This window comes from Burkholderia sp. AU44665, assembly GCF_030504405.1.
In the GTDB taxonomy this organism is placed as follows: domain Bacteria; phylum Pseudomonadota; class Gammaproteobacteria; order Burkholderiales; family Burkholderiaceae; genus Burkholderia; species Burkholderia semiarida.
Window position 1 is genome coordinate 1 of the sequence record NZ_JAUJRI010000032.1, and the last position, 57,671, is coordinate 57,671.

General features: G+C 68.7%; 42 protein-coding genes (1 of these 42 running past the window's edge). 21 read left to right on the top strand and 21 right to left on the bottom strand.

Features of this window, described 5'->3' with window-relative positions:
* Positions 1-404 precede the first annotated feature (404 nt).
* Positions 405-1,418 (bottom strand): LacI family DNA-binding transcriptional regulator, encoded by a 1,014-nt coding sequence (locus QZM15_RS31815; RefSeq protein WP_226224218.1) that lies wholly within the window; start codon positions 1,416-1,418, stop codon positions 405-407.
* Positions 1,419-1,653: 235 nt separating this feature from the next.
* On the opposite strand from QZM15_RS31815, the gene QZM15_RS31820 reads away from it, so the two are divergent.
* The 6 genes from QZM15_RS31820 to QZM15_RS31845 all read left to right on the top strand — a co-directional run bounded on the left by QZM15_RS31820 (position 1,654) and on the right by QZM15_RS31845 (position 9,274).
* On the top strand, positions 1,654-2,808 hold the full coding sequence (locus QZM15_RS31820; protein ID WP_302107889.1) for an ABC transporter ATP-binding protein: 1,155 nt from the start codon (positions 1,654-1,656) through the stop codon (positions 2,806-2,808).
* Between the two features lie 63 nt (positions 2,809-2,871).
* Positions 2,872-4,110, top strand: a complete 1,239-nt coding sequence (locus QZM15_RS31825) for an ABC transporter substrate-binding protein (protein ID WP_302107890.1) — start codon at positions 2,872-2,874, stop codon at positions 4,108-4,110.
* An 82-nt stretch (positions 4,111-4,192) separates the two neighbouring features.
* Positions 4,193-5,110, top strand: coding sequence for a carbohydrate ABC transporter permease (locus tag QZM15_RS31830; protein WP_059577685.1), 918 nt, complete (start codon positions 4,193-4,195; stop codon positions 5,108-5,110).
* Between the two features lie 9 nt (positions 5,111-5,119).
* Positions 5,120-5,971, top strand: coding sequence for a carbohydrate ABC transporter permease (locus QZM15_RS31835; protein WP_059577686.1), 852 nt, complete (start codon positions 5,120-5,122; stop codon positions 5,969-5,971).
* A 32-nt stretch (positions 5,972-6,003) separates the two neighbouring features.
* Entirely contained in the window at positions 6,004-7,974 is a 1,971-nt protein-coding gene (locus QZM15_RS31840; RefSeq protein ID WP_302107891.1) for a beta-galactosidase, read from the top strand.
* A gap of 4 nt (positions 7,975-7,978) precedes the next feature.
* Positions 7,979-9,274: a sugar efflux transporter gene (locus QZM15_RS31845; RefSeq protein WP_302107892.1), complete on the top strand. Its 1,296-nt coding sequence runs from the start codon at positions 7,979-7,981 to the stop codon at positions 9,272-9,274.
* A gap of 43 nt (positions 9,275-9,317) precedes the next feature.
* On the opposite strand, the gene QZM15_RS31850 is transcribed toward QZM15_RS31845, so the two are convergent.
* The 3 genes from QZM15_RS31850 to QZM15_RS31860 all read right to left on the bottom strand — a co-directional run bounded on the left by QZM15_RS31850 (position 9,318) and on the right by QZM15_RS31860 (position 12,036).
* Positions 9,318-10,481, bottom strand: coding sequence for an arabinogalactan endo-1,4-beta-galactosidase (locus QZM15_RS31850; protein ID WP_059578019.1), 1,164 nt, complete (start codon positions 10,479-10,481; stop codon positions 9,318-9,320).
* A 298-nt stretch (positions 10,482-10,779) separates the two neighbouring features.
* Positions 10,780-10,950: a hypothetical protein gene (locus QZM15_RS31855; protein ID WP_167351632.1), complete on the bottom strand. Its 171-nt coding sequence runs from the start codon at positions 10,948-10,950 to the stop codon at positions 10,780-10,782.
* A 174-nt stretch (positions 10,951-11,124) separates the two neighbouring features.
* Positions 11,125-12,036 (bottom strand): DUF72 domain-containing protein, encoded by a 912-nt coding sequence (locus tag QZM15_RS31860; RefSeq protein WP_302107893.1) that lies wholly within the window; start codon positions 12,034-12,036, stop codon positions 11,125-11,127.
* 410 nt (positions 12,037-12,446) lie between these two features.
* Between QZM15_RS31860 and QZM15_RS31865 the strand changes: the two genes are divergently transcribed.
* Positions 12,447-14,621: a TonB-dependent siderophore receptor gene (locus QZM15_RS31865; protein WP_302107894.1), complete on the top strand. Its 2,175-nt coding sequence runs from the start codon at positions 12,447-12,449 to the stop codon at positions 14,619-14,621.
* 22 nt (positions 14,622-14,643) lie between these two features.
* Here QZM15_RS31865 and QZM15_RS31870 read toward each other — a convergent pair whose 3' ends face one another.
* On the bottom strand, positions 14,644-15,459 hold the full coding sequence (locus QZM15_RS31870; RefSeq protein WP_226224232.1) for a response regulator: 816 nt from the start codon (positions 15,457-15,459) through the stop codon (positions 14,644-14,646).
* Positions 15,435-15,986: a hypothetical protein gene (locus tag QZM15_RS31875; protein ID WP_302107895.1), complete on the bottom strand. Its 552-nt coding sequence runs from the start codon at positions 15,984-15,986 to the stop codon at positions 15,435-15,437. The genes QZM15_RS31870 and QZM15_RS31875 overlap by 25 nt, the downstream gene beginning before the upstream one ends.
* Positions 15,987-16,584: 598 nt before the next feature.
* On the opposite strand from QZM15_RS31875, the gene QZM15_RS31880 reads away from it, so the two are divergent.
* Both QZM15_RS31880 and QZM15_RS31885 read left to right on the top strand, forming a co-directional pair.
* Positions 16,585-20,178 carry a YadA family autotransporter adhesin gene (locus QZM15_RS31880; protein ID WP_302107896.1) on the top strand — a complete coding sequence of 1,198 codons (3,594 nt, stop codon included), beginning with the start codon at positions 16,585-16,587 and terminating at the stop codon, positions 20,176-20,178.
* A gap of 347 nt (positions 20,179-20,525) precedes the next feature.
* A complete protein-coding gene (locus QZM15_RS31885) occupies positions 20,526-20,933 on the top strand; it encodes a VOC family protein (RefSeq protein WP_179231829.1) in 408 nt (135 codons plus the stop codon).
* Between the two features lie 127 nt (positions 20,934-21,060).
* On the opposite strand, the gene QZM15_RS31890 is transcribed toward QZM15_RS31885, so the two are convergent.
* The 3 genes from QZM15_RS31890 to QZM15_RS31900 all read right to left on the bottom strand — a co-directional run bounded on the left by QZM15_RS31890 (position 21,061) and on the right by QZM15_RS31900 (position 30,476).
* The gene (locus QZM15_RS31890) at positions 21,061-29,664 is read right to left on the bottom strand and encodes an RHS repeat domain-containing protein (RefSeq protein WP_302107897.1); all 8,604 of its coding nucleotides are present in this window, start codon (positions 29,662-29,664) and stop codon (positions 21,061-21,063) included.
* Positions 29,665-29,789: 125 nt separating this feature from the next.
* Positions 29,790-30,113, bottom strand: a complete 324-nt coding sequence (locus QZM15_RS31895) for a hypothetical protein (RefSeq protein WP_059577704.1) — start codon at positions 30,111-30,113, stop codon at positions 29,790-29,792.
* A 126-nt stretch (positions 30,114-30,239) separates the two neighbouring features.
* Complete coding sequence (locus tag QZM15_RS31900; RefSeq protein ID WP_059637675.1) at positions 30,240-30,476, bottom strand: hypothetical protein; 237 nt, start codon at positions 30,474-30,476, stop codon at positions 30,240-30,242.
* A gap of 149 nt (positions 30,477-30,625) precedes the next feature.
* On the opposite strand from QZM15_RS31900, the gene QZM15_RS31905 reads away from it, so the two are divergent.
* Complete coding sequence (locus QZM15_RS31905; RefSeq protein WP_124657500.1) at positions 30,626-30,952, top strand: hypothetical protein; 327 nt, start codon at positions 30,626-30,628, stop codon at positions 30,950-30,952.
* A gap of 166 nt (positions 30,953-31,118) precedes the next feature.
* Here the strand turns inward: QZM15_RS31905 and QZM15_RS31910 are convergent, their stop codons facing one another.
* Positions 31,119-31,505: a MerR family transcriptional regulator gene (locus QZM15_RS31910; protein WP_302107898.1), complete on the bottom strand. Its 387-nt coding sequence runs from the start codon at positions 31,503-31,505 to the stop codon at positions 31,119-31,121.
* Positions 31,506-31,591: 86 nt separating this feature from the next.
* Here QZM15_RS31910 and QZM15_RS31915 point away from each other — a divergent pair, with 86 nt between their 5' ends.
* Positions 31,592-32,500, top strand: coding sequence for an alpha/beta fold hydrolase (locus QZM15_RS31915; RefSeq protein ID WP_302107899.1), 909 nt, complete (start codon positions 31,592-31,594; stop codon positions 32,498-32,500).
* A gap of 27 nt (positions 32,501-32,527) precedes the next feature.
* Here the strand turns inward: QZM15_RS31915 and QZM15_RS31920 are convergent, their stop codons facing one another.
* Positions 32,528-33,337 carry an ABC transporter ATP-binding protein gene (locus QZM15_RS31920; protein ID WP_302107900.1) on the bottom strand — a complete coding sequence of 270 codons (810 nt, stop codon included), beginning with the start codon at positions 33,335-33,337 and terminating at the stop codon, positions 32,528-32,530.
* Positions 33,338-33,564: 227 nt separating this feature from the next.
* On the opposite strand from QZM15_RS31920, the gene QZM15_RS31925 reads away from it, so the two are divergent.
* Positions 33,565-34,992 carry an MFS transporter gene (locus QZM15_RS31925; RefSeq protein ID WP_302107901.1) on the top strand — a complete coding sequence of 476 codons (1,428 nt, stop codon included), beginning with the start codon at positions 33,565-33,567 and terminating at the stop codon, positions 34,990-34,992.
* A gap of 138 nt (positions 34,993-35,130) precedes the next feature.
* Here the strand turns inward: QZM15_RS31925 and QZM15_RS31930 are convergent, their stop codons facing one another.
* Together QZM15_RS31930 and QZM15_RS31935 are read right to left on the bottom strand one after the other, a co-directional pair.
* Positions 35,131-36,531, bottom strand: a complete 1,401-nt coding sequence (locus QZM15_RS31930) for an LLM class flavin-dependent oxidoreductase (RefSeq protein ID WP_060310294.1) — start codon at positions 36,529-36,531, stop codon at positions 35,131-35,133.
* On the bottom strand, positions 36,528-37,787 hold the full coding sequence (locus QZM15_RS31935; RefSeq protein WP_302107902.1) for an acyl-CoA dehydrogenase family protein: 1,260 nt from the start codon (positions 37,785-37,787) through the stop codon (positions 36,528-36,530). The genes QZM15_RS31930 and QZM15_RS31935 overlap by 4 nt, the downstream gene beginning before the upstream one ends.
* 290 nt (positions 37,788-38,077) lie before the next feature.
* Between QZM15_RS31935 and QZM15_RS31940 the strand changes: the two genes are divergently transcribed.
* A complete protein-coding gene (locus QZM15_RS31940; RefSeq protein WP_302107903.1) occupies positions 38,078-39,316 on the top strand; it encodes an SfnB family sulfur acquisition oxidoreductase in 1,239 nt (412 codons plus the stop codon).
* 42 nt (positions 39,317-39,358) lie between these two features.
* Here QZM15_RS31940 and QZM15_RS31945 read toward each other — a convergent pair whose 3' ends face one another.
* From QZM15_RS31945 to QZM15_RS31980, 8 genes are all read right to left on the bottom strand, one after another.
* On the bottom strand, positions 39,359-40,186 hold the full coding sequence (locus tag QZM15_RS31945) for an ABC transporter permease (protein ID WP_302107904.1): 828 nt from the start codon (positions 40,184-40,186) through the stop codon (positions 39,359-39,361).
* Positions 40,179-41,369 (bottom strand): ABC transporter substrate-binding protein, encoded by a 1,191-nt coding sequence (locus QZM15_RS31950; RefSeq protein ID WP_302107905.1) that lies wholly within the window; start codon positions 41,367-41,369, stop codon positions 40,179-40,181. Before QZM15_RS31950 ends, QZM15_RS31945 begins: the two co-directional genes overlap by 8 nt.
* 20 nt (positions 41,370-41,389) lie before the next feature.
* Positions 41,390-42,184, bottom strand: coding sequence for an ABC transporter ATP-binding protein (locus QZM15_RS31955; RefSeq protein WP_302107906.1), 795 nt, complete (start codon positions 42,182-42,184; stop codon positions 41,390-41,392).
* On the bottom strand, positions 42,181-43,296 hold the full coding sequence (locus tag QZM15_RS31960; protein WP_059577734.1) for an acyl-CoA dehydrogenase family protein: 1,116 nt from the start codon (positions 43,294-43,296) through the stop codon (positions 42,181-42,183). Before QZM15_RS31960 ends, QZM15_RS31955 begins: the two co-directional genes overlap by 4 nt.
* Positions 43,269-43,835, bottom strand: a complete 567-nt coding sequence (locus QZM15_RS31965) for a carboxymuconolactone decarboxylase family protein (RefSeq protein ID WP_059577736.1) — start codon at positions 43,833-43,835, stop codon at positions 43,269-43,271. Before QZM15_RS31965 ends, QZM15_RS31960 begins: the two co-directional genes overlap by 28 nt.
* A gap of 126 nt (positions 43,836-43,961) precedes the next feature.
* Positions 43,962-44,921: an AraC family transcriptional regulator gene (locus tag QZM15_RS31970; RefSeq protein WP_302107907.1), complete on the bottom strand. Its 960-nt coding sequence runs from the start codon at positions 44,919-44,921 to the stop codon at positions 43,962-43,964.
* Between the two features lie 175 nt (positions 44,922-45,096).
* Positions 45,097-46,185 (bottom strand): aldose epimerase family protein, encoded by a 1,089-nt coding sequence (locus tag QZM15_RS31975; protein ID WP_059608811.1) that lies wholly within the window; start codon positions 46,183-46,185, stop codon positions 45,097-45,099.
* A gap of 27 nt (positions 46,186-46,212) precedes the next feature.
* A complete protein-coding gene (locus tag QZM15_RS31980) occupies positions 46,213-47,406 on the bottom strand; it encodes a DNA-binding transcriptional regulator (protein WP_059577745.1) in 1,194 nt (397 codons plus the stop codon).
* A gap of 261 nt (positions 47,407-47,667) precedes the next feature.
* On the opposite strand from QZM15_RS31980, the gene xylA reads away from it, so the two are divergent.
* From xylA to QZM15_RS32020, 8 genes are all read left to right on the top strand, one after another.
* Positions 47,668-48,990, top strand: a complete 1,323-nt coding sequence (gene xylA / locus QZM15_RS31985; RefSeq protein ID WP_059578027.1) for a xylose isomerase — start codon at positions 47,668-47,670, stop codon at positions 48,988-48,990.
* 4 nt (positions 48,991-48,994) lie between these two features.
* Positions 48,995-50,473: a xylulokinase gene (gene xylB, locus QZM15_RS31990; RefSeq protein WP_302107908.1), complete on the top strand. Its 1,479-nt coding sequence runs from the start codon at positions 48,995-48,997 to the stop codon at positions 50,471-50,473.
* Between the two features lie 109 nt (positions 50,474-50,582).
* Positions 50,583-51,611 carry a D-xylose ABC transporter substrate-binding protein gene (gene xylF / locus QZM15_RS31995; protein WP_226232926.1) on the top strand — a complete coding sequence of 343 codons (1,029 nt, stop codon included), beginning with the start codon at positions 50,583-50,585 and terminating at the stop codon, positions 51,609-51,611.
* A 66-nt stretch (positions 51,612-51,677) separates the two neighbouring features.
* Complete coding sequence (gene xylG / locus QZM15_RS32000; protein ID WP_302107909.1) at positions 51,678-53,237, top strand: D-xylose ABC transporter ATP-binding protein; 1,560 nt, start codon at positions 51,678-51,680, stop codon at positions 53,235-53,237.
* Positions 53,234-54,433: a sugar ABC transporter permease gene (locus tag QZM15_RS32005; RefSeq protein ID WP_059637630.1), complete on the top strand. Its 1,200-nt coding sequence runs from the start codon at positions 53,234-53,236 to the stop codon at positions 54,431-54,433. The genes xylG and QZM15_RS32005 overlap by 4 nt, the downstream gene beginning before the upstream one ends.
* 16 nt (positions 54,434-54,449) lie before the next feature.
* Positions 54,450-54,623, top strand: a complete 174-nt coding sequence (locus QZM15_RS32010; RefSeq protein ID WP_226291386.1) for a hypothetical protein — start codon at positions 54,450-54,452, stop codon at positions 54,621-54,623.
* A gap of 248 nt (positions 54,624-54,871) precedes the next feature.
* A complete protein-coding gene (locus tag QZM15_RS32015) occupies positions 54,872-56,359 on the top strand; it encodes a PAS domain-containing sensor histidine kinase (RefSeq protein ID WP_302107910.1) in 1,488 nt (495 codons plus the stop codon).
* On the top strand, positions 56,341-57,671 hold part of the coding region annotated (locus tag QZM15_RS32020; RefSeq protein WP_302107911.1) for a sigma-54 dependent transcriptional regulator (this coding region is incomplete at its 3' end). 42 nt of the annotated region lie beyond the right edge of the window; 1,331 of 1,373 annotated nt are visible. The genes QZM15_RS32015 and QZM15_RS32020, both read left to right, overlap by 19 nt.

The following is a 57,671-nucleotide window of genomic DNA, read 5'->3' on the forward strand; positions in this document are numbered from 1 at the left end:
GTCACCGTTCCTTTCTTCAGTTCGTCGATGCACGTGATGCCCGCGCGCCGTTTCGGCCGCAGGAATTTCGGCACCGTGCTCGCCTGGTCAGCACGAACACACCGTTGGCCACCGCCGGCGCGATCGGCGGCACGCCGGCGTCGCTCAACCCGGTCGGCCGAGCGTCGAATCGCGCGGCGTCGGTGACGCGTCCTTTTGTGTTTCGGGGAACTCCGGCATCGGATGCGGCCATCCCGCACTTCCCGATCTCTTCCCGTCCGCATCGGTTTGCCGCCCGTCGAAGGTCGCGATGTGCCGCTTTCCGCCGTCGTGGTCGAATGAGAGAACGGAACCCGCGCGACCGACGCCACGTCGTTCATTCCCGACGCATACGCCGCATGCACAAGCGCGTGCGTATCGAACCGTCAGTCCGGCGCCGTCCCGGTCGATTCGCGCACGACGAGCTCGGGCGCGCCGATCGTATGCACGGCCACGGCCGGCTCGATTCCGTCGATCATGTCGAGCGTCAGCGCGATCGCCCGCGCGGCGATCTGCGCGGTCGGGAACCGCACCGTGGTCAGCGCGGGACGGAACTGGTGGGCGAGCTGGATATCGGTCATGCCGACGACCGACAGATCGGCCGGCACGCGCAGGCCGAGATCGGCGGCGGCCTGCATCGCGCCGATCGCCATCAGGTCGTTGGTCGCGAACAGCGCGGTGAGGCCAGGCTGCTGCCGCAGCAACGCGGCGGCCGCTTCGTAGCCGCCTTCGATCGAGTCGTGCGCCGATACGGTCGTCAGCGCATTCGCGGGGTGGCCGCGTGCCGCGAGTTCGTCGGCGAAACCGCGCAGCCGCACCGACTGCGGACCGCCCGACCCCTTGCCGACGAGCGCGCCGAACGCGCGATGTCGCAGCCCGGACAGATGCGCGGCCGCCAGCGCGCCCGCCGCCGCGAAATCGACGGTCACGCACGGCAGCGAACGCGACGCATGCACGTGTTCCCACATGCACAGCACGATCGATGCGCCGTGACGCGCGATGTCGGCGAGTTCGGCTTCGGCGAGATCGGTGTTCATCACGATCGCACCGGCCGCGAGCGTCCCCGCGATCCGCTCGAGGTAGTTGCGGGTGATCGCCGGATCGTCGTCGGTATTGGACACGAGCAGGTAATGGCCGCGCTTGCGCGCCTCGCGCTCGGCTGCCAGCACGAATTCCGGATAGAACGGGTTCGTGATGTTCGACAGCATCAGCGCGAGCGTCGACGTGCGGCCCTCGGCGAGCGCGCGCGCGGTCAGGTTCGGCCGGTAGCCGAGTTCGCGGATCGCCGCCATCACGCGTTCGACGGTCGCCGGCTTCACCTTCTGCGGATTGCGCAGCACGTTCGAGACGGTCGCCGCCGTGACGTTCGCGCGCTGCGCGACTTGCGCGAGCGTCACCATGCGCGGCCTCCGATCGGCCGGCTGGCGTGATGCAGCGGAAGTGAAGCGGGAGAGTGTCTGCTCATATTCTGGGAGTGCGTCCCACAAGTTGCACGGCGGTAGCCGATACGCTAATTTCTCGATACATCAGAGGAAGGAGACGACATGGTACGGCGAAGCGGGCGAATCGCGCCATCAAAATTTAAGCGTTTAAATTTTCCGATCCGATGCGTGTGACGGACGACAGGAGAGCGCGATGACCGCCATTTCAATGAAGGACGTCTCGAAGCGCTACGGCGACCATGCGCCGGTGCTGCGCGACGTGAACCTCGAGATCGCGTCGCACGAATTCTGCGTGTTTCTCGGTCCGTCGGGCTGCGGAAAATCCACGCTGTTGCGGATGATCGCCGGGCTCGAGGACGTGACCGAGGGCGAGCTGCGGATCGGCGGCGCGCGGATGAACGACACGCCGCCCGCGGCGCGCGGCGTCGCGATGGTGTTCCAGAGCTATGCGCTGTTTCCGCACATGACCGTGTTCGACAACATCGGTTTCGGGTTGCGGATCGCCGGCACGCCGAAGGACGAGATCCGCCGCCGCGTGACCGAGGCCGCGCGTGTGCTGCAGCTCGAAGCGCTGCTCGATCGCAAGCCGAAGGCATTGTCCGGCGGGCAGCGCCAGCGCGTCGCGATCGGCCGTGCGATCGTGCGCGAACCGCGCGTGTTTCTGTTCGACGAGCCGCTGTCGAATCTCGACGCGACGCTGCGCGGCCAGACGCGGGTCGAAATCGCGCGGCTGCACGCGCGCTTCACGCAATCGAGTTCGGTCTACGTCACGCACGACCAGATCGAGGCGATGACGCTGGCCGACCGGATCGTGCTGCTGCATGCGGGCGACGACGTCGCGCGCTTCGGCAGCATCGCGCAGGCCGGTGCGCCGCTCGAGCTGTATCACCGGCCGGCCAACCGCTTCGTCGCGGGCTTCATCGGCTCGCCGCGGATGAACTTCCTGCCGGCAGTCGTCGACGCGGGCGAGGTGCACGGCTGCCGGCTGACGCTGGAAGGCACCGGCGAAACGCTGACGCTGCGCGATCGCGCGTTGCCGCGCCACGTCGGCCGCGGTGCGCGCGTGACGCTCGGGATTCGTCCCGAGCACCTGCTGCTCGCCGCGTCCGGCGATGCCGGCTTGCCGTCGATCGTGCGCGACATCGCGCTCGTCGAGCAGCTCGGCGAAGCCGCATACGTGCATCTCGACCAGCCCGACGGTGTGCCGCTACTCGCTAAATTGCCGGGGCAGGCCGCGTTGCGGCGCGGCGAACGGCATGCGTTTCTCCTGCCGCCGTCGAGTTGCCATCTGTTCGACGAAGCCGGCATCGCGTTGCCGGCCCTTCACGCCGAAGCGGCGTTCGCGTAGCGGCGCCATGCCGACCGGCCGCGTGCGACGCGGCATTCAACACACCAATATCAGGAGACAACGATGAGATTTCGTGCGAGCCGACTGCTGCTTGCCCTGACGACTGCCGCGGCGTGCGCCGCGGGCGCGGCCGACGCGGGCACGCTGAAAGTGAACGTCGCCGCGCGCGGCAACCAGCGCGCGACGTGGCAGGCCGCGTTCGACCAGTTCCGCAAGGCGAATCCGGATATCGACCTGAAGGTCAGCTACGTCGGCGAGGAGGCGTACAAGGTGCAGATGTCCGGCTGGCTCGCGACCGATCCGCCGGACGTGCTGAGCTGGAATAACGGCGAGCGGCTCGCGTATTTCGCGAAGCGTGGGCTGATCGAGGACCTGAGCGCGGACTGGCGGAAGAACGGCTGGAACGACACGTATGCGTCCGTCAGGCAGTCGTCGACCTACGGCGGCAAGCTCTACAGTTTGCCGCTCGGCTATGACGCGTACGGGCTGTTCTATCGCAAGGACCTGTTCGAGAAGGCCGGCATTCACGGCGAGCCGGCCGACTGGCCGCAGTTTCTCGACGCGTGCCGCAAGCTGAAGGCGGCCGGCATCGCGCCGATCGCGGTGGCCGCGCGCGATGCATGGACCCTCGCCGCGTGGTTCGACTACCTCGACCTGCGGATCAACGGCTATGCGTTCCACCAGAAGCTGATGGCCGGCGACGTCGCCTATACCGATCCGCGCGTGCGGGCCGTGTACGCAGCATGGAAGAAGCTGATCGACGACAAGTATTTCATCGACAACGCATTGTCCTACGACGTCGATTCGCTGAGCCCGTTGATCGTCAACGGTCAGGCCGCGATGACGCTGATGGGCACCTGGTATTCGGCAGGACTGCTGAGCGCGACGCGCAACCCGATCAGCTTCTTCCGCTTTCCGGTGATCGACGCGTCGGTGCCGCTTGCCGAGGACGGCCCGGTCAACGTGCTGATCGTGCCGGCGAAAGCGCACAACAAGGCCGATGCGCGACGCTTCCTCGCGTTCATGGGGCAGCCGGCGGTCAGCGGCGAGTTCGCGAAAGGGATGGGGCAACTGCCGTCGAACAACAAGGCGCCGGAGCCGCAGGACCCGATCTCGAAGATCGGATTCCATACGCTCGCGACGACGCCGGGCGGCATCGCGCAGTTCTACGATCGCGACATGACGAAGGAAATGGCGGACGAGGGGATGAAGGCGATGCAGCAGTTCCTGTCCGATCCGACGCAGCTCGATGCGATCCTGCAGCGCCTCGAGCAGACCCGCAAGCGCATCTACCGGAAGTAATGCGCCGCGCGGCCGGGCCGGCGGGGATGTCGGCCCGGTGCTGCGTCGTCACCGTCACGTTCGTTTCATCGAAGGTCATCTCATGTCAACCAGCCTGTCCGAAAGCGCCGCGCGCCGCGATGCCGGCCCACGGCGGCCTGCGCGCGCGTCGCTCGCGCGGCGGCGCAATCGCGCGGCCCTGTGGTTCGTGCTGCCGGGTTTCGCGCTCTTCACCGTGTTCGTGCTGTACCCGATCGTCAGCAGCATCTGGCTGAGCTTCCATCAGTGGGACGGGATGACGCCGATGACGTTCGCCGGACTCGACAACTATCGCGAGCTGCTGCAGTCCGATACGTTCACCGTCGCGCTGAAGAACAACGTGTTGTGGCTCGCGCTGTTCCTCGCCGCGCCGCCGCTCGGCCTCGCGCTCGCGCTGTACCTGAACCAGAACGTGTTCGGCATCCGGCTCGTGAAGTCGCTGTTCTTCGCGCCGTTCGTGCTGCCGGGCGTCGTCGTCGGCCTCGTGTTCTCGTGGTTCTACGACCCGACGTTCGGGCTGCTGAAGCTGATCGTCGGGCACGGGATCCCGGTGCTCGGCGATCCGCGCTATGCGACCTACGGTGTGATCGTCGCCGCGCTGTGGCCGCAGATCCCGTTCTGCATGATCCTGTACCTGACCGGGCTCACCGGCATCAACGGCGAGATCGTCGAAGCGGCGCGGATGGAAGGCGCGCGCGGCTTCACACTGCTGTGGCACGTGATCCTGCCGCAACTGCGGCCCGCGACGTTCATGGCGGTCGTGCTGACCGTGATCGGCGCGCTGCGCAGCTTCGACCTGATCTCGGTGATGACGGGCGGCGGCCCGTTCGACAGCTCGACCGTGCTCGCGTACTTCATGGTCGACCAGGCGATCAAGTACTACCGCGAAGGCTATTCGGCCGCGATCGCCGTCGTGCTGTTCGCGATCATGCTCGTCTATATCGTGTGGCAGCTGCGCAAGCTGGTGCGCGTCGAATCGTAAGGATCGCAAATGTATCCGATGCCCGTGTCCCGCTGGGGACGTCCCGCCCGCCTGCTGTACCGGCTGTCGCTGCCGTGTGCGCTCGCGCTGTGGCTCGTGCCGCTGCTCGCGGTGCTCGTCACGTCGATCCGCTCCACCGACGAGATCATGGCCGGTCATTACTGGAGCTGGCCGAAGCAGTTCGCGCTCGTCGACAACTACGGCGCCGCGCTCACGCAGACGCCGATGCTCCACTACTTCGCGAACAGCCTCCTGATCACGGTGCCGTCGGTCGCCGCGTCGATCCTGCTCGCGTCGCTCGCCGGGCACGCGCTCGCGAACTACCGGTTCCGCGGCAATCTCGTGCTGCTCGGGCTGTTCGTCGCCGGCAACTTCGTGCCGATCCAGATCCTGATGATCCCGGTGCGGCAGATCATGCTCGCCGTCGGCCTGTACAACACCGTATGGGCGCTCGTGCTGTTCCACACCGCGTTCCAGACCGGCTTCTGCACGCTGTTCCTGCGCAACTTCATCCGCGAGCTGCCGTTCGAGCTGATCGAGGCCGCGCGCGTCGAGGGCGCGTCCGAGTGGGCAATCTACTGGCGCGTCGTGCTGCCGCTCGTGCGGCCCGCGCTCGCGGCGCTCGCGATCCTCGTGTTCACGTTCGTGTGGAACGACTACTTCTGGGCACTGTGCCTCACGCAAGGCGACGACGCGGCGCCGATCACCGTCGGCGTCGCCGCGCTGAAAGGGCAGTGGACGACCGCCTGGAACATCGTGTCGGCAGGCTCCGTGCTCGCCGCGCTACCGTCGGTGCTGATGTTCTTCGCGATGCAGAAGCACTTCGTCGCAGGGCTCACGTTCGGCGCGACCAAGGGCTGACCCGTCCATCCTCTTTCTCCAAGGAATCCACGATGCACCTCGGCGTTTGCTACTACCCCGAACACTGGCCGCGCGAACAATGGGATCGCGATGCGCGGCGCATGGCCGAACTGGGCCTGACGCGCGTGCGGATCGCCGAATTCGCGTGGAGCCGGATGGAGCCGGAGCCCGGCCGCTACGACTGGGCATGGCTCGACGACGCGATCGACACGCTCGCACGCCAGCAGTTGAAGATCGTACTCGGCACGCCGACCGCCGCGCCGCCGAAGTGGCTCGTCGATCGTCATCCGGAGATTCTGCCGGTGGGTGTCGATGGCGCGGTGTGGCAGTTCGGCTCGCGTCGCCATTACGACATCGCGAGCCCCGTGTATCGCGAGCACTGCGTGCGCATCGCCGACGCGATGGCGCGGCGCTACGGCGCGCATCCGGCGGTGATCGCGTGGCAGACCGACAACGAACTCGGCTGTCACAACACGTTGCCGAGCTATACACAGGCGGCACTCCAGGGTTTCCGCACGTGGCTCGCCACGCGTCATGGCGATATCGACGCGCTGAACCGCGCGTGGGGCAACGTGTTCTGGAGCATGGAATATCGCGGCTTCGACGAGATCGAACTGCCGCGTCATACGCCGACCGACGCGAATCCCGCCCACCTGCTCGACTTCCGGCGCTATCAGTCCGACGAGGTCGCGCGGTTTCATGCCGCGCAGGTCGACGCGATCCGTCCGCACGCGCCGGGTCGCGACGTGCTGCATAACTTCATGGGTTTTTTCGCCGAGTTCGATCATTACGCGTTCGCACGCGGCGGCCTCGACGTCGCCGCGTGGGACAGCTATCCGGTGCCGCGCACTGAAGTGCTGCCGCTCGATGAAGCGGACAAGCAACGCTGGGCCCGCACCGGGCATCCGGACGTGTCGGCGTTCTCGCACGACCTGTATCGCGGGGTCGGCAACGGCCGGATGTGGGTGATGGAACAGCAGGCGGGGCCCGTCAACTGGGGGCCTTACAACCCGGTGCCGCACGCGGGCGCGGTGCGGCTGTGGACGTGGGAAGCGTTTGCGCACGGCGCGGAGCTCGTGTCGTATTTCCGGTGGCGGCAGTATCCGCATGCGCAGGAGCAACTGCATTCGGGACTCAACGCGCCGGACGACCGGCTGTCGCCGGGCGGTCACGAAGTGGCGCGCGTCGCACGCGAGATCGCCGCGCTGGATCCCGCGCTCGTCGCCGGCGAGCGTGACACGGCCCGCGTCGCGTTGCTGTTCGACTACGAGGCCGACTGGATGATCCGGATCCAGCCGCACGGCGCCGATTTCGACTATCAACAGCACGTGTTCGACTGGTATCGCGCGCTGCGCGAGCTGGGCCTCGACGTCGATATCGTCGCGGCTGGCGCCGACGTGTCGCGTTATGCGCTCGTCGTCGCGCCGACGCTGCCGGTCGTCACGGATCGCATCGTCGAGCAGGCCGCGAGCGGACACGCCCACTGGCTGTTCGGGCCGCGCACGGGTTCGCGCACCGCGGAATTCGCGATCGCGCCGGGTCTCGCACCCGGCAAGCTGCGCAACGTGCTGCCGGTGCGGATTGGCCAGGTCGAGTCGCTGCGGCCGTCGCTCGCGCCGCGTGTGTCGTTCGACGGCGTCGATGGTCATGCGCTGAAATGGCGCGATCACGTCGATATGGACGCGGCGCCGGGCGTCGACGTACTGGCCGCATGCGACGACGGTGTGCCGGCGCTCGTGCGGCGCGCTCACGTGACGATGGCGACTGCCTGTTTCGATCGGACGCTGTTGCGCGCGATCGTTGCCCGCTGCGCACGCGATGCGGGGTTGCAAGCGTACGCGCTGCCGGACGGTGTGCGGTTGCGTCGACGCGGGCGCGTCACGTTCGCGTTCAACTACGGTGACACGCCATGCATGCTGCCCGCGCCGGGCGGTGCGCGCTTCGTGCTCGGCAGCCGCGACCTCGGCGCGGTCGACGTGGCCGCCTGGGTCGAGCCGGACTGACGCGATGCAGTCGTTGCGGTCGCCGCGGTTGCATGTCGCGCGCCTTGCGGGAATCGCGTACTTCGTGCCGCTTTCCGCGGCGGCGCTGATGCTCGGCGTCGCGATGTCGTTCACCGCGCCGTACCTGTCGCTGTTCGGCGTCGAGGCGGCGGGGATGTCGCCGTTTCTGGCCGGCGTCTTCCTGACGATGATCGCGGCGAGCGGCGTCGTCGCGAGCACGTGGGCCGGACGCTGGTCCGACCGTCGCGACCGGCACCGGCCGCTGCTCGTGGTGTCGCTCGCGGCTGCCGCGCTCGGCTTTGCGCTGCTGTGCGTGCTGCGCGCGCATGGGCCGGTGATCGCCGCCGGCACGATCCTGCTCGGCGCGGGCGCCGTGTCGCTGTCGCAGATCTTCTCGTTCGCACGCGCGGTGCTGCCCGTCGCCGACGATGCACAGCGCGAGCTTGCATCGGCCGCGCTGCGCACGATGCTGTCGATCGCGTGGGTGTTCGGTCCCGCGCTCGGTGCGCTGATGCTCGCGCAGACGGGTTTTACCGGACTCTTTCTTGCGGCTTCCGCGGGCTTCGTCGCATGCGCGGCGATCGTCGCGCGGATTCCGGAGCCGGCGCGGCGGCCCGCGGCCGAGCGCGTGCGGGCAATGGATCGCGCCGGGCCACCGCGTGACGATGCGCGTGCGGCGATGGCCGCCGCGCCGCGCGCCAGCGTGCTGCGCACCCTCGTCGCGCTCACGCTGATCGGGCTCGCGGCGAACGCGACGATGATCGTGCTGCCGCTCTATATCGTGCGCGCGCTCGGCGGCACGCCGGCGAACGTGTCGGCCGCGCTCGGGCTGGCCGCGCTGCTCGAGATTCCGATGATGCTGTGGCTCGGCATGCGCTCGACGCGCCTCGACAAGGCGCGCTGGCTGACCGCGTGCGCGCTCGTGCATGCCGCATATTTCATCGGGCTCGCGGCGGTGACGCGCGCGAACCTGATCCTGCCGCTGCAACTGCTGAGCGCATGCGTGGTCGCGATCACGTCGTGTCTCGGGATGACGCGCGTGTGCGACCTGATGCCCACGCGCCCCGGCACCGCGACCGCGATGTTCTTCAGCACGGCGCGGGTCGGCTCGATCGCATCGGGGGTGCTGTCGGGCGCGTGCGTCGATCTGTTTGGCTATCGCGCGACGTTCGCCGGATGCTGCGGGCTCGCGCTCGTGGCGTGCGCGCTGCTCGCCGTGGATGCGTACGGCGAGCGGGGCGGCGCCGACGGTGAGAGCGGTACGGGCAGTGCGCGCCGCGGCTTCGATTCACCGCACTGACGCGGCATGCGCCGGTGCGGTGAAGCAGCGATGCCGTGACGCGTCAGCGCTGCCGGAACGCGTCGAGCGACGGCAGTGCGTGACCGTGGAAATCGAACAGCGTGTTGTTGTCCCATTGGTCGCCCGCACCGAGCTTCCAGCCGACACCCGGCGTCGGAATCCATTCCGGCTCCCACCAGAATACGCCCTTGCCGCGATTGCCCGGCACGCCCTTCACGATATCGACGACCGCCGCGAGGAATTGTGCCTGGCCGGCCGGCGACGGCGGGAAGGTCGTCGATCCGGTGTTCGTCATCGCGTTCGGCTCCGAATCGCCGTCGCTCGTGGTCCACGGATAGGCGGTCTCCACGACGATCAGTTCCTTGTCGTAACGCACCGCGAGATCGTTCGCGTTGTTGCGCAGATCGTCGAGCGCGCCTTGCCATTGCGGGTAGTACGACAGGCCGATCACGTCGAACGCGACGCCGCGCTGCGTCGCGCTGTCGAACCACCAGCGGCTCTTGCCGTTGTCGCCGCCGCTGTCGATGTGCAGCATCACCTTGATGCGCGGATCGACGGCCTTCACCGCGTCGTGGCCGGTTTTCAGCAACTGCGCGAGGTTGTCCCACTGGTCGTAGCGGCCGAGCGGCCACAGCATGCCGCCCGTGATCTCGTTGCCGATCTGCACCCACTCCGGGCGCACGCCGGCGCGTTGCAGCCGGCGCAGCACGTCGGTCGTGTACGCCGACAGCAGCGCGCAGGTTTCGGTCAGGCTCTTGCCGGCCCATGCATGCGGCGGATACTGCTTGCCGGGGTCGGCCCACCAGTCGCTGTAGTGGAAGTCGATCAGGATGCGCATGCCGAGCGCGGCTGCGCGCTGCGCGAGCGCAACGGCGTGCGCGGCATTGTTGTAGCCCGCTGCAGCGCTCTGGTTCGCGGGGAAGAAATCCGGATTGCCGGGATCGTTCCAGACCTTGATCCGGATCGAGTCGACGCCGTGCGCGCGGAGAATCTTCAGGCAGTCGCGCGGCGCGCCGCCGCGGTCGAAGAAGGCCGCGCCATGCGCTTCGAGTTCCGGCAACGTCGAGATGTCGGCCCCCATCGCGAATGGGCTCGCCGCCGCACGGCGCGGGGCGGGTTGTGCGAAGGCGGGCAGCGGGCCAGCCAGGTCGAGGCACGCAAGCGCCGCGCTCGACATGCTCCAGCGCAGCATCGATCGTCTGTTCATCGTCATCCTCCATGTGATGGACCCCCGTCGGACGCGGGGTCGGCTTCTGGGTGTTTAAGCGCTTAAATTTTGACCCGCGATACGAGGTCGAATGGAGCGTAGCGCACCTGTCGCCGCCGATGCAAAGAACGCACGCGCTGCCTACTATCTGGCGCGCGCCGTCGCGCACCGCGCCTCATCGCACCGCGGCCCGACGCATGGAACGCTTGGCGCGGACGCGGCCGTCGGCGTGCATCCGGCACCGCACCGCGGTCAGCGTGGTCACCGCGATCAGCGAGCGCGTGGCATGCGCGCCGCGCTACGACCGGTCGCGATTCCGGGCGCGCGTCGCGCCCGTGATGACCGCGATGCCGAACAGGATGACGGCCACGATCTCGATGACGTACTGCGCGACATGCAGCGTCATCAAACCCCAGGCGACGCCGCCGATGAAAATGATCCATCCCACCAGATAGATAAGCAGGGTCATCGCTTTTCTCCTTGCAGTGTTGGCCCATGGCGCCGGTTACCGGTCATGCAAGATTTACCGGGCGCACACGGCGGGCGCGATGAAGGGCGCGAGCCGGGAGAACCGGAGCATATTGCGCGCCTGCCCGCGCGGTGCCCGGACGGCATGCCCGATGCCCGCGGCGCGCCGAGCATTTCATTCGATTACCGCATCATGCGCATGCAGCCCGAGCTGCGCCATCAGCCGCCCGGCATCGAACGGCGCTTGCGTTTTCGTGTCGTTGTCGAAATAACAGTACACGTCGCGCGTCTGCGCACGCGGCGGTTGCAGCGCCGGTGCGGCGAGACGCGCATCGTCGGGCTGGGTGCCACGGCTCCACGCTTCGATTCTGCGCGCCCATCGTTCGAGCGCCGCATCGGCGTATTCGCCCGAATACTTCGTTTCGGTGCCGTGCAGCCGGATGTAGACGAACCGCGCGCTCAGATCCTCGAACTGCGGCCACGCCTCGGTCGAATCCGACACGACGAGCGCCACCTTGTGGCGGCGCAGCAGCTTCACGAATGCCGGGTCCACGAAGCTGTCGTGGCGGACTTCCACCGCATGACGCAACGGCCGCTTGCGGTCGATCCGCAAATACGGCTCGCGCACCCGCCCGTCGTGCCGGCGGGCGAGTGCGAGCGCGGCCTCCGTGTCGTGCGGCAGCAGGCTCAGGAAGCGTTCCATGTGCGCCGGGTCGAACCGCAGCGACGGCGGGAACTGCCACAGCAGCGGCCCGAGTTTCTCCTTCAGCGCGAACAAGCCCTGAGCGAAAAAATTCGCGCACGCGATCGTGGCCGTTTCGTCGCGAAAGCGGAGCATGTGCGTCAGGTAGCGCGAGCCTTTCACGCTGAATACGAATCCGGGCGGCGTATCGGCATACCAGCGCCGCCAACTGTCCGGCGCTTGCAGGCTGTAGTGCGTGCCGTTGATCTCGATCGTCTGCATCCGGCCCGACGCGTACCGCAGCTCGGCCGCCTGCTTCAGGTCGTCCGGATAGAACGTGCCCCGCCAGCCTGCGTAGCGCCAGCCCGAAATGCCGATGTGAATTTTGCCGGATGTGCGTGTCACGTCGATGCCCGGCTGCGCCGGGGTGCCTGATGCGATCGCGGCGATGCGCAAGACGCGTGCCGCGGCGCGGGCCGCCTGCGCGCGACGGGGTAGGGGTTGCGCCGGCGGCCGGTGCGGCGGGCCACCTGCGTGAACCGGCGACCGCGATGACGCCGCTGCCCGCATGATCGACAATGCGCCACTTTGAACCTGCGGGCAGTGCCGACCGGATTATTTTTTAAAGACCGCGCCACGTTCGGCCGGTATGATCGCTGCGCTCGCGAACGACGCGATCGGCCGGTGCTTGCCGTGCGACGCGGCAGCGTCATCGCGAGCACGACAATCACGACATCATCGGGCGGCCCTCCGGCGACATACGGTCCGCCGATCCGGCAGAACGGGCCAACCCAGCACGACGGAGTATCGACACGATGTGGACGGAGACAGGAGCGCGGCGGCGCGCGCGGGCGATCGCGGCCGGCGGGGCATTGTGCGTGGCCGCCGCGGGCGGCGCGCATGCGCAGGCATCGGCGCCGGGCGCGGCGGCGGCCGTGCTGCCGGCCATCGACGTGCGAGGGCCGACGGACGCTTCGTCCGTCGGGCTCGTCGGGCGGCGCACCGCCACCGGCACGAAGACCGACACGCCGATCGACGAGATTCCGCAAACGATCAACCTCGTGACCGCGCAACAGATCGACATGACCGGCGCGGCCGACCTGAACCAGGCGTTGCGCTACGTGCCGGGTTTCGCGACGTTCGGCGCCGACAGCCGCACCGACTGGTATGCGGCATTGCGCGGCTTCACGCCGACGCTGTACGTCGACGGGCTGCCGGCGCCGGACACGGCCGTGATCGCGAACTGGCGGGTCGATCCGTACACGGTCGACTCGATCGCGGTGCTGCGCGGGCCGACGTCGGTGCTGTACGGCGCGGGCGAGCCGGGCGCGATCGTCGATGCGCACACGAAGCTGGCCAACGGCGAGCGCGTGCGCGAAGCCGGCGTGCAGATCGGCAACGATGCGCGCAAGCAGGCCATGCTCGACGTCGGCGACAGGCTCGACCCGGACGGCAAGTATGCGTACCGGTTCGTCGGCGTCGCGCGCGACGGCAATGCGGTGACCGGCCCGAACGGCGACCGGCGCGTCGCGCTCGCGCCGTCGTTGCGCTGGCGGCCGAACGCCGACACGTCGCTGACGTTCTCCGCGACGTTCCTGCAGGATAGCGGCGACATCTCGTCGAACTTCCTGCCCGCGTCGGGCACGGTGCTGCCGAACCCGAACGGCCGCCTGTCGCAGGACCTCTACATGGGCGACCCGTCGTTCAACGACTATCGCAAGAAGCAATGGTCGCTCGGCTACGCGCTGGAACACCGCGTGAACGCGATGTGGACGCTGCATCAGGACGTGCGCTGGTCGCACCTGTCGCTCGACGACGCGACGGTGTTCGGCAACGGCCTCGCGCCGCGCAGCACGACGAACATGATGCGTTTCGCGGGGCTGTTCCAGCTCAACTACAGCCGGCTCGACGTCGACAATCACGCGCAGGCGCGCTTCGGCACGGGGCCGCTCGAACACACGCTGCTGTTCGGCGTGCAATTCGACCGGCAGACGACGACCAACAGCGTATGGCTCGCGCTCGCCCCGTCGCTCGACCTGTATCACCCCGTCTATCGGCCGGTGACGGCCGCGATCTTCGCCGGGCCGACGTCGCTCGGCCACGTCGATCAGTACACGGCGATGAACTCGGTTGGCGTGTACGCGCAGGACCAGATCCGCTGGCGGCGCTGGACGCTGACGCTCGGCGGCCGCGAGGATTTCGTGAATGCGCGCTTCGACGACCGCACCGCCGGCACGCATGCCCAGCAGGACGTCAGTGCGTTCTCCGGGCGCGTCGGGCTCACCTATCGCGGCGACGCCGGGTTGTCGCCGTACGTCAGCTATTCGACGTCGTTCGATCCGGTCATCGGCGTGCGGATGTTCGGCGGCGGCCTGCCGAAGCCGACGCGCGGCGCGCAGACGGAGGCCGGGCTGCGCTGGGAGCCGCCCGGCCGGAACCTGATGCTGAATGCGGCCGTGTATCAGATCGACCAGACCAACGTCGTGACGCCGACGCCGGTGAATCTCGACCCGACCGCCACGACGTCGGTGCAGACCGGCAAGGTGCGCTCGCGCGGCATCGAGCTGAGCGCGGTCGGCAAGGTGACGCGCGAGCTGTCGATCGTCGCGTCGTATGCGTATCAGGACGTCAAGAACGTGCAGGCGAACGACGCGTCGCTGAACCACTGGCCGGTGTCCGTGCCGCTGCCGCGGCAGATGGCGTCGATGTGGGCCGACTGGACCTGGCGCACGGGCGCGCTGGCGGGCTTCGGCGTCGGCGGCGGCGTGCGCTACCAGAGCGCGTCGGCCGGCGCACCCGACAATTCGCTGACGGTGCCGAGCGCGACGCTTTACGACCTCGCGATCCATTACGACCTGCCGCGCTGGCGTTTCGCGGTGAACGTCGCGAACCTGTTCGACCGGCGCTACGTGAGCGGCTGCCAGTCGTACGCCGTATGCGTGTTCGGCAACGAGCGGACCGTGCTGGCCAGCGCGAAATACAACTGGTAGGCGTGACCGTGCCGCATCGGGCCTACGCGCGGCGTTGCGGCTGCCGGGTAGCGGCGCGCGCGCCCGTATCGCGCTGGCGCCGCCATTCCGTTGGCGTGATGCCGAACCGTTCGCGGAACGCGGTCGCGAAATTGGCCGGCGTGGAAAAGCCGATTTCCTTCGCGATGCTGGCGATGCTGAGCGTGGTCGAATCCAGCAGATCCTGCGCGATGCGCAGCCGTTCGTAGCGCAGATATTCGAACACCGTCTGGCCGAGATTGTCGCGAAACGCACGCGACAGGCGCTTCTCGTGCGTGCCGACCGCGCGCGCCAGTTCCTCCACCGTCGGCGGATCGTTCAGCCGGCGCGACAGGTGGCGAATGGCCGCGCGCACGATGATGTCGTCGTCCTTGCCGCCGGCGAACGGGTTTTCCGCCGGTTCCGGGTCGGCCGGCCGTTCGCGTCGCGTCCGCGAGAGCTGCACGCGAATCCGCGCGATCACCTCCGCTGGCTCGAACGGCTTCACCACGTAGTCGACGCCGCCGATCTCGAGCCCCTCGAGCCGCTCGTGCAATGCGCCGGCCACGGTCAGGAAGATGACGGGGATCGCGTACGTCAGCGGATCGGCGGCCAGCAGGCGGCACGCGGTGAAGCCGTCCATGCGCGGCATGCGCACGTCCATCAGGATCAGGTCGGGCCTCAGCGCCTGCGCGCGCTGGCACGCCTGCGCGCCATCGAATGCGATGCTGATCCGGCATCCCGTGCTGCGCAGGATGTCGGTCAGCAACCGGAGCTGGTCGGGTTGATCGTCGACGATCAGGATATGCGCGTCGCTCAATGCGGAGATCGATGAAGGCATCGTGCACCTGTGGTGAAAAGGCGGTTGGCTGCGTTTCCGCGGGTGGCCTGCCCGGTGCGGAGGAAACGTCGGAGCCCGCTCTGTGGCGATGCATCCGTCGCATCGCACGCTCGCATCGATTCCGGCACGGGCGGACCCGCGCGGCACGCAACCGTTCGACGTATCGCGCGGCGTTCGTCGTCTGGATCGCCGAGCCGGTCGGGACGCGAGGGATTGCCGTGCTCGCGTCGAGAATGGCCGCGGCTGCCGGAATCGGTGCGAGCGGAATTGTAGGAGCATATTTCGAATCCGGCCAGCCATGGCGGCGCCATTCTCGCAATTCCTCCTTTTCGATTATCGAAAATGGCGGTTTTCGACAAGAAACATGAAGCCTCGATGCGCGTCGCGCCTCGTGGTTTACGCGTATTTTTCGTCGCGAATGCGCAGCTGCGGCCGGCTTGTCGATTGTCTATTTCAGAAAAAACATCATTTGAATCCGCTTGGGCAAAGTATTTATCCGCTCGATAAAAGATCTGGATTAATTGCATCGTCGCGAAATCGTTTGCGGAATGAGCGTATTTAGTCTAACTTATTGAATATTTTGAATTTTACAATCTATAAAGAATGCCGCCTTTAATAATTCAGGCACGTGTCTCATAATTCGTCCGAACTTTGAATGACGGGTGGAGCAGGGCAGCGCAAGCGGTGACGGACGTTGCCCGACCCGGGGGGCTGCGCATCGATTGATGACGGTCCAGGCAAGTGCTCGCCGCACGGCAATGAAACTCCGGTTTCCGGAGATGAAATAAAAGAAGCGGGGTAGGTCGCGGTCAGCGCGGCAAAAAATCGGAGATGTCACGACGGCGGATTGAATCTCGGGATTCAGTCGGGGAAAAGCTCGTCCACAATAATCAATATGTATTCCTGATGAAGTTGTCGAATTAACGGAACGGAACATCGATCCGGCGTCATGCCCGGGGCCCTCGAACGCCCTGCCGAAACGGGTGCTCGATACGCATCGTGTCGACATGGCCAGCCCGGCGGCGGAATCCGTTTCAGAACCGAAGTCGCAATCGAAGTCGAAGCTGTCAATAAAAGTAAGTAGTCCGTATTCAAACCAGACGCTACACAACGGAGCAGAAGACCATGAAGAGGAAGCAGATTTCGGCGCTCGCCGCCGCGATGTTCACCGGCGCGGGTGTGCTGATCGCCGGCGCCGCCCACGCGGACAATTTCGTCGACCGCGGCAACCCGGACAACGCGCTGAACGGCCAGTGCATCGACGGCACCAACCCGCTGTGCGTGGCGACGAAGAACGGCAGCTACGTGGCCGTCAGCACCACCAACGTGACGCAAGGCACCAACGCGAAGGCCGGCGCCAGCGGCATCGCGATCGGCGACCAGTCGAACGCGGGCAGCAAGGGCAGCAGCGGCAGCGGCGGCGCGATCGCGATCGGGGTCGGCTCGCAGGCGCTGGCGAACTCGGCCACCGCGATCGGCACGGTGGCGGTGGCACAAGGCAATACGTCGCTGGCGGTCGGCCGCCAGTCGGCGGCGGTCGGCGATTTCTCGATGGCGCTCGGCAACGTCGCCGATGCGCACGGCACGAGCTCGATCGCGCTCGGTCACTCGGCGCTCGCGAGCGGCGACCGCTCGGTCGCGATCGGCGGTGCGAATCCGACGTCGAGCGACGGCGTATCGGCCGGCGCATCGTACGACGCGGCCACGCAGACGCGCGCCGGCGGCACGCAGTCGGTGGCGATCGGCGCCGGCGCGCAGACGAACGACAACAACCAGGTGGCGATCGGCTCGGGCAGCATCGGCGCGAACAACGGCGGCACGCCGGTGTTCGGCGGCACGGCCGCGCCGGTCGGCGGCGCGGTCTCGTTCGGCGCGCTCGGCAGCGAACGCCAGCTCAAGAACGTCGCGGCGGGCGCGGCCGATACCGACGCCGTCAACGTCCAGCAACTGAAGAACGTGAACAGTACGCTGAGCACGGGCATCGGCAACGTCGACGCACGCGTGACGTCGGTCGGCAATGCGCTGTCGACCACGATCTCCAACGTCGACCAGCGCGTGACCAGCGTCGGCAACAGCTTGAGCACGAGCATCGTCACGGCGACGCAGAACGTCGTCAAATACACCGACGACTCGCATGCGTCGATCGCGCTCGACGGCGCCACCGGCACGACGATCGGCGGCGTGGCTGCCGGCGTCGCCGATACCGATGCGGTCAACGTCGGCCAGTTGAAGAGCGGCATCGCGCCGCTGCAGACGTCCCTTTCGACCGCGGCGTCGAACATCACGAACCTGCAGAACAGCGTGACCGGCATCAACGGATCGCTGAGCACGGCGGCCTCGAACATCGCCGGCCTGCAGGCGGCCGATACGCGCAACGTGAAGTACGACGGCGCGAGCGGCTTCGACTCGGTGACGTTCGCCGGCCCCGACGGCACCACGCTGCGCAACGTCGCGGACGGCAAGGACGCGCACGATGCGGTGAACGTCGGCCAGTTGAACGGCGGCCTCGCGTCGCTGAGCACGAGCGTGACGAACAACCTGAGCACGACGCTCGGCAACCTGAGCACGTCGATCGCGAGCCAGATCGGCAACGCGACGAAGAACGCGGTGCAGTACGACGACGATGCGCACGGCGGCGTCACGCTCGGCGGCACGGGTGCAACGGCGCCGGTCGGCCTGCACAACGTGGCGGACGGCGTGGCCGCGAACGACGCGGTGAACGTGGGCCAGCTCGGCAAGGCGACCGACGCGCTGAACCAGTCGATCACGGCGGTCGGCAACCAGGTGACGACGAATACCGGCAACATCGCGGCGCTCCAGCAGGACGCGCTGCAGTGGAACCCGGCCCTCGGCGCGTACGATGCGAGCCACGGCGGCCACGGCCCGCAACTGATCAGCAACGTCGCGGCCGGCAAGAGCGGCACCGATGCCGTCAACGTCGATCAGCTGACCGCGGCGATTCACGACGGGACGAGTCAGCTCGACGCGCTCGCGGTGAAGTACGACGATGCGAGCAAGCAGCAGGTGTCGCTCGGCGCGGGCAACGGCGGCAGCCCGGTGCGCGTGACCAACGTCGCGCAAGGCAACGTGGCGGCCGGCAGCACCGATGCGGTGAACGGCGCGCAACTGCGTCGCACGACCGACGGCGTGGCGGCCGCGCTCGGCGGCGGCGCGACGGCGAACGCGGACGGCTCGATCGGCGCACCGGACTACAGGATCGGCGGCAACGCGTTCAACAACGTCGGCGACGCGCTGACGAACCTCGACGGCCGTGTCGGCAGCAACACGACGACGCTCGCGAATCACGAAACGCGCCTCGGCAATGCCGAAACGAACATCGCGGGCAACACGGCCGCGATCGCCGGGCTGCAACAGGATGCACTGCAATTCGACCCGACGCTCGGCGCGTTCAACGCCGCGCGCGGCGGTGCGCCGACGAAGCTGACGAACGTGGCCGACGGCAACCTCGCAGCAGGCAGCACGGACGCGGTCAACGGCGGCCAGTTGTCGGGCGTGAAGACCGCGCTCGAACAGCAGATCACGAACGTGTCGAACCAGGCCGGCGAAGCGGTGAAGAACGTCGTCAAGTACGACGTCGATCCGGGCGGCAACCGGCTGAATTCGGTGTCGCTCGTCGGTGGCGACACCACGTCGGCGGTCGTGCTGAAGAACGTCGCGGCGGGTACCAGCGATACCGACGCGGTGAACGTGAAGCAGTTGAAGGACGTGCAGTCGAACCTGAACCAGCTCGGCGCGCTCGCGGTGCAGTACGACGACGGTTCGAAGAGCACGATCACGCTCGGCGGCGCGGGCGGCACGCGCATCACGAACGTGCAGGCCGGCACGCTCGGCGCGACCAGCACCGACGCGGTGAACGGCTCGCAGCTCTACGCGACCAACCAGCAGGTGGCGAAGAACACCACCGACATCTCGAACCTGCAAGGAAGCGTGACCAACATCGCGAACGGCAAGGCCGGCCTCGTGCAGCAGCAGGATCCGAACGGCGCGATCACGGTCGGCAAGGACGCGGGCGGCACGAGCGTGAACTTCTCGGGCACGGCGGGCGACCGCGTGCTGACCGGTGTCGCGGCGGGCGTGAACGACAACGACGCGGTCAACGTAGGCCAGTTCAACAACGCGCTGAAGAACGTGGCGGCCAACGACCGAATCCGCGCGGTCGCGACCGATGCGAATACCACGTGGATCGCACGTGCCGACGCGGGCGCGATCGGCTCGACGGCGACGGCAACCGGCAAGAACGCGGTGGCGGTCGGCCAGGGTTCGGTCGCCGATCGCGACAACTCGTTCTCGGTCGGCGCGAAGGGCAGCGAGCGCCAGATCACGAACGTCGCGGCCGGCACGGCGCCGACCGATGCGGTGAACGTGCAGCAACTGAACGACAATCTCGCGACGGCGTCGACGCAGGCGAAGGGGTATACCGACCAGCGCATCGGGCAGGTGTACAACGCGTTCAACGACCTGAAGAAGGACATGTACGGCGGCGTCGCGTCGGCGATGGCGGTGGCCGGCTTGCCGCAGCCGACCGGCGCGGGGCGCTCGATGGTGTCGGCGGCGACGTCGAACTATCACGGCCAGCAGGGCTTCGCGGCCGGCTACTCGTACGTGACGGAGAGCAACCGCTGGGTCGTCAAGGCATCGGTGACGGGCAACACGCGGTCGGACTTCGGCGCGGTGGTCGGCGCGGGTTATCAGTTCTGATGCGGCTTGCATCGCATTGAGCGATGCGCGGTGCCGGGCAACGCATGCGACGCCCGGCATCCGCTGTCGATCCGCGGCCCGGGATTCGTTCGCGAATCCCGGGCCATCGTCGTTCGTCGTCGCCGGCCGATCGCGCATTTCGCACCGACGATGCCGTCGCGAATGCGAGCAGCGCCTTCCGCCGTGTTCGTCGCCATCCCGTAACGCCCGGCCCCGCAAGGGTTTGCACGCGCCCGCGGCGGAACGTCCAATGCGAGTTGTGGAATGCGAGCTTGCGCTCGTATTCTGAAGTCCTCGGGCGGCACGGCATGGGGCCTGCGCCCATCACCGCATCGGAGCACGCGACAATGACCGACACCACACAGACGATGAAGCTCAACCACCTGAGCTTTCCCTCCGCCGACACGCTGGCGACGGCCCGATTCTTCGAGCGATACCTCGGCTTCACGATCGCGGGAAGCTGGGACAAATCCTGGATCCTCAAGCGCCCGGGCTTCGACGTCGTGATCGATCACGTCGGCGACGGCGTGCCCGCGTGGCCGACCAATTTCCACGTCGGCTTCGAGCTGCCGAGCCTCGATGCCGTGCAAGCGCTGTTCGCGCGCTTCAAGGAAGAGGGCGTCGCGATGGAGACGGACGTCTTCAACAACGGGCGCGGCTCGCGCTTTTTTTGCCGCGCGCCGGGCGGCGTGATGTTCGAACTGAACACGCGCGCGGATGCGGCGCCGGAATATCAGGGCACCTTCGACGACTGACGCGACGCGGTTGCGGCCGCGCATGGGCGTGACCACGGGCCGAAGGTGAAGCCGCGCGGTATGCCCGATGCGCGACGGCCGCCACGCGGCCGTCGTCGCTCGTCGCTCGTTGCGATGCGTCGCGCCGTCAGCGCGGCTGAAAGCGGATCCATGGCGTCGAGTTGTTGGTCGGATAGACCACCCACCAGTGCGCGTACACGTCGACCCGCAGCTCGTTGGCCAGCGCCTGCGCGAAACCGAAGCGGCCAGCCATCCCCGCGAAGCAGGTGACGAGCTTGATCGGCCTGCCCGACGCCGCGGGAAAGTTCGTATCGGCCGCGCCGTAGCCCTGCGCGCGCAGGAACCGCGCCAGCGTGGACGCGGAGATCGGCCGGTTGATCTGCACGCCGTTGTTGCCCGTCCACTCGACCATCGCGCTGCGCGAGATGCCATGCGTCGCCACGACGTCGACGTCGAGGTTGCCGATCCGGGTGAGATTCTGCGCGAACTGCTGTCGCTGCAGATCGGTGGTGAACGCATCCCACGTGCGTTTCACGCTGGTCGTGACCGGATCGTTCGGCATCAGGATCCGCACCTTCCCGACCAGGCCGCTCTGGCCGGGCTCGCTCGGCAGGCCGGGCGTGTTCGGCGGCGGATAGTTCGGGATTTCGCCGGCGTTCTCCAGCGGCGTCGGGTTGACGCCGAGCGATTCCTTGCCGGTGAAGAACGTGAGGTGCGCACCCGCCGCCATCAGCCCGGCGCCGCCGCCCGCCACCGCGCCGATCGCGATGTTCAGCGCGGTCGCGCGGCTGAAGAACGGCTGCCCGGTCATGCCGGCCGTCACGCCGGCCCCGGCCGCCCCGCCGGCCACGCCGCCCGCGATGCCGGAGACGAGCGACACCGACAGCGTGGTGGCCACCTTGCCCGCGCTCAAGCCGAGCGCCGCGCGCGCGGTCAGGGCGCCGGCGCCGCCGCCGGCCAGCGCACCGGCCGCGCCCGCCGCCGCGCCGGCCAGCGCGTCGATGCCGAACTGCTTCCAGCTGATCTGGTCGCCGGTGGCCATGCTCATGAGGTCGCCGGCCATCGACCCGACCGCGCCGGCCACCACGCCCACCAGGATCGCCGCGCCGATGCCGGTGCCGAGCAGCACCACGCCGGCCACGCCCACCACCAGCGTGACCAGCGCGCCGACGATGATGCCCCACACGTTCATGCCGCTCGGATCGGTGAAGACGAGCGGGTTGTTGCCGACATAGACGTACGGCGACGGCGTTTCCAGCATCGGATCGACGCTGAGGTAACGGCCGTATCCGGGGTGGTAGAAGCGCGCGTTGCAGTCGTAGAAACCGGAATCCGCGTCGTAGTTGTGGCCGGTAAACAGCCGCGGCCACGCAAGCGGCGCGGCCACGAGCACGGTGGGCTGGCCGTATACGTCGTACTGCCACGCGCTGACGGTCTCGCCGCTCGCGTCGAGCAGCACGCGCACGCTGCCGAGATGGTCGAGCAGCCCGAAGTAGAAGCGCCCGTCGTGCCACGCCACCTGGACGTCGAGCGCCGCGATGAAGCGGGTCGGCTCGCTCGCGCCGTTTGCTGTATCGATCACGACTTCGCCGTCGGGCATCGACATCTGGAAGCGCTGCGTGGTCGCGCCGCCGCTCGTGCGGGTCAGCGCCGCGCGATTGCCGTCCGCGTCGCGCAGGATCGACAGCGACACGCCCGGATTGGCGTAGCTGACGGGGCGCCCGGTGCCGGCGTCATAGCCGATCTGCCAGCGCGCCGCACCGGCGCCGTCGCTCGCGCCGATGATCCCGCCCGCATGGTCGTAAGCGAACGTGGTGGTGTCTTGCGCGGCCGTGTAGCCGGTCAGTCGGTTGGTGCCGGCCGCATACGTGTAACCGGCCGAATCGGCGCCGCGCGTGTGCCGCTCGAAGTTGCCGTTCAGGTCGATGTCCCAGCGTTGCGCGTCTGTGCCGGCACCGAACGCGGTCAACTGGCCGAGCGAATCCATGGTGGTGCAGGCCGGCCCGAGCGACCCGCCGGGCACGTCCGCCGTGACGGTCTGACTCGCGACTTCGCCATTGTAGTAGCCGCCGCCCTGACAGGCGCCGGTGTCGTAGCCGAGCGTTTCCCTGAGCACCGCCCCCGCATCGCTGAGGGTGGGCCAGCCGGGCGGCGTGTACGCGAAGCGCCGGGACAACATCGCCGAACCGTTGCCGTCGGGCAGCAGCCGGGTGAGCGCCGGCTTGCCGTTCGGCTCGTACTCGTGCGCGATCAGCACGGTCGTCGTGCCGCCGGTGTCGGCCGCGACCTCGAGCACGCGGCCGAGCGCATCGTAACGGCGCAGGCTGACGAGCCCCGTGGCCGAATCCGTGCTCGACAGCAGGTTGCCGCCGGCCGACCACGTATTCGCGATGACGCAGTCGCCCGCGGGCATCCCGGCGAATTGCCGGCGCCGCGCGAGCACGCGCCCGGCCCGGTCGTACGCGACCGTCTCGGTCAAGGCGGCCAGCCCGGCGTTGCCCTGGTTGACTTCGACCTTCCAGAGCCGGCCGACGAGATGGTCGTCCTGGGTTGCATCCGAGCCGTCGCCGTCGTAGTGGCGGCGCACGCTCCAGGTGGGCGGCGACGGCGGCCAGTCGGGGTCGTCGGCATGCTGCTGAAGCTGCGTGCGATCCCACGCGACGGCGAAGGTGCCTTCCTCGATCACGCGGCTCAGCGTGTCGTATTTGCGATAGGCGACGTAGCCGCCGTTCAACGCATTGCCGTCGGCGAGGAAGCGCATCAGCCCGGCGCTGCTGTAGACGATCTGCGTGGTGCCGCTGTCGGGGTCGGTCGAGCTGAGCCGATGCCCGGCGAAGTCGTATTCGGCGGTGCTGCTGCCGGCCGGCACGGTTTTCGTGCCGGCGCCGCCCGCCGCGTACGACGCGGGCGGCACCGACGCGACGGTGCGGCCCTGCGCGTCGTGGATCTGGCTCATGCGCCAGTCGAGGCTGTCGTCGGTGGCCGAGTTCTGCACCACGCGGCCGATCAGGTGCTCGGCCGTGTCCGACCAGGTTTGCGTGAGCGCGCCGTTGGGATCGACGTCCACCGTCAGGTGATATTCGCCGAGCGGCAACGGGTACGCGAAGCGCCCCGCATCGGTATTGACGCCGTAGCCGCGCGTCGCGTAATGCGTGTTGCCGGGCCGGATCGCATAGTCGTAGCCGGGCTGGCCGAACGCCACCGGCCGGCCGAGCGGCGCGTTTTCGTACGCGGTGCGCGAGAACGGATAGCCGCCGGCATCGGGGTGCCAGGCGGCCAGCGCGCCTTCGAGCGGCGCGCCTTCCCAGAGGCTGCCGCCGGCGCCGCCGTTGGTCACCAGGCCGTCCTGGTAGACGAACAGCGCCTGGGCGCCGGACACCGTGACGCGGCTCGTGAGCGCCTGGATCGCGCTGTTGCCGCGCTCGTCGTACACGCCGGTGTCGAGCACGGCGCTATCGGCCGATTCGAGCTTGAGCGTCTGCAGGCTGCGCGCGAGGCCGTCCCGGTACTCGACGCTCAGGCCGACGTCCTCGGCCACGGCCAGCGCCGAGAAGCTGCCGGGCGCCGTCATGCCGAGCTGCAGGCCGAACGGGGCGGCGATCGCGGCGTCCGCATATTCGAACACCTTGCGCCCGTCGGCGAAGAACAGCACGCGGCCCGTCACGGCCACCAGCAGCCATTCCCGTGCGGCCGGCGCGCCGCTGTCGGATTGCAGCAGCACCGCGTTCGCGCCGTCGAGCCGCCACAGACGCCAGCCCTGCGCCGGGCTGAAGCCGACGAACCACGTGCCGGTGCCGAGCACCGCGTCGCCGAGCGTGGCGCGATCGACCAGCACGCGTGCGGCGATGCTCGTCGCCGCGAAACCGGTGCGTTCGAGCCGCGCGCCGAGCGGCCCGCCGGCCTCGCCGTGATAGCTGAGCAGGCCGCCGCCCGCGGTCCAGTCGGCCGCATTGCCCGACGCGGCCGTGTAGAACGCCAGCGCGCCGTTGCAGAAGCCGTCGTACACGCCGGTTCCCTGGCCGGTGACGTTGATCGCCGCGTTCGGCGTGGCGCGCGGAAACGGGGCGGCCGGGCCGATCGTCGTGTCCTGCGCGGCGAACCCAGTCATGCTGATCAGGCTCGGGTTGTCCCAGGGGCCGACCGTCACGGACGGCTCGGCGAACGGGTTGTAGAGCGTGCGCGAGCGCACGCCGTTCGGCGCGGTGGTGCCGAGCGTGCGTAGCCGTGCGCCGTCGTAGGCGATCGACTGGAACTGGCAGTCGAGCGGCGTGAAGAACACGTCGTCGAGCCGCAGCCACGCCGCGCCGCCCGCCGGCAGTTCCGCCTGAATGCCGAGCGTGACGGTGGCGTTCGCGCCGAGGCCCAGCGACGACGGATCGACGGTCCATTGCTGCGGTTGCCACTGGCCGGCGGTGGGCGCGAGGCGCCGGCTCACCTGCGCGCCGCCCGGCGCGGTGAGCGTCAGCGTCACGGCGAAGTCGCGCGCGGTCGCGCCGGGCGGGCTCTTGAACCAGAGGCCGAACAACTGCCGCGCGCGGCCGTCGGTCAACGTCACGGCGCGGGTGAGCGTCGCCGACGCGGTGATCTGCAGGCACGCGGTGCCGCTGGCCGCGTCGTCGCGATAGACGGCCGCGCCGGCCGGCAGGCTCCAGGTCGGCCGCTGGTAATCCTCGAAACTGTCGTACGCATTGCCGCTGGCCGAATTGACGAAGCCCGCGATCCGAAAACGCCCCGCGTCGTCGAACAGCGAAGCCATCGGCCGGCCGGTGACGTCGTGCGACAGCAGCACGTTGCCTTCGCCGTCGCGGGTGTCGATACGCTCTTCCAGCAGCCAGCCCGCGCCGGGCTGGCCGCCGTTCCACGCGGCGAACGGCGGCGCATCCGCGTCGACCGCGACCCAGCTGTCGGCTTCCGCCAGATAGGTGGTGCCGTCGTCGCGGGCCCAACTGCGGAAGGTCTGCGCTTTCGCGGCCTGCAACAGCCAGCCGCCGTCCGCCTGCACCCGCGTCGACGCACTGGCCACCGGCGCGAGAATGTGCGCGCTCCACATCGCCGGGTAGACCTCGAAACCGAACAACGACGTGCGCTGCGTGACGTTGAGCTCGCCCCGGCTGTCGTAGTAGGCGGTCTGCACCGTGGCCGGATAGCCCGAGGCCGCGTTGTACGCATAGGTCATGGTGCGCTCGACGCCCTGCAGGCTCTCGATCGACGTCGCGATCTGCGGCACGGCGTCGTAGAGATTGCGCAGCGCGGCGCCGTTCGCGTCGCTCGCCACCTGGTCGGTGTAGGTCCAGTCGCTGGTGGTGGACGACAGCAGCGTGCCGTCGCGGTCGTACACCGAGGTCGACAACAGCAGGCCGGCGGCGAGCGAATACGCGTCGTCGACGGGCGCGGCCGTACCGCATGCGCCGGCGCGGACGCGGCAATCGTCCGGCAACTGCAGCGTGCGCGCGGGCAGGCCGTTGTAGAAATGGCTCGTGGTCCAGCCGTAGCGCTGTGCCTGCGGCGTCTCGCACGCCTGGTATTCGGACACCGTCGAGAATTGCACGATGCTGCCCGACGGATCGGTGTTGGCCGACACGTCCGCGTACGCATAGCAGCGCAGCATCGTGTCGTAGCCGCTGTCCATCGCCAGCGCGGTCACGACGAAGGCCGCGAGCGGCGCATGCAGCGAGTGATTCGCATAGCGGTGCAGCGTGACGTGGGTCGATGCGTCGATCTCGTTGCCCGACGGGAAGGTCACGAAGCCCGACGGAATCGCCGGCAGCTTGCCCGAGATGGCCGTCTCGTACTGCAGCGTGCTGTTGAGCAGGCGGAACATCTGCTGCCCGGGGAACCGCTCGACCACCGGCTCGCCCTGCGCGTCCCGCAGCAGCCCGCCGTTGCTGAAGAAGCGCACCTGCGTGTCGAGCGGCGCGCCGTCGGCGTCGAGCGTCATGAACGCGAGGAAATCCGGCGCCTGGTTGATGACGGTCGTGCTGTCGAAGCGATCGACGGTGATTTCGCCCAGCCGGAATCCGGCGATCGGGTTCCACGCGGGCCAGACCGAACGGCCGTAGAGGTCGCGGTTCTGCGACAGGAATTCGCCGGCCAGCGTCGGGAAGCCCTGCGTCTCGCGATCCGCGGGCGCCGGATCCTCGTCCTGCAGCACCTGGGTGACCCAGGGCGTGTCGGCATCGGGATCGAAACTGTCGAGCGCGGAGTAGAGCGCCGACGTCGTGTTCTCCGTCTTCAGCACGCCGAGCGGGTCCCACGCGTACCAGTAGAACTGGCGGTTCGCGTCGCTGCCGGGCGGGTACTGGATGCCCGCGAAGTGGTAGGACCAGCTCACGCCGTCGAACACCAGCACGTTCGGGCCCGAGCCGACCAGGCTGTTGCCGGTGATCACGGGGCCGAGCGTCTGCATGAACGCGGGCGACAGGTTCGTGAAGCCCGGGCCGTCGAATACGTCGGGCAGCGGGCGCAACGCGAGGTTGCCGTAGTCGTCGTCCCACGCGGGCACCGCCAGGCGGTAGTCGAAGGCCTTCACCACGCCGCCCGACGACGCATAGCGGTCGATCCACGCGGCTGCCGCGAAGCCCTGGCCCATCGACAACTGGAAATACGACGTGGCGCCGACGGCCGGAATCGTGATCGCGTCGGTGTCCAGCGTGCTGCCGAGCCGCCACGCGAGCGTCGCCGCATCGCGGACCATCAGGCTGAACCGGCCGTGCGCCGTGTCCTCGTCATAGCAGAACACCAGATAGTGATTCGTGGCCGCCGCCACGTACGATTGCGTATTGATGCTGCCGGACGGGCAGCACGTGCCGCTCGCGAGCGCGGGCGCGACGTCCCAGCCGCGCGTCTGCCAGTTCAGCGCGTAGCGGTCGACGCGGCGATCGTCGTTGTCGATCACGACGAAGAAGTCGGCGCCGTTGGCGATTCGCAACTGGCTGCTGGCGTAGCGGTACGGCGTGGGCTCGCCGGGCTCGCCCGCGAAACGCCAGTCCGCGTTCGCGACCGGCCGGCGCGACGCGAGATAGAGCGTCGATTGCGTGTCGTCGAGGCTCGCCAGCACGAGCACGAAGCTGTCGGCGCTGGTCGTGGCCACCGTCCGGTCGAGATCGAGCGCGCCGTCGAAGCGCTGCCAGTCCGTCCAGGCCGGAATCCAGCGGCCCAGCCACGTGTAGACGTTCACCAGCAGCGCGTTCTCGCTGGCCTCGTACCACGCGACGACCACGTAGTCGGCGCCGTACCAGATGCGCGGCGCGCCCGGCCGGCTCGCGCCGAACGGATTGTCGATGGTGAGATTGCGCGAGCCCGGATCGACGTTCTCGTCCGCGCCCACGTCGATCTCGGCGTACGTGTAGCGCAGCACGCCGCCGGTGGGCAGCGTCATCGACGTCATCGCGCCCGGGTTCGGCGCGCCGCCGGCATCGAAGTTGTAGTCGAACGCGATGCCGGGGCGGGCCGCGCCGCCGCTGAAGGTGTCCGTCACGCTTTTCAGATAGCGTTTGTAGCAGGCGCCGGTGGCGAGCGGATTGGCGGCGTCGCGCGGCGCGAGAAGGGTCAGGTCGTACCAGTCGAAATCGAGGCGGGTCTGCTGCGCGCCCGAGCCGTCGATCACGTCGACGTGGTCGAGATAGCGCGTCTCGTAACGGTCCTGCCACGCGTTCGGCTGGTCGCCCGGCACCTGGGTCGGGTCGCCGTGCGCGGCCAGGTATTCCTTCGGCGCGTCGAGCGAGCGGGTGTCGTAGGTCATCGGCTGCCACGCGAACCGGCACGACCAGCCGAGATCGTTTTCCATGCTCGCGATCTGGCATTCGCGCGTGTAGGTCAACGTGCCGTCGCCGACCGCCTGCTCGATCGTGCTGTACGAAAATTCGATCCAGTGCCCGAGCGTGTTGCGCAACTGCGCGAGATTCCACGCCACCGCATAGCGCTGCTGGTTTTCCGCGCGGCGGCTCGGGCCGACCCAGTTGCCCCAGCGGATGCCCCACTGGATCAGGTTGCGCGCGGCGGCGGCCGCATCCGAGCCGCCGTAGGTGGCGACCGTGCCGTCCGGGCGGACGACTTCCCAACTGTCCCAGGCCGGGTAGTGCGTGATCTGCCAGAACTGGTAGGGCGCCGTTTCATAGGACTGGCCGTCGGTGGTCACGGCGATCGTGCCGTCCGCTTGCCGGCGCAGCAGATGCGAGCGGCGCAGCGGCGCATCGTCGAGGCGCCACTCGCCGGGGCGGCCGGTGGGCGACACACGCGCGTCTCCCGACGGGCGCCAGCCGTGTCGCTCCAGCGCGGACGCGAGTGCCGCCGGCACCCGGTCGCTCGCGAACGGCGCCGCGCTCGCGGCGTCGTCGAACGCGTCGGCGGCCAGCGTGCCGCGGCCCCACGCCGTGGGGATCGGCACGAGCTGCATCGCCTGGCCCTGGCTCATCAGGTAGTACTGCACGTCGAGCGGGCTGCCCGTGCCCTGCGTTTCCGCGACGATGCGCTCGAGCGGCATGCTCCAGCCCACGCCGAGCGCGCCGCTCGGGTTCGTGAGGTTCCATTGCGAGACCTGGTCGGCGACGTTGCTCTGGTACAGCAGGGTCAGGTCGAACGCCAGCCCGCCACGCGCCGGCAGCGTCAGCAGCTTGAGCGGGAAGGCGAGATTGCCGCGGAACAGGTTCACGGCGGAACCGAAGCTGCCGGCGTCGAACTGGAGCACGCCCAGGGCGGGAATGTCGGCCTGCTGGCTGGCGGTGGTGGACATGGCGACTCCTCGAGAAAATGGTCCCCGGCCCGAACGCCGGGCGGAGGACCACGAAAGCACGACCGCAAACCAGGCAATGGAAAAGACGCCGCCGCCCATCGCGGCGACGCGGCGGCGAACGCCGCTTATTGCGCCCAGGCAATCACCGACGCGATCAGCGAGCAACTGCTCGGATTGAGCTCGTTGCTGCTGTTGTCGATCAACTGGAGCGAGCCCGTGATGGTCACCGTCGGCGAATTGTTCTGCGTCTGCACCTGCACGCTCGCGCCTACCGTGCGCAGGTGGTGGTCGGTGTTGCCGAACGAGACCGAGTAGCTGGCCACCGACGCGCCGGCCGCAATCACGTTGGTCGGGAAGCTGTAGGTGGCCTGGGCCGTGATGACGCCCGAATCGGACGGCTTGGCGTCGCTCAGGGGAATCGAGATGTTCTGCACGTAGACGGACGGCATGAAAGACTCCTGTCGATCGGTAAGGTGGGGAAGACACGCTGCGCGCCGGATGACGCGCACGGGCCGTGCGACTGCCGATTGCCAACTGCCGCGGCGCGGCGGCCCGCCCCGCGCGCGGAACGCGGTTCAGGGCAGGGTCACGCCGTGAGAATCGTTCTCGCCGGTCACGCCCGACTGCGATTCGCTGTTGCGGGTCCAGAAGATGTACAGGTACTTGCGCTCGCCCGGGGCCGGATCGCCCCATTGGTTGCTGGCCGTGAATACGCGCTGGCCGTTCTGGTAGGCCGCCGCCACCTGGCTCGTGACATCGATGGTCGAGTTGTAGACCCCGTAACCGGCACTTTCGATCGTCGTGGTACTCATTTTTATTCCTTCATCAATATATGAAATATCGAAGCGACAGATTTAAGAAAATCCCGAATTGATAATGCATCGCCGGTGAAATTCGGGATCCACCGGATTTTTAAAATGGATATTCCGCGAACATGCCGTCTCGCATTGAAACCCGACGCATGCGCGATGCGATTCGGGTGGGCGACGCACGTCACGGCACCGCCCCGGTTCTATCGGAAAACCGGCGGCAGGCCTGCGGGGTCGGATGGCTGAATGGCGGGAATCAACCGCCAGGCGGCGGTTTGGTGGTAGCGGACATGGATGTGGCCCCCGGTCGGATCAAGCCTGTTTTACTTCTCGGTCTTGCATTTCGCCGACGCGTATTGCTGCGCGCCGCTGCAAATGCAACTCTCAGTCCTGTTTTTCGTCGTGCGGTTTTTCGTATTGCATCGATTGCAATGGCAGTAAATACCACGCGATTCGGCATGTCAAGGATGCGTTTATGAAAAGCGTTTGTAATCGGCGGTAATTGAATATGCCCGTTTTTTCGGTGGCTCGGCGGGCGTGGTGTGCGCGCCGTCGCCGGTCGCGCATTCTCGAACGATTCCGATGTGAAGCGGGTGCCCCGAAGGGCGACGCGGGGGCTGATTCGTGCCGGTGAACGCTGGCGCCTCAATCGAGCGGCGGCACCGCGCCATCCTGCAAGGTCTTGATGAGCCGCGCACGCCGCTTTTCCAGATCGGCGATCTGACGGTCGATCGCTTCGAGGCGTTCGCGCTGAACCGCGGAGATCTGATCGCACGAACGCGCGCCCTCGATCAGCAGCATGCAGTCCGGAAAGCCGCGAATGTCGTCGAGGGTGAAACCGGTCGCGATCATGCGCTGAATCTGTCTGACCTGCGTCACCGCGTTGTCGGGGAACAGGCGGTAGCCGTTGGCCGCGCGCACCGACGCGAGCAGGCCGTGCTCGTCGTAGTGCCGGATCGAGCGCACGCTCGCGCCGGTGAGCTGCGCGAGTTTGCCGATGGTCAGCAGGGGCTGCGGAGGCGGGTTTTTCATGCACGGCAGGTTAGCACGATTCGCTTGACTCTCACATCAGTGTGAGGGTTGAGACTGTGCGTCCGTTCATGCCTGGAGGAAAAATCGTGACTACCCGAGTGCTGATCCGCTGGCTGCTGGCCGTGGTCTGGTGGGCGACGCCGTTCGCGTTGGCGTACGACGCGGCGGCCGCGCCGCTCAGCTATACCGTGACGTCGACGGACGGCGTGAAGCTGGCCGTTCAGGAAAGCGGCGACCCCGACGGCGTGCCGGTCATCCTGATTCACGGCCTGCTCGGCAGCCGCCTGAACTGGGACGCGCAGGTCGCGAGCCCCGAGCTGCGCGGATTCCGGATCATCACGTACGATCTGCGCGGCCACGGGCTGTCGGACAAGCCGTCCGGCGCGCGGCCGTATCGCGACGGAGGCCGCTGGGGCGACGATCTCGCCGCGGTGATCGACGGCGCGCATGCACGCAAGCCCGTCGTGGTCGGCTGGTCGCTCGGCGGCGTGGTGATCTCGAACTACCTTGCCAGATACGGCGACCGCGCGATCGCGGGGGCCGTGTACGTCGACGGCGTGGTCGAGCTCGCGCCGGGCCAGATCGTCGATCACCCGGACGTGTACCGCGACATGAATGCGCCGGACCTGAAAACGCATCTCGACGGCGAGCGCACGTTCGTCGGTCTGTGCTTCAACCGCCGGCCGGATGCCGCCACGTTCGAGCGGTTGCTCGCCAATGCCGCGATGGCGTCGTGGGACATGCAAAAGGCCATCCCGACGATGTCGGTATTCGCCGCGGCGGGGCTCGGCCACGCGCGCGTGCCGCTGCTCTTCATCTACGGCGGCCGCGATGCACTGGTCGATACGCCCACGACGCTGGCTCGCGCGGCCGAGCTGAATCCGCGCATCGCCAGCAAGGTGTATGCGGAGTCGGGGCACGCACCGTTCATCGAGGAAGCCGAGCGGTTCAATCGCGATCTGGCCGCGTTCGTGCGGTCGGTGTCCGCGCGATGAAGTCGTGTGCGGCGCCGGCCGGCGATGTCAGTCCGGCGTGGCCGGGATCCCCGCCGTGTCGCCGGCCGCCCGATCGTGAAAGCGCTGGAACGCATCGAGCAGCCGCGCGCGCAGCGCGGCCAGCGACGGATCGCGCCGATCGCGCGGCCGCGCGATGTCGACGTGGAGTTCGTCGTCGACGCGGCCCGGGTTCGGCGCGAGCATCAGCACGCGATCGCCGAGATACAGCGCCTCGTCGAGATCGTGCGTGACGACGATCGCGGCCATCCGGTGCCGCTGGACGACATCGAGCAGCAGCGTCTGCAGGCGCATCCGGGTGATCGCGTCGACCGCGCTGAACGGCTCGTCGAGCAGCAGCAGATCCGGCTCGCCGAACAGCCCGCGCGCGATCGCGGCGCGCTGCGCCATTCCGCCCGACAACGTGGCCGGCAGTTGCCGTGCGACGCCGGCCAGACCGACTTCGTCGAGCAAGCGCGCGAGGCTCGGGTCGCGTCCGCCCCGCGCGCCGGCCGCGAAGCCGACGTTGTCGGCGATCGACAGCCACGGCAGCAGCCGCGGCTCCTGAAAGATCACGCCGACGCGCGCGGACGGCCCGGCGAGCGCGCTGCCGTCGAGCGTCACGCTGCCGCGGAAGTCCGCGTCGAGGCCGGCGACGATCCGCAGCAGCGTGCTCTTGCCGCAGCCGCTCGGGCCGACCACGCAGACGATCTCGCGTGGCGCGACCTGCAACGCGACGTCGGCGAGGACCGTGCGATCGCCATACAGCTTGCGGGCGATCCGCAGGTCGAGCAGCGGCGCGGCGAGGCCGGCCGCCGGGCGGCCGGAAGGAGATAGCACGGCCCGCGCAACTTTATGACGCACGCCGATTAATTTATCGGTTTATATCGCTTGGGATTGCCGGGCCTGGAGAACAGAATTTCCGGTGCCGGCAAGCGACGCATTCGACGACGGCCGGAACGCATTCGTTCGACGGCCCGGGCCGCGATGCCCCTGTCGCGGCGGCCGGCATCCTGCAAACTTCGCCGCTCATTCGCCGGCCATCCGGCGACACACTAAGGAATCCGATGAGTTCGATCGACCTGAGCCCCGTTACGCCGGTTTCTTCCCCCATCCGCTCGGCCAGCGACGTCGCGCGCCTGATCAACACGGTCGACAGTTCGGTCAGCCATGCACGGATGATCGTGCTGCTGGCGCTCGGCGGCGTGTTTCTCGACGCGTACGACCTGACGACGCTGTCCTACGGCATCGACGACGTGACGCGCGAATTCGGGCTGACGCCCGCGCTGACCGGGCTCGTCGGGTCGGCGATCATGATCGGCACGATCTTCGGCAGCCTGATCGGCGGGTGGCTGACCGACCGGATCGGCCGCTACCAGGTATTCATGGCCGACATGCTGTTCTTCGTGGTCGCGGCGATCGCGGCCGGGCTCGCGCCGAACGTCTGGGTGCTGATCGCCGCCCGCTTCGTGATGGGGCTCGGCGTCGGCATCGACCTGCCGGTCGCGATGGCGTTTCTCGCGGAATTCTCGAAGTTCAACGGCCGCGGCAACAAGGCGTCGCGGCTCGCCGCGTGGTGCCCGATGTGGTACGTCGCGTCGTCGGTGTGCTTCCTGCTGATCTTCGGCCTGTACTTCCTGCTGCCGGCCGAGCATGCGGGATGGCTGTGGCGTGCGTCGCTGATCTTCGGTGCGGTGCCCGCGCTCGTCATCATCCTGTTCCGCAACCGCTTCATGAACGAATCACCGCTGTGGGCCGCGAATCAGGGCGATCTGGCCAACGCCGCGCGCATCCTGCGCCAGTCGTACGGCATTCACGCGCACGAAGCGCAGGACGTGCGACGCGAGCCGAGCCCGCCGCCGGTGCGGATTCGCGTGCTGTTCCGGCGCCCGTATCTCGGGCGCACGATCGTCGCCAGCGTGATGAACCTGTGCATCCCGTTCGAATACACGGCGATCGCGTTCTTCCTGCCGTCGATCCTGTCGCAATTTCTCGGCGCGGGCGTGTTTGAGACGATCGCGGCATCGCTCGCATTGAACGTGCTGTTCGCGTTCACCGGCGGCTTGCTCGGCATGCGTCTCGCATATCGGTATGCGTCGCGTCATGTCGCGATCGCGGGGTTCGCGCTGCAAACGGTCGCGCTCGTCGCGCTTGCGCTCGCAGGCCATCCGCACGGGGCGATCGCGGTCGGTGTCGTGTTGCTGATGCTCGGTACGTGGTTGTTCGCCGAAGGCTTCGGCCCCGGCGCGCAGATGATGATCTATCCGACGCTGTCGTATCCGGCCGCGATCCGCGGCACCGGTGTCGGCTTCGGGCGGTCGCTGTGCGGCATCGGCCAGGCGCTCGCGCTGTTCGCGCTGCCGATCCTGCAAGCCCGCCTCGGCACCGACATGTTCTGGGTCGTCGCGATCAGCGCGGTCACGCCGATCGTGTTCCTGCTGATCGTGCGGTACGAACCGACGGCGCACGACGTCGACGACGAAAGCGCGGCGTAAGCGCTGACCGGGGCGCTCGCCGTTGCCCCGGAAAATACGCACGGCTTCGTCGGACTGCACGAAGCCGTTTGTGGTGAAGCTGAAGCCGGTCGCCGCGCGAATGCGGACAGCCCGGCTTCGACGTTGTTGGACGTGCCGTTAAGCGCTGACCGCTTCGCGCTCGGCCGCGCGCTTGACCTGTTCGATATCGCGAAACCGCGCGGCCGGATGCTCGTCAGGCAACCGCGCCGAACCGCCGAACAATTTCTCGCGCAGCGTGCCCGGCGCATACGCGGTCGGATACACGCCGCGGCGCTGCAACTCCGGCACGAGATAGCGCACGACGTCCTCGAAGGTTTCATGCGCGACCGCATACGCGAGATTGAAGCCGTCCACGTCGGTCGCCGCCACCCATTCCTGCAGGATGTCCGCGACGGTCGCCGCCGACCCGACGAATACCGGGCCCATCCCGCCGATGCCGCCCCAGGCCGCCAGCGCCTCGATCGTCCACGCGGTGTCGCCGCCCGACAGGTGCTCGACCGCCGATACGATCGCGTTCGTGTCGACGCGCCGGACGGGATCGGTCGGCGCGTACTGGCCGAAGTCGATGCCGGTCCAGCCCGACATGAACACCAGCGAGCCGTCGTACGACACGTAGCGCCGATACTCGTCGAACTTGGCCTGCGCCTTCTCGTCGGTCTCGTCGACAATCACCGTCACGAGGTTGTAGATCAGCACCTTCGCCGGGTCGCGCCCGGCGGCCGCGGCCTGTGCACGCACGTCGGCCACGTAGCGCGCGAGCTGGTCGCGGGTCGGCGCGGCGACGAACACGCATTCGGCGTGCCGCGCGGCGAACGCCTTGCCGGGGCCCGACGCGCCGGCCTGGAACAGCACCGGCGTGCGTTGCGGCGACGGCTCGCACAGGTGATAGCCGGGCACGTCGAAGAAGCGGCCCTTGTGGCCGATCTCGTGCACTTTCTCCGGATGCGTGAACACGCGGCCGTCGCGGTCGCGCACCACCGCGCCGTCTTCCCAACTGCCCTCGAACAGCTTGTACAGCACCTCGACGTACTCGGCCGCGACCGCATAGCGGTCGTCGTGCGTGCGCAGCCCGTGATCGCCGACGTTCTTCGCGCCGCTCTCCAGATACGACGTGACGATGTTCCACGCGAGCCGGCCCTTCGTGTGATGGTCCGCGGTCGACAGCCGGCGCGCGAACGTGTACGGGTGCTCGAACGTCGTCGACGCGGTGATGCCGATGCCGAGATGCTCGGTCGCCATCGCGATCGGCGCGGCCAGTTGCAGCGGATCGTTGACCGGGATCTGCGCGGCCTGGTGCAGCGCGTGATAGTTGCTGCCCTTGTACACGTCGTAGTAGCCGATCACGTCCGCGATGAAGATCGCATCGAAGATCCCGCGTTCGAGCACGCGCGCAAGGTCGGTCCAGTAGTCGAGATCCTTGTACTGCCACGAGCGGTCGCGCGGATGCGCCCACAGGCCGGGCGACTGGTGACCGACGCAGTTCATCTCGAACGCGTTGAAGCGGATGGTCTTGCTCATCGCGCGGCTCCGGTTTCCGCACCGCCGCCCGCACTGTTACCCACGCGCCACACGAACGGCGGAGTGCGGCCGTTGATGATCCAGTCGCCGACGATGCGCGCCTTGTACACGAGCGGATTGTGCGACGACACCGTGCGTGCGTTGCGCCAGTGGCGATCGAGCGCGGTCGTGCTGCGGGTCGCGGATGCGCCGAGCGCGTCGAACAGGCGCGTCGCCGCGCGCAGCACGAGTTCGGACACGACGAGCTGGCTCTGCGCGGATTCGATTTCGGCCGCGACGTTCGCGGCCTGCTCGGCCGCTTCATCGCCGCCGAAGCGCGCTTCATAGGCTTGCTGAAGCGGCTGCGCGGCGCGCAGCGCGAGCGCGTCGGCCGCGTACGCCCATGACGCGATCTCGCCGATCACCTGCTGCAGCTGTGCATCGTCGCCGGCCCGCTGCGCATTGCCGTGGCTGTACACGCGCGTGCGGTTGCGCACGAGCTCGCCCGCATCGCGCACGATCGCGTGGCCGATACCGGCCAGCGTCGCGACGTGGAACAACTGGTAGAACGCGGTCTGGTACTTGAAGCGGCGCGCGAAATCGATCACGTTGTCCGCGTCAACCGCCGCGTTCTCGAAACGCGTCGTGCCGCTGCCGGTGGTGGTCTGGCCGAAGCCGTCCCAGTCGTCGTCGCGGATCACGCCCGGCTGCGCGGTCGCGACGGCGACGATCACGTCGCTGCCGTCGTGCGCGCGCTGCGCGAACACGTCAATCCAGTCGGCGAACAGGCTGCCGGTGCTGTAGAACTTCCGGCCGTTCAGCACGAGCCGGCCGTTCTGCTCCGACACCTTCGTGACGGTCTGGCCGAGCGGCACGTCGCCGGCTTCCGACCACGCATTGCCGACGAGCTGGCCGCTCGCGAAGCGGTCGAACCAGGTCGTGCGCTGCGGCCCGGCCGGTGCATTGAGCCAGTCCTCGACGAACGCGAAGTGCCCGCGCAATGCCTGCGGCAAATTGGAATCGGCGGCGGCGAGCTCGGTCAGCAGCCGGAACAACTGCGGCAGCGATGCGCCGGCGCCGCCGGCGCTCACAGGCAAACGTATCGCGCCGAAGCCGGCCGATTTGAGCCAGCCGATCGCCTCGTGCGGCAATTCGCGGCGGCGATCGCGCTCGGCGGTGCCGGCGGCAATGCGCTCGAAGATCGGCCGGAACCGGCTCGCGAGTGCATCGTAATCGGTACCGGTGGAAAGGTCGGGAACTGCGTGCGATGAAGTCATGCGGATTTCCTCGAAGGGCGTGGCCGTTTGCGCCGGGAGCCCAGTATAGGAAGCGCGACGCGGGCGTTCCAATAACGGATTCTCGGATCGTTATCGTCGCTGCGTATTACCGTCGCTGCGCGACACGTATCGACGTTCCGGCATCGATTGCGACGTCAAAACGCGCAATCGCCTTCGCCATTCGCGCATCGTTTGTTATCCAAAGGAATATCGTTTCGAGAATCGCTCGGTTTTCCCGCCCGCGCGGCGCTGCTAGATTGAATGCTTTGACCATTCGACAGGAGAGCCCGATGTCAGACACGAGCGCGACGATTCAGGAACGGCCGGCCGATGCACGACCGCAGGCAGCCCGCGTGATCGCCGACGACGCGGAGGCGATCGAGGTCGCGCAGGCGCTGGCGCAACGCCTGGCGCAAGGGGCCGCCGAACGCGACCGCGAGCGCCGCCTGCCGCGCGAGGAAATCGAATGGTTCTCGCAGTCGGGGCTGTGGGCGATCACGGTGCCGAAGGCATACGGCGGCGCGGGCGTATCGCATGTGACGCTTACCGAGGTGATCAAGATCGTCGCCGCGGCCGATGCGTCGCTCGGGCAGCTTCCGCAGAATCACTTCGGGCTCGTCGACGTGATCACGCTCGTCGGCACCGACGCGCAGAAGCGTCATTTCTTCGCCGAAGTGCTGAGCGGCAAGCGGTTCGGCAACGGCTTCTCGGAGAAGGGCACGAAGCACGTGCTCGACCTGAAGACGCGCGTGCGCCGCGACGGCGACGACTATGTCGTCGACGGCACCAAGTTCTACTCGACCGGGGCGCTGTTCGCGCACTACGTGCCGGTGCTCGGGCTCGACGACGCGCGGCAGGCATGGCTTGCGTACGTGCCGCAACCGACGCCCGGGCTGACCGTGATCGACGACTGGTCGGGATTCGGGCAACGCACGACCGCGAGCGGCACGGTCGTGCTCGACGCGGTGCGCGTGCCGGCGTCGCACGTGCTGCCCGCGCAGCGCGTGTCGGACGTGCCGACGCTCAACGGCCCGCTGTCGCAGATCATCCAGGCGGCGATCGACGCGGGTATCGCGAAGGCGGCCATCGACGATACGCTCGCGTTCGTGCGGACCCGCGCGCGGCCGTGGGTCGACAGCGGCGTCGAGCGGGCCTCGGACGACCCGCTGACGATTCGCGAAATCGGCCGCCTGCACATCCAGCTGCATGCGGCCGACGCGTTGCTCGAACGCGCGGCGCGCACGCTCGACGAGATCACGGCAAAGGGCGACGTGACCGAGGACGACGTCGCGCGGGCGTCGGTGGCGGTGGGCGAAGCGAAGGTGCTGACGACCGAGGTCGCGCTGCTCGCGGGCGAGAAGCTGTTCGAGCTGGCCGGCACGCAATCGACGCTCGCCGAGCACAACTTCGACCGCCATTGGCGCAACGCGCGCACGCACACGCTGCACGATCCGGTGCGCTGGAAGTATCACCTCGTCGGCAACTACTATCTGAACGGCGCACGCCCGGCGCGCCATGCGTGGAATTGACACGCGGGCGGCAAGCGGCTCGTCCGGCCGCCGCGCATCGCGTTAGCGGTCGGACGCCAGCAGCGCGTGGGTCAACCCCCGCGCGATGCCGTCGAGCGTGAAGCCCAGTGCGCCGATCACGACGATCACCGCGGTCAGTTCCGCATACGCGAGCCGGTCGCGCGTGTCGAGGATCAGGTAGCCGAGGCCCGCGTTGACGCCGAGCATCTCGGCCGGCACCAGCACGATCCACAGGATGCCGATCGCGAGCCGGATGCCGTTGAGCAGCGGCCCCGCGATGGCGGGCAGCACGATATGCACCAGCAGCTCGCGGCGGGTGGCCGCGAGGCTTGCGCCGAGCTGCAGCCAGCGCCGGTCGATCTGCGCGACGCCGGCCGCCGTGCTCATCAGCACCGGCCACAACGCGGCGAACCCGAGCAGGAAGTAGATCGCGCGATCGCCGATGCCGAACGACATGACCGCGAGCGGCATCCACGACAGCGGCGACACCATGCGCAGAAACTGGAACGTCGGCGACAGCATCCGCTCGACCCATCGCACGCGGCCGAGCAACAGCCCGAGCGGGACGCCGGCCAGCAGCGCCGCGCCGAGCCCGACGCCGATGCGTCGCAGGCTGACGAGCGCGTGTTCGACGAGATGATCGTCCGCGCACAGCGACCGCAGGCTGGCGAGCGCGCTGTCCGGCGCGAACTGCCGGCCGAGCGAGCCGGGCTCGGTCAACGCGTGGATCGCGGCCCACCAGACGACGATCGTCGCCACGAGCCCGGCCACGCCGAGCCATCGCGCGGCCGCGCGTGCCGGGTAGCGGGAGCCGCCGGCCCGGCGCGTGTCGGGTGCGGACGAGCGGCGGGAGGCGAGCGCATCAGACAACGATGATCTCCTCGCGCTGGAACGCGCCCGACTGACCGAAAGCGGTCAGCCCGCCGACCGCGTCGATGCTCTTGCGCACGAACCGGTCGTCGACGAGATCCCGGGCCGCGAACGCCGGGTCCAGCGACGCGAGGAAGGCGCCGTCGCCGTCGACCACCGTGCGCTTCAGCCGCTGAACCAGCGCCTCGGTATAGCTCGGGAACGGATACGGCTGGAAGTCGATCCGCTTCGCGTGCCAGTCGGCATGGCGGATCGCGCCGCTCGCCCGATAGGTGTCGGCCAGCGACGACGACGGCACCAGCACGCGGTCGAGCGACGCGAGCGTATGCGGCGAATAGCGGTGCGTGCCGTCCTTCGACAGCAACTGCGCGGTTTCCTGCGGATGCGTGCGCGCCCACAGCTGCGCCTTCACGATCGCGTTGACGACCTTTTGCGACCACGCGGGGCGCTGCGTCAGATCGTGCTCGTGCATGAACACGACGCAGCATGCATGGTTCTTCCAGACATCGCCGGTGAAGCGCAGGATCTTGCCGATCTTCATCAGTTCCGCGGTCGCGTTGAACGGCTCCGCGACGATATACCCGGCGATCTGGCGCGCGGCGAGCGCGGGCAGCATGTCCGACGGCGCCATCACGACGAGGTTGACCTCGTTCGCCGCGGGCGTGCCGCGCCGCTTGAGCACGGGCACGAGCCCTTGCTGACGCAGCAGGTCCTGCAGCACGACGTTGTGAATCGAGTACCAGAACGGAATCGCGACGGTCTTGCCGCCGAGATCGCGCAGCGAATCGATGTCGGGCGCGACCGTGAGCCCGGAGCCGTTCACGTGGTTCCATGCGACGACCTTCGCTGGCGCGCGGCTGCCGTAGCGCGCCCAAAGCGTCATCGGCGACAGCAGATGCACGACGTTGACCTGGCCCGACAGGAACGCCTCGACGAGCTGCGCCCAACTGCGCAGCAGCTTCGGTTGCTCGACGGTCAGGCCTTCGGACGCGAAATAGCCGTTGTTGTGGGCCACCAGCAACGGGGCCGCGTCGGTGATCGGCAGATAGCCGATCCGGACCGGCGCATCCGGTTCGGCCGCGGCGTGCGCGTTCGCCATCGAAAGCAACGGGGCGGCGCCCGTCGCGGTGAACAGGGCCGCGAGCTTCAGCCATTCGCGGCGCGACATCGGAATCTGGCACATGGATAGGCGGGTCAGGTCAGTCAGTTCAGGGAATGAAGTTCGGACGCGTGCGGGCGCTTCATGCCGGCCTGCAACGCCTCCAGGATGTCGATGCGCATCGTGCCGAGTTCGCTGACGAATGCGTCGCGCGGATGCGGGAAATCGACCCGCCACGCGTCGATGAAGCGCCCTTGCGTGCCGAGCAGCACGATGCGATCGGCCACGAGCAGCGCTTCGTCGATGTCGTGGGTCACGAGCACCGTCGCGCAGCGTGTCGTCGACACGATGTTCACCAGCAACTGTTGCATCGCGGCGCGCGTGACTTCGTCGAGCGCCGAGAACGGCTCGTCGAGCAGCAGCGCGTGCGGCTGACGCGCGAGTGCACGCGCCAGCGCCGCGCGCTGCGCCATCCCGCCGGAGAGCTGGGCCGGGCGCAGCGACGCGGCGGCTTCGAGCCCGACCGCACGCAGCGCCGCGCGGACGCGCTCGCGTTGCTGATCGCGCGTGAGCCGAGCCTGATGCGCGAAGGCGAGGCCGAACGCGACGTTCTTTTCGGTCGACAGCCACGGCAGCAGGCACGGGTCCTGAAACGCGATCGCGATCCGCGGGTGCGGGCCCCGCAGCGTCGTGCCGTCGAGCGACACGGTGCCGGATTGCGGTTGCTCCAGCCCGGCCAGTGCGCGCAGCAGGCTCGACTTGCCGGTCCCGCTCGGGCCGATCAGCGCGACGATTTCGCCGCGATCGACCGACAGCGAGACATCGGCAAGGACGGTATTGCGCCGCTCGCCGTCGTAGCCGAGCGTCAGATGGCGCGCGTCCAGCAGGGGGGCCGTCATGCGGCGATGCTCCGCGTCTGCGCGGCGAGTTGCGCCTTCAGCTGCACCACGCTCGGCGTGACGATCGGAATGAACGCCGCTTCGCGCCAGCGTCGCTCGAAGCCGAGCCCCGCATCGCGCAGATAGCCGCGGCCGCCGCTTGCTTCGAGTTCGAGGTTCACGGCGGTGGCCACGTGCGTCGCGAGCGCGATGCGCAGCTCGAACAGGCGATTCGGGTGCAGGCGCAGGCTGCCGTCGGCGATGCCGGACGACAGTTGCGCGCATGCGGCGGCCAGTCCGGCCGCGCAGGATTCGACTTCGGGGCCGAGAATGCCGCGCGTCGTCTCGGCCGCGCGTCGCGCTTCGGCCAGCGCGCGCCGCGCGAGCCCGATCGACAGCCCGCACTGCAAGCCGAGGAAGGCCGGTCGCACCGCCGGCAGGAACGTTTGCGCATCCGGATGGATCAGCCACGCGGTGTCGCTCGGCACGTCGTCGAGATGCAGCGCGGCGGTGTTGCTGCCGCGCAGCGCGATCAGGTCGAGATCCGTGCTGCGTGTCAGGCCGGGCGCGTCATCGGGAATCGCGACGATCGCGGACGGCCTGCCGTCGCCGAACGCAACCGCGGCCGCCACGACGAACCGTTCCGTGCGCAGGTTCGTCACCCACGCCATCCTGCCCGTGAGCCGCCAGTCGTCTGCGCTTTCCGCGTGCGGCGTCGCGTCGATCTGAAGCGACTCGATGCCGGACAGATACTTCATCGCGTTCGACAGGCCGCTCGCTCCCGCGCAACGGCCGTCGAGCAGCGCCGGCAGCCAGCGCTCGCGCAGCGCGGCGTTCGGGCTTTGCAGCAGGTATTCGATGAAGCTGCGCTGGCCCCACAGCACGAAGGCCGCGGTCAGCGAACGTTCGGCCACCGCGGCGATGCCCGCGATGGCGTCCGTGGTCGTCCCGCCCGCGCCGCCGAGGCTCGCCGGCACGCCGGTCCGGAACAGGCCGGCCGCCGCGAGACGCGGCACGACGTCCGCCTTCAGCGCGGCGCTCGTGTCGAGCTGCGTGGCGTTCGCGTCGAGCCAGTCGGCGAGCGACGCGTCGAGTGCGGGCGCCGTCAGGCGGCCTGTGTCCGGGGTTCCCATCGGTATGCGGCCAGTTCGGGGTTGAGTTCGTTGCGCGCCAGGTTGTTCGCGAAGTTGCACAGCGTCGCGAGGCTCACGCCCAGCACCACTTCGAGCGCGTTCGCTTCGGTGAAGCCGGCGGCCAGGAATGCGTCGAGCGCGTCGTCGGTCACGCCGCCGCGCGTCGCGATCACGGCGCGCGTGAAGGCCGCGACCGCGTCGAGCCGCGGATCGGCAACCGGCTCGCCGTCGCGCAGTGCGTCGACGTCGGCGCGATCGACATGGGCTTTCTTCAGCGCGGCGGCGGTGTGTCCGGCCACGCAGAACGCACAGCCGTGGACGGCGGCCGCGGTGATCTGCACGGCTTCGCGCTCGGCGAACGTGAGGCCCGCGCGGCTGTTGATCTCCGCGACGGTCAGATAGGTTTCGAGCGCGACCGGCGCATTCGCGAGCGAGCGCACGAGGTTCGGCAGGAAACCGTTCGCGCGCTGCGACTTTTCCAGGAAAGGCTGGCTGGGTGCGGGCGCGGTTTCGACGGTAGGCAAGGGCAGGCGGCTCACAGGATTCTCCGGAGGGGCAGTGCGATCATTGTCGAGGCGGCGCCCCCGCCGGACAATGCGCGAACATCCGCGATTCCTGTGCGTTCGTCCCGCGTCGTGCGTTTCGACGGCGCGCCGGCCCGCCGGCTAGTGCAGGCGCGCCGCCGATTGCGACGCGTCGTCGCGCCCGCGCCGCCACGCGCCGGGCTGCATGCCCATCGTGCGCTTGAACGCATGCGCAAAGGCCGACTCCGACTGATAGCCGACGAGTTCGCCCGCACGCGAAATCGGCAGGCCCTGTTCCAGCAGGTCTGCCGCGAGCCGCATCCGCACCAGCGTGACGAACTGCATCGGCGGATGGCCGGACGCTTCGCTGAAGTGCTTGCAGAACGCGGTGCGGGACATGTTCGCGAACGCGGCCATCGAGTCGGTGGTCCACGCGTCGGCGGGCGCGTCGATGATCGCGGCGACGAGCGTGCCGAAGCCGGTCCGCTGCATCAGCGACGCGAGCCCGCTGGCCACGGTATCGTGCCCGGCGGCGTCCCGTACCGCGTAGAACAGCAGCAGTTCGACCAGCTTGTCGATCAGCGGGGACGGCGCGTCGACGCCGTGACGGCCTTCGGCGCGAATCAGCTCGAACAGCCCGTGGATGCCGCGATAGGCGTCGTCGCCGCGCCGCACGATCAGGTACTCGGGGAAGAGCGACACGATCGCGCGCGACACGGTGGAGTGGAATTCGATGAAACCGCAGGCAAGGCCGACGCTGCCGTCGACCGACGCGTCGAGCGGTTGCATCGACCCGCGTCGCTTGAGCGGGTGGCTGCCCGCGACCGCGCAGGCCTGCGGGTTGACCGGGCTCGGCGACAGCCCGTGCGGCACGTCGCGCAACAGAAAGACGGCTTCACCGGCGGCAACCGGAATGCTGTCCCGCCCGTCGGCGAAGTGAAGCCATGCCGATCCATGCAGGAGGATGTGGAAGCTCGCCTTCGCACGGCCGGCGGTGGACGCCTGCCAGTCGCCGCAATACTGGCCGACGTGGAAAAGCTGGCTTTTCGGCTCCAGGCTGGACAGCAGCCAATGGACGACCTTGTCTGTTTGCGCGGACATTCCGATGCTGGAGGATGGGTGACGCGCCCATGCTACGGGCTGCGCCGCGCCGCTCAAACCAACGAATCGTAGAAAGCATTTTCCTGCCGTCGCAATGTCACGCGAGGCGGCGCGGCATCGCGATCGGCCGGAATTCGCACGGCGTTACCCGGGCGCCGGCGATGCAGCCCACCCGCTATGCATGCACCCCCACCCGATACCGCGTGGTCTGTCGATACACGTCGCCCGGATGAACGATCACGTCGTCGCGCAGCCCGTCCATGTTGACCTGATTCGGGAACCCGCCCGCCTCGACGCACAGCGCCGCGTGCCGCACGCACGGCGTGCCGCCGCTCACGCGCAGGCCGTCGAGATAATTGCCCGTATAGAGCTGCAGGCCGCGCTGATCGGTCGATACGGTCAGCTCGCGGCCGCTTTCCGGATCGTAGATTCGCGCGACGGGCCGGACTTCGCGCGCGCCGTTGCCGACGACGTAGCAGTGATCGAAGCCGCGCGCCCGCGCCAGTTGCGCATGCGGCCAGTCGAGGCGCGCGCCGAGCGGCGCGCTTTGCCGGAAATCGAACGCCGTTCCCGTCACGTCGGCCGTGCCGGTCGGGATCAGCGCGTCGTCCACTTCGAGGAATGCGTCGGCGTCGATGTGCAGCAGATGGCCGCGCACGTCGCTGCCCGCGCGCCCGTTCAGGTTGAAGTAGCTGTGATTCGTCAGGTTCAGCGGCGTCGGCGCGTCGGTCCACCCCGTGTAGTCGATCGTCAGCGTGCCGTCGTCGTCGAGCGTGTAGCGCACCTGCACGCTCACGTTGCCGGGGAAGCCCGCGTCGCCTTCCGGCGAATCGAGCCGCAGCGTGAGCCCGCCGCCATCGTCGAGCACGTCCCACCGCGCGCGATGAAAGCCGTTCGCGCCGCCGTGCAGCAGGTTGCCGTTCTCGTTGCGGTCGAGCAGGTAGTCGACGCCGTCGAGCGTGAAGCGCGCGCCGGCGATCCGGTTCGCCCAGCGGCCGACCGTCGCGCCGAGATAGGCGCCGGATGCGAGGTATTCGGCCGGCGTGTCGTGCGCGAGCACGATATCGGCCAAGCGCCCCGTGCGGTCGGGCGCGAGCCACGACACGACGGTCGCGCCGAGGTCGCTGACGACGACGCGCATTCCGTGCGCATTGCGCAGCGTATAGCGCCGCACGGGCTCGCCGTCGGGCAACGTGCCCCACGGCTCGGCGTGCACGCGTGCGACGCCGGGCGTCAGGTATGAGGAATCGGTATCGATATGCATGAGTGGAGGTCGGGTGGGCGGCGGGCGTCAGTTCGTGGCGGCCGCGCGTTCCTGATATTCGCGCGGCGTGCAGCCGAGTTCCCGCCGGAACACCGCGTACATGTATTGCAGCGACGTGAAACCGCAACGGATCGCGACTTCGGCGCTCGACGCCTGCCGGCCGGCAAGCAGCGCCTGCGCGGCTTCGAGCTTGTGGCGCAGGATCTCCTGGTGCACGGTGCGCTGCAGTTCGCGCCGGAAGTGCTCCTCGAGCAGCGAGCGCGACACGCCGACATAGTCGGCGACCTGTTCGGTCTTGATCCCCTGGCACGCGTACTGGCGGATGAAATGCCGCGCGCGCATCACGTGCGGGCTCGCCAGCGGCTGGTGGCGCGTCGATTCGAGCACGTTGATGCCGACCGGCGGCACGAGAATGCGCTGCCCGGGAAAGCGCGCGCCGCGCAGCATCCGGTGCAGTAGATGCGCGGCGGTGCGGCCCATTTCCTCGGTGCCCTGGATCACCGACGACAGCGGAATGCGCGTCAGCGTGCGCGTGAGCGGATCGTTGTCGATGCCGATGATCGCGACCTGTTCCGGCACCGCGATGCCGGCGATCAGGCAGGCCTGCAACAGATGCCGCGCGCGTGCATCGGTCACCGCGATCACGCCGACGGGCTTCGGCAGCGCATGCAGCCAGCCGATCAGTTGCTCGATCGCGTGATTCCAGCCCGACGCGCTCGTCGACAGCCCGCGATAGATCGGCGCGTCGAGCCCGTCCGCGCGCGCGAGCCGGTCGAACGCGAGCTCGCGCTGCTGCGCCCAGCGGTTCTCCTGCGCGACCGGCAGGCTGTACATCGCGAAGTGCGCGAGCCCCGCGCCGATCAGGTGCGTATACGCGAGCGACACGAGCTTCGCGTTGTCCGTCGCAATATATGGGACATCGTCCGGGTATTGCGCCGGGTCCTCGTACGACGAGCCGATCGCGACGATCGGCAGCGGCGAGCCGGCGAGCGCGTCGGCGACGGCCGGATCGTCGAAGTCGGCGATGATGCCGTCGCCGTCGAAACGCTCGATGCCGGTGAGCCGGCAGCGGAAATCGTCTTCGAGGAACAGGTCCCACACGACGCGCGTCGTGTGCAGGTACTGGCCGATGCCGCTGATGATCTCGCGGTCGTAGACCTTGTTCGCGTTGAACAGCAGCGCGATGCGGTGCGGTGTCTGGGCGGAAGGGGCGCGTGTCATCTCGGTGTCGGGGCGCGCCTTGCGGGCGCGGTGCCATTGTCTCCGGGGCGCGCCCGGGACGGCGGCGCGCGGGTTGGTGTACGGCGATTGTAGGACGGAACGCGCGCCGCACGCAGCGGCTGGCAAGAAACATCAAGCGTGCTGCGCAATTTCGCAATTGCCGGGCGGCAGGCGCGGGGGCACGATCCAGCCAACCGAATTCGGCCGCGTGCGTCGTCGCGATGCACGTTGCGCCGCAACAAGAACCTGCACGGAGACGCCATGTCGTATTTCGAACACATTCCCGCGATTCGCTACGAAGGCCCGCGGTCGGACAATCCGCTCGCCTATCACCATTACGACCCCGAGCGGCGCGTGCTGGGCAAGACGCTCGCCGAGCATCTGCGGATCGCGGTCTGCTACTGGCACACGTTCGTGTGGCCGGGCCACGACATCTTCGGGCAGGCCGCGTTCCAGCGGCCGTGGCAGCAGCCGGGCGACGCGCTCGAGCGCGCGCGGCAGAAGGCCGATGCGGCGTTCGAGTTCTTCACGAAGCTCGGCACGCCGTTCTATACGTTCCACGACACCGACGTCGCGCCGGAAGGCGACAGCCTGCGCGAATACGCGGCCAATTTCGCGCGCATGGTCGACTATCTCGGCGAGCGCCAACAGGCGAGCGGCGTGCGGCTGCTGTGGGGCACCGCGAACCTGTTCTCGCACCCGCGCTTCGCGGCCGGCGCCGCGACGAACCCGAACCCCGACGTGTTCGCGTGGGCCGCGACCCAGGTGTGCCATGCGCTCGACGCGACCCACCGGCTCGGCGGCGAAAACTACGTGCTGTGGGGCGGCCGCGAAGGCTACGAGACGCTGCTCAATACCGACCTGAAGCGCGAACGCGAGCAGTTCGCGCGCTTTTTGTCGATGGTCGTCGAGCACAAGCACCGGATCGGCTTCAAGGGCGCGCTGCTGATCGAGCCGAAGCCGCAGGAGCCGACCAAGCACCAGTACGACTACGACGTCGCGACCGTGCACGGCTTCCTCGTGCAGTACGGATTGCAGAACGAGATCCGCGTGAACATCGAGGCGAATCACGCGACGCTCGCGGGCCATTCGTTCCATCACGAGATCGCGAACGCATTCGCGCTCGGCGTGTTCGGCAGCGTCGACGCGAACCGCGGCGATCCGCAGAACGGCTGGGACACCGACCAGTTCCCGAACAGCGTCGAGGAGCTGACGCTCGCGTTCTACGAGATCCTGCGCCACGGCGGCTTCACGACCGGCGGGATGAACTTCGACTCGAAGGTGCGCCGCCAGAGCATCGACCCGGAAGACCTGTTCTACGGTCACGTCGGCGCGATCGACGTGCTCGCGCTCGCGCTCGAACGCGCGGCGGTGCTGGTCGAGAACGACCGGCTCGACGCGCTGCGCCGGCAGCGCTACGCGCAGTGGGACGACGCGTTCGGCCGCAAGATCCTGTCGGGCGGCTATACGCTGGAGTCGCTCGCGGCCGACGCGCTCGCGCGCGGCGTCGACCCGCGGCACGTGAGCGGCGCGCAGGAGCGGCTCGAGAACATCGTGAACCAGGCGATCTACGGGCTGCGCTGACGCCATGTACATCGGACTCGATCTCGGCACGTCCGGCGTGAAGGCGGTGCTGCTCGACCGCGACGGCGCGGTGCGCGCGAGCGCGAACCGCCCGCTGACGGTGAGCCGGCCGCAGTCGCGCTGGTCCGAACAGGCGCCGCGCGACTGGTGGGACGCCGCATGCGGCGCGCTCGCCGCGCTCGTGGCGGATGCACGCGCGGCCGGCATCGACCCGCGCGACATCCACGCACTCGGGTTGACCGGTCAGATGCACGGCGCGACGCTGCTCGATGCGCATGGCGACGTGCTGCGCCCCGCGATCTTGTGGAACGACGGCCGCGCGGACGCCGAGTGCGAGGAGCTCGAACGGCTCGCGCCCGCGCTGCGCACGGTGGCGGGCAACGTCGCGATGCCGGGCTTCACGGCGCCCAAGCTGCTGTGGGTGCGTCGGCACGAACCCGACGTGTTCGCGCGCATCGCCTACGTGCTGCTGCCGAAGGATTATCTGCGTTACCGGCTGACCGGCGCGTTCGCGACCGATCCGTCGGATGCCGCCGGCACGCTGTGGCTCGACGTCGCGAAGCGCGACTACGACGACACGCTGCTCGCTGCGTGCGGGCTGTCGCGCACGCAGATGCCGGCCGTGTTCGAGGGCAACGCGGTGACCGGCACGCTGCTGCCGGCCGTCGCGCGCGCGCTCGGATTGCGCGAGATTCCGGTGGTGGCCGGCGGCGGCGACAACGCGGCCGGCGCGGTGGGCGTCGGGATCGTGCGGCCCGGCGACGCGCTGCTGTCGCTCGGCACGTCGGGCGTGTATTTCGCGGTGTCGGACGGGTTTCGCGCGAATCCCGAATCGGCGGTGCACAGCTTCTGTCATGCGCTGCCCGATACGTGGCACCTGATGTCCGTGATGCTGAACGCGGCCGGCTGCGTCGACTTCACCGCGCAACTGGCCGGTTACGACGGCGTCGCGGCGCTGCTCGACGATGCGCAGACCCACGCACGCGAGAGCCGGCCGTGGTTCCTGCCGTACCTGAGCGGCGAGCGCACGCCGCACAACGACGTGAACGCGAAGGGCGTGTTCTACGGGCTCACGCCCGACACGCGGCGCGCGGATCTCGCGAACGCGACGCTCGAAGGCGTCGGCTTCGCGCTGCTCGACGGCATCGACGCGCTGCATGCGGCCGGGCTCGCGCCCGAGCGCATCACGGTGATCGGCGGCGGCTCGCGCAGCGCGTACTGGACGCAGATGCTCGCCGACCTGAGCGGCCGTGCGCTGACGCTGCGCGCGGGCGGCGAGATCGGGCCGGCGCTGGGCGCCGCGCGCCTCGCCCGTCTCGCGCTCGAACCGGATGCGGCGCTTGCCGACGTGTGCCCGCAGCCGAGCGTCGTCGCGGTGCGCGAGCCCGATGCCGGGCGGCACGCGTGGTATCGCGACGTGCGGCGGCCGACGTTTCGCGCGCTGTACCGTGCGCTCGAACCGGTATTCGCGACGGGCGCTTGACCGGCGGTGCGCCGGCGCGAACCCGCGCGCGGCAGTGACTCGATGCGGGCGGTGCAATCCGGCGGCCGCCCGCGATTCGTGAGGTGGTTCCATAACAAGGAGTGGAGACATGAAATCCGTGACGCGTCGTACCGTACTGAATTCCCTTGCCGGCGCCGCCGCGCTGGCGATGTTCGCGCTGGGCACGCCGCTCGCGCACGCGAGCAAGGACAAGCCCGAGATCGGCTTTTGCATCGACGACTTGCGCGTCGAGCGCTGGTCGCGCGATCGCGACTATTTCGTTGCAGCCGCAACCAAGCTCGGCGCGAAGGTGTCGGTGCAGTCGGCCGATGCGAGCGAGGCGCGGCAGATTTCCCAGATCGAGAACCTGATCTCGCGCGGCGTCGACGTGATCGTGATCGTGCCGTTCAACTCGAAGACGCTCGGCAACGTCGTGGCCGAAGCGCGCAAGGCCGGCATCAAGGTCGTGTCGTACGACCGCCTGATTCTCGACGCGGACGTCGACGCGTATATCTCGTTCGACAACGAGAAGGTCGGCGAGCTGCAGGCGCAGGGCGTGTTCGACGCGAAGCCGAAGGGCAACTACTTCCTGCTGGGCGGCGCGCCGACCGACAACAACGCGAAGATGCTGCGCGAAGGGCAACTGAAGGTGCTGAAGCCGGCGATCGACCGCGGCGACATCAAGGTCGTCGGTCAGCAGTGGGTGCCCGAGTGGAGCGCGTCGACCGCGCTGCGGATCGTCGAGGACGCGCTGACCGCGAACAACAACAAGATCGACGCGATCGTCGCGTCGAACGACGGCACGGCCGGCGGCGCGATTCAGGCGCTCGCCGCGCAGCATCTGGCCGGCAAGGTGCCGGTGTCCGGGCAGGATGCGGATCTGGCCGCGGTCAAGCGCGTGATCGCCGGCACGCAGACGATGACCGTCTACAAGCCGCTGAAGCTGATCGCGAGCGAAGCCGCGAAGCTTGCCGTCGATCTCGCGAAGGGGACGAAGCCCGCGTTCAATGCGCAATACGACAACGGGAAGAAGAAGGTCGATACGGTGCTGCTGCAGCCGACGCTGTTGACCAAGCGCAACGTCGACGTCGTCGTGAAGGACGGCTTCTATACCCAGGCCCAGCTGGCGAGCCAGTAAGCGGGCGACGGACGCGACGCGCGGCCGCCGCGACGGCGGCCGCGTTTACTGCGAGGCAATGAACGAATGACGGAACCCTTGCTGACGATGCGCGGCATCGTCAAGGCCTTCGACGGCGTGAAGGCGCTCGACGGCATCGACCTGAGCGTGCGCCCTGGCGAATGCGTCGGGCTGTGCGGCGAGAACGGCGCCGGCAAGTCGACGCTGATGAAGGTGCTGTCGGGCGTGTACCCGCACGGCACGTGGGACGGCGAGATCCGCTGGGAAGGCGCGCCGCTCGTCGCGTCCGGCGTGCGCGACACCGAGCGCGCGGGCATCGTGATCATCCATCAGGAGCTGATGCTCGTGCCCGAGCTGTCGGTGGCCGAGAACATCTTCCTCGGCAACGAGATCACGCTGCCGGGCGGGCGCATGCATTACGCGGAAATGGTGCGACGCTCTGAAGCGCTGCTGCGCGAGCTGCGGATCGACGCGATCAACGTCGCGCAGCCGGTGATGAACTACGGCGGCGGCCACCAGCAACTGATCGAAATCGCGAAGGCGTTGAACAAGCGCGCGAAGCTGCTGATCCTCGACGAGCCGTCGTCGTCGCTGAGCGCGTCGGAAACGCGCATCCTGCTCGACATCGTGCGGGACCTGAAGCGGCGCGGCGTCGCGTGCGTCTACATCTCGCACAAGCTCGACGAGATCGACGCGGTGTGCGACACCGTGACCGTGATCCGCGACGGCCGCCACGTCGCGACCGAACCGATGGCCGCGCTGACCACCGACCGGATCATCGCGATGATGGTCGGCCGCGAGATCCGCGACCTGTATCCGCGCGAGCCGCACGAGATCGGCGACGTCGTGCTCGACGTGCATCACGTCACCTGCCACGACGTGACGAATCCGCGCCGCAAGCGTGTCGACGACGTGTCGTTCAGCGTGCGGCGCGGCGAGATTCTCGGCGTTGCCGGGCTGGTCGGCGCGGGCCGCACCGAGCTGATGCAGGCGATTTTCGGTGCGTATCCGGGCGACTGCACGGCGAGCGTGCGGATGAACGGCCGGCCGCTCGCGATCCGCTCGCCGGCCGATGCGATCCGCGCGGGTATCGCGATGGTGCCGGAGGACCGCAAGCGCCACGGGATCGTGCCGCAGCTCGGCGTCGGCCACAACATCACGCTGGCGGTGCTGCGCCGGTTCGCCGCGCGCGGCCGGATCGACGCGGCCGCCGAACTCGACGCGATCCGCACCGAGATGCAGCGGCTGTCGGTGCGTGCCGCGCATCCGTTCCTGCCGATCGCGAGCCTGTCCGGCGGCAACCAGCAGAAGGCGGTCCTGGCCAGGATGCTGCTGGCCGACCCGCAGGTATTGATTCTCGACGAGCCGACCCGCGGCGTCGACGTCGGCGCGAAGGCGGAGATCTACCGGCTGATCTTCGCGCTCGCGAAGCGCGGCGTCGCGCTGATCGTCGTGTCGTCGGAGCTGCCGGAAGTGCTCGGGCTCGCCGATCGCGTGCTCGTGATCGGCGAGGGCGAGCTGCGCGGCGATTTCGTCAACGACGGCCTCACGCAGGAACAGATTCTCGGCGCCGCGCTGACGCCCGCGCGGCGTCCGGCCGAACCCATTGCAACGAGCACGACATGAACACCGAACTTTCGTCTTCCCGGCCCGTGTCGCCGGACACCGATACGCGCGTCGCGCGCGGCCATCCGCTGCGACGCATCTTCGTGCGCTACAAAATCCTTGCGCTGCTGTTCGCGGTGGCCGCGATCTGGGCGTTCTTCTCGGTGCTGACGGACGGCGCGTTCGTCACGCCGCGCAACCTGTCGAACCTGCTGCGGCAGATGTCGATCACCGGCATGCTCGCGTGCGGGATGGTGTTCGTCATCATCGCGGGCGAGATCGACCTGTCGGTCGGCTCGCTGCTCGGGCTGCTCGGCGGCGTCGCCGCGATCCTCGACGTCAACCGCCACTGGCCGGTGGCGGCGACGGTCCCGGCCGTGCTCGCGCTCGGCGTGCTGATCGGGCTCTTCAACGGCTGGTGGTCGACCTATCGGCGCGTGCCGTCGTTCATCGTCGGGCTCGGCGGGATGCTCGCGTTCCGCGGCATCCTGCTTGGCGTCACGGGCGGCTCGACGATCGCGCCGGTGTCGGACGGCTTCGTGTTCATCGGGCAGGGCTATCTGCCGCGCGTGGCGGGGGACGGCCTCGCGGTCCTGCTGTTCGCGCTCGCGGCGCTGCTGGTGGTGCGGCAGCGCGGCACGCGGCATCGCTACCGGCTCGCGGTCGCGCCGCTGTGGCAGGACGTCGCGAAGATCGTCGGCGCCGGCGCCGTGCTGTTCGCCTTCGTCGCGACGCTCGACCGCTACGGCGGCATTCCGGTGCCGGTGCTGCTGCTGCTCGCGTTGCTCGGCGTGTTCTCGTGGATCGCGACGCAGACGGTATTCGGCCGGCGCATCTATGCGGTGGGCTCGAACCTGGAGGCCACGCGGCTGTCGGGCGTGGACACCGATCGCGTGAAACTCGCGATCTTCGCGCTGATGGGGCTGATGTGCGCGTTTGCCGGCCTCGTGAACACGGCGCGGCTCGCGGCCGGGTCGCCGTCCGCCGGCACGATGGGCGAGCTCGACGCGATCGCCGCGTGCTTCATCGGCGGCACGTCGATGCGCGGCGGGTCGGGCACGGTGTACGGCGCGCTGATCGGTGCGCTCGTGATGGCGAGCCTCGACAACGGGATGTCGATGCTCGACGTCGACGCGTACTGGCAGATGATCGTCAAGGGCGCGGTGCTGGTGCTGGCGGTGTGGATCGACGTGGTGTCGCGGTCGAACCGGCGGTGACCCGCGCGACCGGCAGGTGATCGCGGCTGCACTGCGCGCGCTGCTGCGCGAGCGTTCCGAAGCGCTTGCGTTCGCTATGCGCATCGCCGACCAGTGCGGCCGCCCCCCGCCCGACGCGGCCGACTTCGCGCCCACCGACATCATTCGGCTGGCGCGCATCGTCGAGCGGATCGAGCGGGACGGCGCGTAGAAGCGCGCTGCCGTATCCGCGGGTGCGCGCCGACGGCCGCGCTTGACGTCGACGGTGCGGCCGTTCGGCAGCACGATCGACGCGTTTCTCTCTCCCTGGCGACTCGGTCCCACCGCGAACAACCGGATCGGGCGCTCCTCGTTCGAGGCCGATCCGGCGGCTCGCGCCGTACGATACATGGCGGCCGTGACGGCTTCACGTCGCATGCAATACGCTATGCTGTCGTCCTCGACCGCCAGCCTGATCCGATGAAGCGTCCGTCGTTTTCCACCCAACTCGTCATGCTCTGGGCACTCGTCGCGGCGCTGTGCGCGACGCTGGTCGCGGTCGTCTGGGTCACGGCGAGTTCCGCCGAGAGTCAGCAGGTGGCCAGCGCGAAGGCCGCCGGCGCGTCGGCGTGCGAAGCGGTCGCGTCGCGTTACGGCGCTTCCGCGTCGGCGGGCGCCGAGCCCGCCCCCGAACTGATGCACGCGATCCTCGACATCGTGCTCTCGCGTGCCGCGGACATGGAGGGCGGGTTCTGGATGCCCGGCGCCGCGCCTGCCGCGAGCGGCTTTCTCGCGTATTCGTTTCCCACTTATCAGGGCAGCGGCGTCAAACGCGACGTTCCGGAAGCGGAAACGCCGCTGATTCTCCGCACGCTGCGAGCCGCGGCCGCGACGCATGCCGCGACGGCGAACGTCGTCGAAGGCGCGCAGGACGCCGTGATCGCGGCGGCGTGTCCGGTGCGCGGCGGATCGGGGCTGTACGTGTGGATGCTGACACGCGCGCGCCCGCCGCTGGGCCGGCACGGGGAATTGCTGGCAACGGGGCTCGCCGCCGTGCTTGCGGTGATTCTCGCGATCGCGGCGGCGCTGGCCGTGGCGCTGCGCCGATGGAAGCGCAATCTCGCACGGATCGAGAGCGGGCTGGGGCCCGACGGTCGCGAGCATCACCTGCCGTACGTCGGCGAACCCGATCTCGACCGCGTCATCGATGCGTTCAACGAGCGGGCGCGGCGCGCCGACCTGCTGCAACAGCAGGCCGCCGAGCTCCGCACGCGCCTCGCGCAGGCCGAGCGCTTCGGGATGCTGGGCAAACTGGCCGCGCAGGTCGCGCACGAGATTCGCAATCCGATGGGTGCGATGCGGCTGAAGGCGGAAAACGCGCTGGCCGGCGACAGCCGGCGGCAGCTGGATGCGCTGCGCGTGATCCTCGCGCAGATCGAGCGCATCGATGCGCAGTTGTCGAGCCTGCTCGCGCTGACGCAGCCGGTGCGTCCGCATGCGACGCGTGTCGACGTCGACGCGTGGCTCGCGCAGGTCGTCGATGCGCACCGCGAGCTGGCGCAGCGGCAGGCGATCGACTTGACGCTGTCGCTCGCGGGGCAGGGCGAACGGCTCGCGTGGCCGTCGGATTTTCCCGCCTTCGATCCCGACCAGATGCGGCGCGCGCTCGACAATCTGCTGCTCAACGCGCTGCACCACGCGGGCGCGGGCGGCGCGGTCACGCTCGCGGCCGAACGATATCCGTTCGCCGGGCGCGACTGGTTGCGCATCGCCGTGTCGGACAGCGGCCCCGGCGTGCCGGCCGCGCAGCGCGAGCGGATTTTCGAGCCGTTCGTGACGGGGCGCGCGGACGGAACGGGCCTCGGTCTCGCCGTCGTCCGCGAAGTGGCGGCGGCGCACGGCGGGCACGCGCGCCTCGACGACGGCGCCGCATTCGTGATTGAAATTCCATGGCAAACATCCTCATAGTCGACGACGACGCGGCATTTCGCGACGGCCTCGCCGAAACGCTGGCCGATCTCGGCCATCGGGCCGTCGAGGCCGCATCCGGCCGGGCCGCGCTGAGCGCGCTGCGCGACGGCGGCAACATCGAATGCGTCTTTCTGGATTTCCGCCTGCCGGACCTGGACGGGCTGGCCGTGCTGGCGCAATTGCGCGACGATCCCGCCCTGGCCGCGATGCCGGTCGTCATGCTGACGGCCCACGCGACCAGCGACAACACGATCGAAGCGATGCGGCTCGGCGCATTCGATCATCTGACGAAGCCGATCGGGCGCCGGGACATCGCGCAACTGCTCGAACGCATCGTGTCGGCGAATCAGCCGCCCGCGCTCGCGCCGGTGGAAGGCGGTTTCGCGGGCGAACCTTCGGCGGACCGGCCGCGACTGCTCGGCGTGAGCGCCGCGATGCGCGACGTGCAAAAGCAGGTCGGCCGGGCCGCGATGAGCGACGCGACCGTGCTCGTGACCGGCGAGACGGGTACGGGCAAGGAAGTGGCGGCCCGCGTACTGCATGCCGCATCGGCACGGCACGCGGGGCCGTTCGTCGCCGTCAACTGCGCGGCCATCCCGGCCGACCTGCTCGAAAGCGAGTTGTTCGGGCATCGTCGCGGCGCGTTCACGGGCGCGCATGCCGATCGCGCGGGGCGCCTCGTCGAGGCCGACGGCGGGACGCTCTTTCTCGACGAGATCGGCGATATGCCCGCCGCGATGCAGGCCAAGCTGCTGCGCGCGCTGCAGGAGCGCCAGGTGACGCCGCTCGGCGCGGATCGCGCGACGGCGATCGACATTCGCGTCGTGGCCGCGACGCACCGCGACCTCGCCGCGGCCGTCGCGAACGGTACGTTCCGCGAAGATCTCTTCTATCGGCTGAACGTCATTCCGCTGCACCTGCCGCCGCTCGCCGATCGCGTGGCCGACATTCTTCCGCTCGCCGCGCATTTCCTGGGTAGCGCGGCTGGCATGCGGCCGTTGCACCTGACGAACGACGCGCAACGGGCGTTGCTCGATCACCGCTGGCCGGGCAATGTCCGCGAACTGCGCAACGTGATGGAGCGCGCGGCCGCGCTCGCTCCCGGGCCGGCCGTCAGTGCGGCCGATCTCGGCCTGCCCGCCGTGCCCGCGCGCCAGCCGGGCGCCGATGCGGTGCCGGCGCACCTGCTCGACATGCCGCTGCCCGATGCGCTGGCGACGGTCGAGCGCGCGGCGATCCTGCGTGCGCTCGAGCGCGCGAACGGCAATCGCGCGGAAGCCGCGAGGCAGCTCGGGATCGGCCGCCAGTC

What these genes read in the sequence shown, in the direction of transcription:
- QZM15_RS31815 (WP_226224218.1), bottom strand. Translation starts at nt 1,418, where the DNA reads ATGGTGACGCTCGCGCAAGTCGCGCAGCGCGCGAACGTCACGGCGGCG.
- QZM15_RS31820 (WP_302107889.1), top strand. Translation starts at nt 1,654, where the DNA reads ATGACCGCCATTTCAATGAAGGACGTCTCGAAGCGCTACGGCGACCAT.
- QZM15_RS31825 (WP_302107890.1), top strand. Translation starts at nt 2,872, where the DNA reads ATGAGATTTCGTGCGAGCCGACTGCTGCTTGCCCTGACGACTGCCGCG.
- QZM15_RS31830 (WP_059577685.1), top strand. Translation starts at nt 4,193, where the DNA reads ATGTCAACCAGCCTGTCCGAAAGCGCCGCGCGCCGCGATGCCGGCCCA.
- QZM15_RS31835 (WP_059577686.1), top strand. Translation starts at nt 5,120, where the DNA reads ATGTATCCGATGCCCGTGTCCCGCTGGGGACGTCCCGCCCGCCTGCTG.
- QZM15_RS31840 (WP_302107891.1), top strand. Translation starts at nt 6,004, where the DNA reads ATGCACCTCGGCGTTTGCTACTACCCCGAACACTGGCCGCGCGAACAA.
- QZM15_RS31845 (WP_302107892.1), top strand. Translation starts at nt 7,979, where the DNA reads ATGCAGTCGTTGCGGTCGCCGCGGTTGCATGTCGCGCGCCTTGCGGGA.
- QZM15_RS31850 (WP_059578019.1), bottom strand. Translation starts at nt 10,481, where the DNA reads ATGAACAGACGATCGATGCTGCGCTGGAGCATGTCGAGCGCGGCGCTT.
- QZM15_RS31855 (WP_167351632.1), bottom strand. Translation starts at nt 10,950, where the DNA reads ATGACCCTGCTTATCTATCTGGTGGGATGGATCATTTTCATCGGCGGC.
- QZM15_RS31865 (WP_302107894.1), top strand. Translation starts at nt 12,447, where the DNA reads ATGTGGACGGAGACAGGAGCGCGGCGGCGCGCGCGGGCGATCGCGGCC.
- QZM15_RS31870 (WP_226224232.1), bottom strand. Translation starts at nt 15,459, where the DNA reads ATGCCTTCATCGATCTCCGCATTGAGCGACGCGCATATCCTGATCGTC.
- QZM15_RS31875 (WP_302107895.1), bottom strand. Translation starts at nt 15,986, where the DNA reads ATGCAATTAATCCAGATCTTTTATCGAGCGGATAAATACTTTGCCCAA.
- QZM15_RS31880 (WP_302107896.1), top strand. Translation starts at nt 16,585, where the DNA reads ATGAAGAGGAAGCAGATTTCGGCGCTCGCCGCCGCGATGTTCACCGGC.
- QZM15_RS31885 (WP_179231829.1), top strand. Translation starts at nt 20,526, where the DNA reads ATGACCGACACCACACAGACGATGAAGCTCAACCACCTGAGCTTTCCC.
- QZM15_RS31890 (WP_302107897.1), bottom strand. Translation starts at nt 29,664, where the DNA reads ATGTCCACCACCGCCAGCCAGCAGGCCGACATTCCCGCCCTGGGCGTG.
- QZM15_RS31895 (WP_059577704.1), bottom strand. Translation starts at nt 30,113, where the DNA reads ATGCCGTCCGTCTACGTGCAGAACATCTCGATTCCCCTGAGCGACGCC.
- QZM15_RS31900 (WP_059637675.1), bottom strand. Translation starts at nt 30,476, where the DNA reads ATGAGTACCACGACGATCGAAAGTGCCGGTTACGGGGTCTACAACTCG.
- QZM15_RS31905 (WP_124657500.1), top strand. Translation starts at nt 30,626, where the DNA reads ATGCGCGATGCGATTCGGGTGGGCGACGCACGTCACGGCACCGCCCCG.
- QZM15_RS31910 (WP_302107898.1), bottom strand. Translation starts at nt 31,505, where the DNA reads ATGAAAAACCCGCCTCCGCAGCCCCTGCTGACCATCGGCAAACTCGCG.
- QZM15_RS31925 (WP_302107901.1), top strand. Translation starts at nt 33,565, where the DNA reads ATGAGTTCGATCGACCTGAGCCCCGTTACGCCGGTTTCTTCCCCCATC.
- QZM15_RS31930 (WP_060310294.1), bottom strand. Translation starts at nt 36,531, where the DNA reads ATGAGCAAGACCATCCGCTTCAACGCGTTCGAGATGAACTGCGTCGGT.
- QZM15_RS31935 (WP_302107902.1), bottom strand. Translation starts at nt 37,787, where the DNA reads ATGACTTCATCGCACGCAGTTCCCGACCTTTCCACCGGTACCGATTAC.
- QZM15_RS31940 (WP_302107903.1), top strand. Translation starts at nt 38,078, where the DNA reads ATGTCAGACACGAGCGCGACGATTCAGGAACGGCCGGCCGATGCACGA.
- QZM15_RS31950 (WP_302107905.1), bottom strand. Translation starts at nt 41,369, where the DNA reads ATGTGCCAGATTCCGATGTCGCGCCGCGAATGGCTGAAGCTCGCGGCC.
- QZM15_RS31955 (WP_302107906.1), bottom strand. Translation starts at nt 42,184, where the DNA reads ATGACGGCCCCCCTGCTGGACGCGCGCCATCTGACGCTCGGCTACGAC.
- QZM15_RS31960 (WP_059577734.1), bottom strand. Translation starts at nt 43,296, where the DNA reads ATGGGAACCCCGGACACAGGCCGCCTGACGGCGCCCGCACTCGACGCG.
- QZM15_RS31970 (WP_302107907.1), bottom strand. Translation starts at nt 44,921, where the DNA reads ATGTCCGCGCAAACAGACAAGGTCGTCCATTGGCTGCTGTCCAGCCTG.
- QZM15_RS31975 (WP_059608811.1), bottom strand. Translation starts at nt 46,185, where the DNA reads ATGCATATCGATACCGATTCCTCATACCTGACGCCCGGCGTCGCACGC.
- QZM15_RS31980 (WP_059577745.1), bottom strand. Translation starts at nt 47,406, where the DNA reads ATGACACGCGCCCCTTCCGCCCAGACACCGCACCGCATCGCGCTGCTG.
- xylA (WP_059578027.1), top strand. Translation starts at nt 47,668, where the DNA reads ATGTCGTATTTCGAACACATTCCCGCGATTCGCTACGAAGGCCCGCGG.
- xylB (WP_302107908.1), top strand. Translation starts at nt 48,995, where the DNA reads ATGTACATCGGACTCGATCTCGGCACGTCCGGCGTGAAGGCGGTGCTG.
- xylF (WP_226232926.1), top strand. Translation starts at nt 50,583, where the DNA reads ATGAAATCCGTGACGCGTCGTACCGTACTGAATTCCCTTGCCGGCGCC.
- xylG (WP_302107909.1), top strand. Translation starts at nt 51,678, where the DNA reads ATGACGGAACCCTTGCTGACGATGCGCGGCATCGTCAAGGCCTTCGAC.
- QZM15_RS32005 (WP_059637630.1), top strand. Translation starts at nt 53,234, where the DNA reads ATGAACACCGAACTTTCGTCTTCCCGGCCCGTGTCGCCGGACACCGAT.
- QZM15_RS32015 (WP_302107910.1), top strand. Translation starts at nt 54,872, where the DNA reads ATGAAGCGTCCGTCGTTTTCCACCCAACTCGTCATGCTCTGGGCACTC.